The sequence below is a fragment of the Cognatilysobacter segetis genome (assembly GCF_004359965.1).
GTDB lineage: Bacteria > Pseudomonadota > Gammaproteobacteria > Xanthomonadales > Xanthomonadaceae > Cognatilysobacter > Cognatilysobacter segetis.
In genome coordinates this window covers 1-48,348 of record NZ_SMRQ01000029.1, presented here as the reverse complement: position 1 = coordinate 48,348, position 48,348 = coordinate 1, and the positions used below count along the sequence as shown (strand labels likewise).

Annotated in this window: 55 protein-coding genes and 1 pseudogene; 39 read left to right on the top strand and 17 right to left on the bottom strand. The window is 71.3% G+C overall.

Annotated features, from left to right (window positions below; all coding sequences use genetic code 11):
• From sufD to E4F61_RS08175, 6 genes are all read left to right on the top strand, one after another.
• A partial coding sequence (gene sufD, locus E4F61_RS08200; protein ID WP_133479188.1) for a Fe-S cluster assembly protein SufD occupies positions 1-1,102 on the top strand: 1,102 nt, incomplete at its 5' end.
• Positions 1,099-2,334: a cysteine desulfurase gene (locus tag E4F61_RS08195; protein WP_133479187.1), complete on the top strand. Its 1,236-nt coding sequence runs from the start codon at positions 1,099-1,101 to the stop codon at positions 2,332-2,334. The genes sufD and E4F61_RS08195, both read left to right, overlap by 4 nt.
• Positions 2,335-2,338: 4 nt before the next feature.
• A complete protein-coding gene (locus tag E4F61_RS08190; protein WP_133479186.1) occupies positions 2,339-2,881 on the top strand; it encodes a GNAT family N-acetyltransferase in 543 nt (180 codons plus the stop codon).
• Between the two features lies 1 nt (position 2,882).
• Positions 2,883-3,203, top strand: coding sequence for a non-heme iron oxygenase ferredoxin subunit (locus E4F61_RS08185; protein ID WP_133479185.1), 321 nt, complete (start codon positions 2,883-2,885; stop codon positions 3,201-3,203).
• A gap of 173 nt (positions 3,204-3,376) precedes the next feature.
• The gene (locus E4F61_RS08180; RefSeq protein ID WP_133479184.1) at positions 3,377-5,548 is read left to right on the top strand and encodes a TonB-dependent receptor; all 2,172 of its coding nucleotides are present in this window, start codon (positions 3,377-3,379) and stop codon (positions 5,546-5,548) included.
• Positions 5,549-5,555: 7 nt separating this feature from the next.
• Entirely contained in the window at positions 5,556-6,206 is a 651-nt protein-coding gene (locus E4F61_RS08175) for a PepSY-associated TM helix domain-containing protein (RefSeq protein WP_162301451.1), read from the top strand.
• Between the two features lie 3 nt (positions 6,207-6,209).
• On the opposite strand, the gene E4F61_RS08170 is transcribed toward E4F61_RS08175, so the two are convergent.
• Together E4F61_RS08170 and E4F61_RS08165 are read right to left on the bottom strand one after the other, a co-directional pair.
• Positions 6,210-6,848: a HutD/Ves family protein gene (locus tag E4F61_RS08170; RefSeq protein WP_133479182.1), complete on the bottom strand. Its 639-nt coding sequence runs from the start codon at positions 6,846-6,848 to the stop codon at positions 6,210-6,212.
• A 162-nt stretch (positions 6,849-7,010) separates the two neighbouring features.
• Positions 7,011-7,382, bottom strand: coding sequence for a ComEA family DNA-binding protein (locus E4F61_RS08165; RefSeq protein ID WP_133479181.1), 372 nt, complete (start codon positions 7,380-7,382; stop codon positions 7,011-7,013).
• 186 nt (positions 7,383-7,568) lie between these two features.
• Between E4F61_RS08165 and E4F61_RS08160 the strand changes: the two genes are divergently transcribed.
• Together E4F61_RS08160 and E4F61_RS08155 are read left to right on the top strand one after the other, a co-directional pair.
• Positions 7,569-9,059, top strand: coding sequence for a M20 family metallopeptidase (locus E4F61_RS08160; protein ID WP_133479180.1), 1,491 nt, complete (start codon positions 7,569-7,571; stop codon positions 9,057-9,059).
• Between the two features lie 129 nt (positions 9,060-9,188).
• Complete coding sequence (locus tag E4F61_RS08155; protein ID WP_133479179.1) at positions 9,189-9,440, top strand: GlsB/YeaQ/YmgE family stress response membrane protein; 252 nt, start codon at positions 9,189-9,191, stop codon at positions 9,438-9,440.
• Between the two features lie 45 nt (positions 9,441-9,485).
• Here the strand turns inward: E4F61_RS08155 and cysN are convergent, their stop codons facing one another.
• Together cysN and cysD are read right to left on the bottom strand one after the other, a co-directional pair.
• Positions 9,486-11,372, bottom strand: a complete 1,887-nt coding sequence (cysN, locus tag E4F61_RS08150; RefSeq protein WP_133479178.1) for a sulfate adenylyltransferase subunit CysN — start codon at positions 11,370-11,372, stop codon at positions 9,486-9,488.
• Positions 11,372-12,280 carry a sulfate adenylyltransferase subunit CysD gene (gene cysD, locus E4F61_RS08145; RefSeq protein WP_133479177.1) on the bottom strand — a complete coding sequence of 303 codons (909 nt, stop codon included), beginning with the start codon at positions 12,278-12,280 and terminating at the stop codon, positions 11,372-11,374. Before cysD ends, cysN begins: the two co-directional genes overlap by 1 nt.
• 162 nt (positions 12,281-12,442) lie before the next feature.
• Between cysD and cysK the strand changes: the two genes are divergently transcribed.
• From cysK to E4F61_RS08125, 4 genes are all read left to right on the top strand, one after another.
• Positions 12,443-13,417, top strand: a complete 975-nt coding sequence (gene cysK, locus E4F61_RS08140; protein ID WP_133479176.1) for a cysteine synthase A — start codon at positions 12,443-12,445, stop codon at positions 13,415-13,417.
• Positions 13,418-13,502: 85 nt separating this feature from the next.
• A complete protein-coding gene (locus E4F61_RS08135; RefSeq protein ID WP_133479175.1) occupies positions 13,503-14,516 on the top strand; it encodes an aminoglycoside phosphotransferase family protein in 1,014 nt (337 codons plus the stop codon).
• Positions 14,513-15,223, top strand: coding sequence for an N-acetylmuramate alpha-1-phosphate uridylyltransferase MurU (murU, locus tag E4F61_RS08130; protein ID WP_133479174.1), 711 nt, complete (start codon positions 14,513-14,515; stop codon positions 15,221-15,223). Before E4F61_RS08135 ends, murU begins: the two co-directional genes overlap by 4 nt.
• A gap of 73 nt (positions 15,224-15,296) precedes the next feature.
• Positions 15,297-15,569: a DUF4242 domain-containing protein gene (locus tag E4F61_RS08125; protein WP_133479173.1), complete on the top strand. Its 273-nt coding sequence runs from the start codon at positions 15,297-15,299 to the stop codon at positions 15,567-15,569.
• 6 nt (positions 15,570-15,575) lie between these two features.
• Here E4F61_RS08125 and hda read toward each other — a convergent pair whose 3' ends face one another.
• From hda to E4F61_RS08110, 3 genes are read right to left on the bottom strand one after another with little or no spacing between them, the layout of a single operon-like run.
• Complete coding sequence (gene hda / locus E4F61_RS08120; RefSeq protein WP_133479172.1) at positions 15,576-16,286, bottom strand: DnaA regulatory inactivator Hda; 711 nt, start codon at positions 16,284-16,286, stop codon at positions 15,576-15,578.
• Entirely contained in the window at positions 16,286-17,410 is a 1,125-nt protein-coding gene (locus E4F61_RS08115; protein WP_133479171.1) for an AI-2E family transporter, read from the bottom strand. The genes hda and E4F61_RS08115 overlap by 1 nt, the downstream gene beginning before the upstream one ends.
• On the bottom strand, positions 17,410-18,591 hold the full coding sequence (locus E4F61_RS08110; protein WP_238382852.1) for a DUF2066 domain-containing protein: 1,182 nt from the start codon (positions 18,589-18,591) through the stop codon (positions 17,410-17,412). The genes E4F61_RS08115 and E4F61_RS08110 overlap by 1 nt, the downstream gene beginning before the upstream one ends.
• An 18-nt stretch (positions 18,592-18,609) precedes the next feature.
• On the opposite strand from E4F61_RS08110, the gene purM reads away from it, so the two are divergent.
• From purM to E4F61_RS08090, 4 genes are read left to right on the top strand one after another with little or no spacing between them, the layout of a single operon-like run.
• Positions 18,610-19,650 (top strand): phosphoribosylformylglycinamidine cyclo-ligase, encoded by a 1,041-nt coding sequence (purM, locus tag E4F61_RS08105; RefSeq protein WP_238382850.1) that lies wholly within the window; start codon positions 18,610-18,612, stop codon positions 19,648-19,650.
• Positions 19,650-20,321 carry a phosphoribosylglycinamide formyltransferase gene (gene purN / locus E4F61_RS08100; RefSeq protein ID WP_133479169.1) on the top strand — a complete coding sequence of 224 codons (672 nt, stop codon included), beginning with the start codon at positions 19,650-19,652 and terminating at the stop codon, positions 20,319-20,321. Before purM ends, purN begins: the two co-directional genes overlap by 1 nt.
• Complete coding sequence (locus E4F61_RS08095) at positions 20,318-21,022, top strand: DUF3108 domain-containing protein (protein WP_133479168.1); 705 nt, start codon at positions 20,318-20,320, stop codon at positions 21,020-21,022. The genes purN and E4F61_RS08095 overlap by 4 nt, the downstream gene beginning before the upstream one ends.
• A gap of 4 nt (positions 21,023-21,026) precedes the next feature.
• Entirely contained in the window at positions 21,027-21,698 is a 672-nt protein-coding gene (locus E4F61_RS08090) for a DUF3108 domain-containing protein (protein ID WP_133479167.1), read from the top strand.
• A 66-nt stretch (positions 21,699-21,764) separates the two neighbouring features.
• On the opposite strand, the gene murA is transcribed toward E4F61_RS08090, so the two are convergent.
• Together murA and E4F61_RS08080 are read right to left on the bottom strand one after the other, a co-directional pair.
• Positions 21,765-23,021: a UDP-N-acetylglucosamine 1-carboxyvinyltransferase gene (murA, locus tag E4F61_RS08085; protein ID WP_133479166.1), complete on the bottom strand. Its 1,257-nt coding sequence runs from the start codon at positions 23,019-23,021 to the stop codon at positions 21,765-21,767.
• A 31-nt stretch (positions 23,022-23,052) separates the two neighbouring features.
• Positions 23,053-23,292 carry a BolA family protein gene (locus tag E4F61_RS08080; protein ID WP_133479165.1) on the bottom strand — a complete coding sequence of 80 codons (240 nt, stop codon included), beginning with the start codon at positions 23,290-23,292 and terminating at the stop codon, positions 23,053-23,055.
• Positions 23,293-23,386: 94 nt separating this feature from the next.
• On the opposite strand from E4F61_RS08080, the gene E4F61_RS08075 reads away from it, so the two are divergent.
• The 15 genes from E4F61_RS08075 to E4F61_RS08005 all read left to right on the top strand — a co-directional run bounded on the left by E4F61_RS08075 (position 23,387) and on the right by E4F61_RS08005 (position 36,066).
• A complete protein-coding gene (locus tag E4F61_RS08075; protein WP_133479164.1) occupies positions 23,387-24,385 on the top strand; it encodes a KpsF/GutQ family sugar-phosphate isomerase in 999 nt (332 codons plus the stop codon).
• A 13-nt stretch (positions 24,386-24,398) separates the two neighbouring features.
• Complete coding sequence (locus E4F61_RS08070) at positions 24,399-24,971, top strand: KdsC family phosphatase (protein WP_133479163.1); 573 nt, start codon at positions 24,399-24,401, stop codon at positions 24,969-24,971.
• On the top strand, positions 24,968-25,528 hold the full coding sequence (lptC, locus tag E4F61_RS08065; protein ID WP_133479162.1) for an LPS export ABC transporter periplasmic protein LptC: 561 nt from the start codon (positions 24,968-24,970) through the stop codon (positions 25,526-25,528). Before E4F61_RS08070 ends, lptC begins: the two co-directional genes overlap by 4 nt.
• Positions 25,512-26,021, top strand: a complete 510-nt coding sequence (lptA, locus tag E4F61_RS08060; protein WP_133479161.1) for a lipopolysaccharide transport periplasmic protein LptA — start codon at positions 25,512-25,514, stop codon at positions 26,019-26,021. Before lptC ends, lptA begins: the two co-directional genes overlap by 17 nt.
• The gene (gene lptB, locus E4F61_RS08055; RefSeq protein WP_133479160.1) at positions 26,021-26,740 is read left to right on the top strand and encodes an LPS export ABC transporter ATP-binding protein; all 720 of its coding nucleotides are present in this window, start codon (positions 26,021-26,023) and stop codon (positions 26,738-26,740) included. Before lptA ends, lptB begins: the two co-directional genes overlap by 1 nt.
• A gap of 72 nt (positions 26,741-26,812) precedes the next feature.
• On the top strand, positions 26,813-28,213 hold the full coding sequence (locus tag E4F61_RS08050) for an RNA polymerase factor sigma-54 (protein ID WP_133479159.1): 1,401 nt from the start codon (positions 26,813-26,815) through the stop codon (positions 28,211-28,213).
• 100 nt (positions 28,214-28,313) lie between these two features.
• The gene (gene hpf, locus E4F61_RS08045) at positions 28,314-28,640 is read left to right on the top strand and encodes a ribosome hibernation-promoting factor, HPF/YfiA family (protein WP_133479158.1); all 327 of its coding nucleotides are present in this window, start codon (positions 28,314-28,316) and stop codon (positions 28,638-28,640) included.
• Between the two features lie 5 nt (positions 28,641-28,645).
• Entirely contained in the window at positions 28,646-29,107 is a 462-nt protein-coding gene (locus E4F61_RS08040) for a PTS sugar transporter subunit IIA (RefSeq protein ID WP_133479157.1), read from the top strand.
• Positions 29,104-30,054, top strand: a complete 951-nt coding sequence (gene hprK, locus E4F61_RS08035) for an HPr(Ser) kinase/phosphatase (RefSeq protein ID WP_133479156.1) — start codon at positions 29,104-29,106, stop codon at positions 30,052-30,054. Before E4F61_RS08040 ends, hprK begins: the two co-directional genes overlap by 4 nt.
• Positions 30,051-30,929: an RNase adapter RapZ gene (rapZ, locus tag E4F61_RS08030; protein WP_133479155.1), complete on the top strand. Its 879-nt coding sequence runs from the start codon at positions 30,051-30,053 to the stop codon at positions 30,927-30,929. The genes hprK and rapZ overlap by 4 nt, the downstream gene beginning before the upstream one ends.
• 43 nt (positions 30,930-30,972) lie before the next feature.
• A complete protein-coding gene (locus tag E4F61_RS08025) occupies positions 30,973-31,365 on the top strand; it encodes a PTS sugar transporter subunit IIA (protein ID WP_133479154.1) in 393 nt (130 codons plus the stop codon).
• 109 nt (positions 31,366-31,474) lie between these two features.
• Positions 31,475-31,744, top strand: a complete 270-nt coding sequence (locus tag E4F61_RS08020) for an HPr family phosphocarrier protein (RefSeq protein ID WP_133479153.1) — start codon at positions 31,475-31,477, stop codon at positions 31,742-31,744.
• A gap of 4 nt (positions 31,745-31,748) precedes the next feature.
• Complete coding sequence (ptsP, locus tag E4F61_RS08015; RefSeq protein WP_133479152.1) at positions 31,749-33,467, top strand: phosphoenolpyruvate--protein phosphotransferase; 1,719 nt, start codon at positions 31,749-31,751, stop codon at positions 33,465-33,467.
• A gap of 149 nt (positions 33,468-33,616) precedes the next feature.
• Complete coding sequence (gene mgtE / locus E4F61_RS08010) at positions 33,617-34,978, top strand: magnesium transporter (protein WP_133479151.1); 1,362 nt, start codon at positions 33,617-33,619, stop codon at positions 34,976-34,978.
• A 68-nt stretch (positions 34,979-35,046) separates the two neighbouring features.
• A complete protein-coding gene (locus E4F61_RS08005; protein ID WP_133479150.1) occupies positions 35,047-36,066 on the top strand; it encodes an HDOD domain-containing protein in 1,020 nt (339 codons plus the stop codon).
• Positions 36,067-36,073: 7 nt separating this feature from the next.
• Here E4F61_RS08005 and E4F61_RS08000 read toward each other — a convergent pair whose 3' ends face one another.
• The 5 genes from E4F61_RS08000 to E4F61_RS07980 form a co-directional block, all read right to left on the bottom strand.
• The gene (locus tag E4F61_RS08000) at positions 36,074-36,979 is read right to left on the bottom strand and encodes an aspartate carbamoyltransferase catalytic subunit (RefSeq protein WP_133479149.1); all 906 of its coding nucleotides are present in this window, start codon (positions 36,977-36,979) and stop codon (positions 36,074-36,076) included.
• A gap of 3 nt (positions 36,980-36,982) precedes the next feature.
• On the bottom strand, positions 36,983-37,444 hold the full coding sequence (gene ruvX / locus E4F61_RS07995; RefSeq protein WP_133479148.1) for a Holliday junction resolvase RuvX: 462 nt from the start codon (positions 37,442-37,444) through the stop codon (positions 36,983-36,985).
• A gap of 2 nt (positions 37,445-37,446) precedes the next feature.
• Positions 37,447-38,022, bottom strand: a complete 576-nt coding sequence (locus tag E4F61_RS07990) for a YqgE/AlgH family protein (RefSeq protein ID WP_133479147.1) — start codon at positions 38,020-38,022, stop codon at positions 37,447-37,449.
• Between the two features lie 96 nt (positions 38,023-38,118).
• Entirely contained in the window at positions 38,119-39,288 is a 1,170-nt protein-coding gene (locus tag E4F61_RS07985; RefSeq protein WP_133479146.1) for a PilT/PilU family type 4a pilus ATPase, read from the bottom strand.
• A 121-nt stretch (positions 39,289-39,409) separates the two neighbouring features.
• On the bottom strand, positions 39,410-40,447 hold the full coding sequence (locus E4F61_RS07980; protein ID WP_133479145.1) for a type IV pilus twitching motility protein PilT: 1,038 nt from the start codon (positions 40,445-40,447) through the stop codon (positions 39,410-39,412).
• A gap of 118 nt (positions 40,448-40,565) precedes the next feature.
• Here E4F61_RS07980 and E4F61_RS07975 point away from each other — a divergent pair, with 118 nt between their 5' ends.
• The 4 genes from E4F61_RS07975 to E4F61_RS07960 are packed head-to-tail and all read left to right on the top strand — an operon-like array spanning position 40,566 to position 42,881.
• On the top strand, positions 40,566-41,261 hold the full coding sequence (locus tag E4F61_RS07975; protein ID WP_133479144.1) for a YggS family pyridoxal phosphate-dependent enzyme: 696 nt from the start codon (positions 40,566-40,568) through the stop codon (positions 41,259-41,261).
• Positions 41,258-41,530 carry a hypothetical protein gene (locus tag E4F61_RS07970; protein WP_133479143.1) on the top strand — a complete coding sequence of 91 codons (273 nt, stop codon included), beginning with the start codon at positions 41,258-41,260 and terminating at the stop codon, positions 41,528-41,530. Before E4F61_RS07975 ends, E4F61_RS07970 begins: the two co-directional genes overlap by 4 nt.
• A gap of 50 nt (positions 41,531-41,580) precedes the next feature.
• A complete protein-coding gene (proC, locus tag E4F61_RS07965; RefSeq protein ID WP_133479142.1) occupies positions 41,581-42,408 on the top strand; it encodes a pyrroline-5-carboxylate reductase in 828 nt (275 codons plus the stop codon).
• 8 nt (positions 42,409-42,416) lie between these two features.
• Positions 42,417-42,881, top strand: a complete 465-nt coding sequence (locus E4F61_RS07960; RefSeq protein WP_133479141.1) for a DUF4426 domain-containing protein — start codon at positions 42,417-42,419, stop codon at positions 42,879-42,881.
• A gap of 3 nt (positions 42,882-42,884) precedes the next feature.
• Here E4F61_RS07960 and E4F61_RS07955 read toward each other — a convergent pair whose 3' ends face one another.
• Both E4F61_RS07955 and pdxH read right to left on the bottom strand, forming a co-directional pair.
• Positions 42,885-43,706 (bottom strand): ABC transporter substrate-binding protein, encoded by an 822-nt coding sequence (locus E4F61_RS07955; RefSeq protein ID WP_425480126.1) that lies wholly within the window; start codon positions 43,704-43,706, stop codon positions 42,885-42,887.
• Positions 43,679-44,275 carry a pyridoxamine 5'-phosphate oxidase gene (gene pdxH, locus E4F61_RS07950; protein WP_238382855.1) on the bottom strand — a complete coding sequence of 199 codons (597 nt, stop codon included), beginning with the start codon at positions 44,273-44,275 and terminating at the stop codon, positions 43,679-43,681. The genes E4F61_RS07955 and pdxH overlap by 28 nt, the downstream gene beginning before the upstream one ends.
• Before the next feature lie 127 nt (positions 44,276-44,402).
• Here pdxH and E4F61_RS14860 point away from each other — a divergent pair.
• The 4 genes and pseudogenes from E4F61_RS14860 to hemE all read left to right on the top strand — a co-directional run.
• Positions 44,403-44,885, top strand: a pseudogene (locus E4F61_RS14860) (shikimate kinase); the annotation flags it as partial.
• Positions 44,886-44,912: 27 nt separating this feature from the next.
• Positions 44,913-46,031, top strand: coding sequence for a 3-dehydroquinate synthase (gene aroB, locus E4F61_RS07945; protein ID WP_425480124.1), 1,119 nt, complete (start codon positions 44,913-44,915; stop codon positions 46,029-46,031).
• 48 nt (positions 46,032-46,079) lie between these two features.
• A complete protein-coding gene (locus E4F61_RS07940; protein ID WP_133479138.1) occupies positions 46,080-46,331 on the top strand; it encodes a WGR domain-containing protein in 252 nt (83 codons plus the stop codon).
• Positions 46,332-46,381: 50 nt separating this feature from the next.
• Positions 46,382-47,458 (top strand): uroporphyrinogen decarboxylase, encoded by a 1,077-nt coding sequence (gene hemE / locus E4F61_RS07935; RefSeq protein WP_133479137.1) that lies wholly within the window; start codon positions 46,382-46,384, stop codon positions 47,456-47,458.
• Between the two features lie 47 nt (positions 47,459-47,505).
• On the opposite strand, the gene E4F61_RS07930 is transcribed toward hemE, so the two are convergent.
• Positions 47,506-48,348, bottom strand: an 843-nt coding sequence (locus tag E4F61_RS07930; protein WP_133479136.1) for an ATP-binding protein, incomplete at its 5' end; no start/stop codon positions are given.

Here is a 48,348-nt window from a genome sequence, read left to right as displayed (position 1 = left end):
CGCGCCGCAGCCGGCACCGGAGGACACGGCCTGGGTCGCGGGCATCCCGTCGCCGCGGATCGTGTTCGTCAATGGCCGGGTTTCCGCGCGATTGAGCGCGCTCTCGGACCTACCTGCGGGCCTCGACGTGGAGCCGCTGGCGGCCCTGCTCGAGCGCGGTGACGCCAGCGCGATCTTCGCCGACGCCGACGATCGGGCCGACCGCCCGTTCGCGCGCCTCAATACCGCGCTCGCCGCCGACGGTGCGGTCGTGCGCGTCGCGCCGGGCGCCGTCGTCGAGCGGCCGCTGCATCTCGTGTCGATCGGCGCCGCCACCGGCACGGACATCGCCTCCCACCTGCGCCATCGCATCGAACTCGGCGAAGGCGCGCGCGCGTCGCTCGTCGAACACGTGGTCGCGGCGTCCACGCATTCCAACCTCGCGACCACCGTCGTACACGTCCGGTTGATGGCCGGTGCGCGCCTCGCGCACGCCCGCCTTCAGGACGAGGCTACAGGCGCCACGCTGTTCGCGCGGACCGACGCGGTGCTCGATCGCGACGCCACCTACGATCGGCTGGATCTCGAGCTGGGCGCCGCGCTCTCCCGCCACGAACTCGACATCGCGCTGCAGGGCGAACGCGCCTGTGCGAACGCCAACGGCGTTCTGCTCGCCGATGGCCGCCGCCATCTCGACACACGCCTGGGGATCGACCACGTCGGTCGTGACGGTCGCTGCCAGCTGACCTGGCGCGGGCTCGCGGGCGGCCGCGCACGCGCCGCCTTCCACGGCGGCATCCTGATCCGCGAGGGCGCGGACGGCACCGAAGCCGCGCTGTCGAACAAGAACCTGCTGCTCTCGGACGCGGCGGAAATCGATTCCCAGCCCGTGCTCGTCATCCATGCCGACGAGGTGCAGGCCGCGCACGGCGCCACCGTCGGCCAGCTCGATCCGACCTCGCTGTTCTACCTCCGCTCGCGCGGCATTCCCGCCGCCGAAGCGCGTTCGCTGCTCACCGCCGCGTTCTGCCGCGAGACGCTGTCGGTGCTCGAGGATGCTGACGTCCGCGAGGTGCTGGCCACGCGTCTCGATGCGGCGCTGACACGGATGCAGGGCGCTTGAACGCGGTCGCCGCCCCTGCCGTCGACTGGGAGCGCGTGCGCGCGGATTTCCCGTTGCTCACGCGCGACGTCCATGGCAAGCCTCTGGTCTACCTCGACTCCGCGAACACCGCGCAGAAGCCGTCGCAGGTGATCGACGCGGTCGACGACTTCTATCGCCGCCACAATGCCAACGTCAGCCGTGCCGTGCATGCGCTCGGTGCCGAGGCGACCGAAGCCTACGAAGGCGCGCGCCGCAAACTCGCGTCGTTCCTCAACGTCCGCGCCGACGAGCTGGTGCTCTGCAGTGGCACCACATTCGCGATCAACCTGGTCGCGTACAGCTGGGCACTGCCGCGCCTCAAGCCCGGCGATGCGATCGTGCTCACGCGCATGGAGCACCACGCCAACATCGTTCCGTGGCAGATCGTCGCGCAGCGCACGGGCGCGGTGATCAAGGTCGCCGAGCTCGACGAGCGCGGCGACCTCGACCTCGATGCGCTGTATGCGCTGCTCACGCCCGACGTGAAGCTGCTGGGCCTCGCGCACGTCTCCAACGTGCTCGGCACCGTCAATCCTGTGCGCGACATCTGCCGCGAAGCGCGGCGGCGCGGCATCGTCACCGTCGTGGACGGCTCACAGGCGGCGCCGCATCGCGCCCTCGACGTGGCATCGATCGGCTGCGACTTCTACGCGATCACGGGCCACAAGATGGTCGGCCCGACCGGCACCGGCGCGCTCTGGGGCCGCCGAGAGCTGCTGCAGTCCATGCCGCCCTTCCTCGGCGGCGGCGAAATGATCCGCGAGGTGCGCTTCGAGGGCACGGTGTACAACGACGCGCCGCATCGCTTCGAGGCCGGCACGCCGAACATCGCCGGCTTCGTCGGCCTGGGCGCGGCGGTCGACTACCTGTCCTCGGTCGGCATGGCGGCGATCGAAGCGCGCGAAAAGGAACTGCTCGCGCATGCGACCGAGGCGCTGTCGGCGATCGACGGCCTGCGCATCTTCGGCCAGGCGCGCGAGAAGGCCGCGGTGATCAGCTTCCTCGTCGACGGCGCGCACGCGCACGACCTCGCCACGTTGCTCGACCTCGAAGGCGTCGCCGTGCGCTCGGGCCAGCACTGCGCGCATCCGCTGATGCACTTCTTCGGCGTCGCCGCCACGTGCCGCGCCTCGTTCGCCTTCTACAACACGCATGCCGAGGTCGATGCCCTCGCCGCCGCCATCCACAAAGTCCGTCGCCTGCTCGCCTGATCCGATGACCGACCTGCGCTTCCGCCCCGCCACGCACGACGACGTCGACGCGATCGTCGCACTCGTCGAATCCGCCTACCGTGGCGACGCCAGCCGCGCCGGCTGGACCACCGAAGCCGACCTGCTCGACGGCCGCCGCACCGGCGCCGACGACGTGCAGAGCTGCATCGACCGCGCGCGCAGCGTCATCCTGCTGGCCGAGCGCGACGACGAGCTCGTCGGCTGCGCGCACGTGGCCGAGGAGGACGGCGGCGGCTACTTCGGCATGTTCTCGATCCGTCCGACGCTGCAAGGCGCGGGGCTCGGCAAGCAGCTCCTGCAACGCGCCGAGCGGCTGGTCTTCGATGACTGGGGGCTTCCGATCATGCGCATGACGGTGATCGACGTGCGCGACGAACTCATCGCCTTCTACGAACGTCGCGGCTATCGCCGCACGGGCATCCTCAAGCCGTTCCCCTACGGCGACGAGCGCTTCGGCCAGCCGCGTCGCGACGATCTCCGCTTCGAGGTGCTCGAGAAGCCGGCCAGTGCCGGCGCGGTGGCCTGAGATGGAAGGCTGGGTTCGCGTCGGCAGTCTTTCCGAGATCCTGCCTGGCGAGCATCGCGTGGTCTGGGACGGCGACACGCCGATCCTGGTCGTGAACCTGGACGGCGACTTCTACGCCGTGCAGGACCAGTGCACGCACGAGGACTTCGAACTGTCCGCCGGGCCGATCGACGCGGGCGAGGGCGTCGTCGAGTGCGTCCTGCACGGGGCGCGGTTCGACCTTCGCAGCGGACGGCCGCTGTGCGGCCCCGCGTACCTGCCCGTGGCCCGCTTCCCCGTCCAGGTGGTGGACGGCGTCGCCTGGACGCGCGACGACCGCTGACGCGCGCGCCGGCCCTACGTTGCGTGCTGGCGCGCTAACCGGACAAACGATTTCGCGCTCATCTGGCAGACGACGGCTGTCCGCGGCACATCCTGCTTTCTCGTGTTGCTAATGCGAATCGTTATCATTAAGCTTTCGCGGTCACTGCCGGTCGGACCGACCGAGGAGCCCGCATGCAGCCCGCCGCCCTTCCCCGCAATACCCTCGCCCTCGCCCTGACGCTGGCGGTCGCCGGCCCAGCCATCGCGGCGCCGGACGCCTCTCCCATCGAACTCGACCGGGTGCAGGTCACCGGGCATCGCGACGGCTACGGCGCGCGCGCCACGCGCTCCGCCACCAAGACCGACACGGCGCTGCAGGACGTGCCGCAGGCGGTCTCGGTGATCACGCGCGACGTGATCGAGGACCAGGGCATGACCAGCCTCACCGACGCGCTGCGCGGCGTCCCCGGGGTCGGGGTCGCACAGGGCGAAGGCAACCGCGACACCCCGGTCCTGCGCGGCAGCAGCACCACGGGCGACCTCTTCATCGACGGCGTCCGCGACGACGTGCAGTACATCCGCGACCTCTACAACGTCGAGCGGGTCGAAGTGCTGAAGGGCCCGAATGCGATGATCTTCGGCCGCGGCGGCGCGGGCGGCGTCGTCAATCGCGTGATGAAGGCCGCCGACGGCCACGCGCACCGGGACCTGGGCCTGCAGCTGGGCAGCGACGGCCGACGTCGCGGCACCTTCGACGTCGGCGGTGCGACGGGCGACGCGTCGAGCGTTCGCGTCACCGGGCTCTACGAGGATTCGTCGAGCTTCCGCGACGGATTCTCGCTGCGTCGCTACGGCATCAACCCCACCGCGACCTGGGATCCGGCCGAGTCGACGCGGCTCGTGTTCTCGTACGAACGCTTCCACGACGCGCGCGTCGCCGATCGCGGCGTGCCGAGCCTGCGCGCCTTCGGCATCGACCGGCCGGTGGACGTCGACCCCGACATGTTCTTCGGCGATCCGGACCGCAGCCCGGTGCGCGCGACGGCGGACATCGCGTCGGTGCGGGTGGAGCACGCGATCGCGGACGGCCTGACGCTGCGCAACCAGACGCGCTGGGCGCGTTACGACAAGTCCTACCAGAACGTGTTCGCCAACGGCACGGTGGCGCGCGCCGGCGGCGGCATCGACGCGGTCATCAGCGCATACAGCAATGCCACGCAGCGCACCAACGCGTTCAACCAGACGGATCTGGAGTTCAAGTTCGACACCGGCCGCGTGATGCACACGCTGCTGGCGGGTGCCGAATTCGGACGCCAGGAAACCGACAACCGCCGCCTGAGCGGCGTGTTCCCCGCGAACCGCTGCGCGAGCTCGCGCGACGTCACCAACCAGACCTGCGTCGCGCTCGAGGATGGCCGCTACACCGGGCCGCTGGTGTTCGCGCCCTCGGCCACGGATGCGGACAACCACGGCGTCGCCCGGGTGGCGGCACTGTACGTGCAGGACCAGATCGAACTGTCGCCCCAGTGGCAGGCGCTGGTCGGGATCAGGCACGACCGGTTCGAGGTGGATCTGCGCAACAACCGCACCGGCGCTCTGACCTCGTCGCGGGACGACCTGTGGTCGCCGCGTGCGGGGCTGGTCTGGAAGCCGGTCGCCCCGCTGTCGGTGTACGCGAGCTACAGCCTGGCGTACGTGCCGCGCGCGGGCGACCAGCTGGCCTCTCTGTCGCCGAGCAATGCGGCGCTGGAGCCGGAGAAGTTCGTCAACCGCGAACTCGGGGCGAAGTGGCAGGCCACGCGCGACGTCATGCTGTCGGCCGCGCTCTACCGTCTCGATCGGGGCAACGTCATCGCGCCCGATCCCGAGGACAGCACGCGGTCGATCCTCGTCGACGGGCAGCGCACGCAGGGGTTGGAACTCGAGCTTTCCGGCCAGGTCACGTCGGCATGGCGCGTGATCGCCGGCTACGCGTACCAGGACGGTGAACTCACCAAGGCGCTGTCGGCCACGAGTCCCGCCGGGACGCGCCTGGCGCAGCTGCCGCGCCACAGTGCGTCGCTCTGGAACCGCGTGGACCTGTCGCCGCGCTGGGGCGTCGGGTTGGGTGCGACGTACCGCGGCGCGACGTATGCCGCGCTCCCGGGCTCGGCGCCGGGCCGTACCGACGCCAGCCGCACCGCGCTCGGCGGCTACGTCCGCGTGGACGGCGCCGTGTACCTGCGCGTGGCGCCGCAGCTGCGCCTGCAGCTCAATGTGGAGAACCTGCTGGACCGCCGCTATTTCGTCAGCGCCAACAGCAACGACAATGTGTCGCCGGGGTCGCCGCGCGCGGCGTACCTGGGCATCACCTACGACTTCTGAGCCCCGCATGGCGACCACCACCGCTGCGACCCGCCCCGCCGCCCGCGTTCGCGCGCATCGCTGGATCCGACAACTCCACCTGTGGATCGGCGCCTGGGGTGCGCTCGCCGCGCTGCTGTTCGGCACCACGGGCCTGCTGATGAACCATCGGTCGGGCGACAATCCCTGGCCGCAGGGCAGCGCGGAGGAATCGGCGCCGCTCACGCTCGCCGTGCCCGAAAGCGCACGCGGAAGCCGCGAAGCGCTGCGCGACTGGCTCCGCGACGCGTACCGCCTCGAGGCGACGTCGATGCGCGGCGGCAAGCCCGAGGGCGGGCGTGTCGGCGGCCGCGAGGTCAGGCAACCGGCGAAGTGGTCGCTCGGCGGCGGCACCGCACGGCGCACCTGGTCCCTGGACTACGTCCCGGGCAACGCGACCGCGGAGCTCAAGCGCACCGTGCAGTCGCCGCTGGCGGCGCTGCTGCGGATGCACAAGGGCGTGGGCGGCGGGCTGGCCTGGCGCCTGCTGCAGGACAGCTTCGCGATCGGGATGGTGCTGCTCGGGCTGTCCGGGCTGTGGCTCTGGGCCCGTGGTCGCACACCGCGCCAGATGGTCTTCAGCGTGATGGGCCTTTCGACGCTGTTGTTCGCGACGATCCTGGGCCTCGCCGTGGCCTGATCGTCACTCCGGCCCCGTTGCGGGCGGCGTCTCGAGCGCTCCGCGCGGCGCGGCGCCGCACGGCGTGAGCCGGATGAAGAGCGCTTCGCCGCCGCCGTCGATCACATGGCGCAGACGATCCTCGCCCGCTTCGAGGAGGGCGGTGTCGCCCATCGCGAGGTCGGGCAGGCCGCTCGCATCGGCGAAGCGCGCGTGGCCCGCGAGCAGGTGGACCGCCCAGGTCGTGCGCGGCTCCGCGAACACCACCATCGCGCCCACCAGCGGACGCCGCCAGAGATCCGCGGCGTAACGCCCGCGTCGCCACATCAGGTTGAAGTCGTGCGTGGGGCCGGCCACGAGTTCGCCCTGCACCGCCGCCTCGCCGGGAAAACGGTGGCGTCCGTACGGCGGCATGACGTCGACGACCGCGCCGTCGTCGAAGCGCAGCCGCATGCCCTCGCCCGACAGCAGCACCAGCTCCCGATCGACGCCTTCGAAGGTCGAGAACGGCCCGTCCGCGCCGACCTCGGCGATCGACAGGCGCCAGTCCCAGTCCCCGCCTTCCGCAGGCTCCGCGTGGATCTCGCGCGTCCAGCCGGCGCCGTTGGTCCACCGGCTGCGGCGGTACTCGTAGGACGGAATGACGCGGGATCGGGCCGGCATGTCGTGGCGGGGCAGTGCGGAACCGGAAGTATGCCGTCGCGCGTGGGCGGCGGCCGCCGGCGGGCTTCCTGCCCGTCGACGGCCCACATCCCTGTCGGGGTCCCTTCCCCGCGTGGCCGGCGTCCTGGCCGGCCGGCCGTCATCCCTGCGGCCGGTGTGCGGTCAGTGCGCGAGGCTCGCGGTGCGGGCCGCGGTGCGGCCGCCGGCGGTCGAACGCGCGGCCGGCACGTTGCCCAGCAGGATGCGGCCGCGGTTGCGCTCGATCGTCTTGAGCCCGATGCCCTTCACCAGCGCGAGCTGGTCGATGGAGCGGAACGGCCCGTTGGTCTTGCGGTAGGCGACGATCGCCTCGGCCTTGGCCGGGCCGACGTTGACCAGCACGCGATCGAGCGTGCCGGCGTCGGCGGTGTTCACGTTGACCCGCTCGACCGCGGCGGCGGGCGCGGCGGGACGCGGCGCCGGAACGGCGGCGACGGCGGTGCCGGCGAGGGCGATCGAGAGGGCGAGGGCCTGCATCAGGCGGGAGAGCTTCATGACGGTGTCCTTGTCGGGTGGATGGCCTTCCGGCCGGTGGAGACAGTGTCCCGACGACGTCCCGCCCCGCCGATCGGCGACCGCCCCGCGTGGCGGCGGGATTCACCGTAGCGCGGCGTAGGAAAAGTCCCACACGGGCGGGGCGGTAGAATTGTCGACCGCCTTTCACCGCCCCCCGAGGCTCCGATGGACGCTTCCCGCGTCGAATCCTTCGTATCGAAGAAGTGGGACGACGAGATCGTTCCCCAGCTCGTCGACTACATCCGCATCCCCTGCAAGTCGCCGATGTTCGATGCCGACTGGGTCGCCAACGGCTACATCGACCAGGCCATCGCGCAGATGGAGCAGTGGGCGCGCGCCCAGGCCATCGACGGCATGACGCTCGAAGTCGTGCGCCTGGAAGGCCGTACGCCGCTGATCTATGTCGAGATCCCGGCGGCGAACGGCGGGCGATCCGACGATTGCGTGCTGCTTTACGGGCACATGGACAAGCAGCCCGAGATGACGGGCTGGGACGAGGACCTCGGTCCGTGGACGCCGGTGATCAAGGGCGACCGCCTCTACGGCCGCGGCGGCGCGGACGACGGCTACGCGATCTTCGGCTCGCTCACCGCGATCATGGCGCTGCGCGAACAGGGCCTGCCGCATGCGCGCTGCGTGATCCTCATCGAGGCCTGCGAGGAATCCGGTAGCTACGACCTGCCGGCCTACGTCGACCACCTCGCCCCGCGCATCGGCAAGCCGTCGCTCGTGGTCTGCCTGGACTCGGGCTGCGGCAACTACGACCAGCTCTGGTGCACGACCTCGCTGCGCGGCCTCGCCGGCGGCAACCTGACCGTGCGCGTGCTGCACGAGGGCGTCCATTCGGGCGACGCGTCCGGCGTGGTGCCGTCGAGCTTCCGCATCCTGCGCTCCCTGCTCTCACGCATCGAGGACCAGGCCACCGGCCGCATCCTCATCGAGGACATGCACGTGGAAGTGCCGGCCGAGCGCCTCGCGCAGGCGCAGGAAGCCGCGCGCGTGCTCGATACCGCGGTCTACGACAAGTTCCCGTTCCTCGACGGCATGACGCCGATGGCGGACGACCTCACCGAGCTCGTGCTCAACCGCACATGGCGCCCGGCATTGTCGGTGACCGGCGTCGACGGCATGCCGTCGCTGCAGTCGGCCGGCAACGTGCTGCGTCCGTTCACCGCCGTGAAGCTCTCGCTGCGCCTGCCGCCGACGCTCGACGGCAAGCGCGCCGGCGAATTGCTCGAACAGGCGATCACGCAGGATCCGCCCTACGGCGCGCACGTCACGCTCGAGCTGGAAAAAGCGAGCACGGGCTGGAATGCGCCGGCGCTGTCCCCGTGGCTGTCGACCGCGATCGGCGAAGCCAGCCGTGCGTTCTTCGGCCAGCCCGCGATGTACATGGGCGAAGGCGGCAGCATCCCGTTCATGGGCATGCTCGGCGAGAAGTTCCCGGGCGCGCAGTTCATGATCACCGGCGTGCTGGGTCCGCACAGCAATGCGCACGGTCCGAACGAGTTCCTGCACATCCCGATGGGCAAGCGCGTCACCGCCTGCGTGTCGCACGTGATCCACCAGCACGCGCTGGCCTCCCAACGCGGCGAGACGGTGGGCGTAGCGGCGGTCGCCGGCGGCGAGCAGCACGGCGGCCACGGCTGCTGCTGACCGCCGCATTCGACGCAAAACGGCGCCTTCGTGGCGCCGTTTTCGTTTGCGGGCGTCCGTTCAGGTCATCCACGCGCCGCCGACAGCGCGCGACGCAGCATCGGCGCGCCATCCCGGCGAGGACCTTCCATGTTCAACGGCTTCTTCGGCTACCTCATCGGCGGCGCGATCATCGGCGTGCTCGCGCGCATCCTGAAGCCGGGCCCGGAAAACGTCGGGATGATCATGACCATCCTGATCGGCGCCGCGGGTGCCGCCATCGCCGGCGCGCTCACCCCGGGGGGCGGCGCGATTTCCTGGGTGGTCGCCATCGTCGCGGCGATCGTGCTGCTGGTCGTGTACCAGCGCGCGTTCAAGCGCCCGGGCCGCCACGATCGCTGAGTCGGAGCGCTCGCCGCGCAGTACGCGCGACTGCCGGATGCACCGTCAGGGCTCCAGCAGGCGCTGCACCACCTGCTCCGCCAGCGCTTCGGGGGGCACGTCCAGCGTCCGCAGCACGAGCTCCGCATGCTCCGGCACCTCGTAGGGCGAATCGATGCCGGTGAAGTTCGGGATCATCCCCGCGCGCGCCTTCGCGTAGAGGCCCTTGACGTCGCGTGACTCGGCGACGTCGAGCGGCGTGTCCACGAACACTTCGACGAACTCGCCGGGGCCGAAGAGGCTGCGCGCGAGGCGTCGCTCGGAGCGGAACGGCGAGATGAAGCTGACCAGCACGATCAGCCCCGCGTCGGTCATCAGCTTCGCGACTTCCGCCACGCGCCGGATGTTCTCGACGCGGTCCTCGTCGGTGAAACCGAGGTCCTTGTTCAGGCCGTGGCGGACGTTGTCGCCGTCGAGGATGTAGGTGTGCCGCCCCATCGCATGCAGGCGCTTCTCGACCAGGTTGGCGATGGTCGACTTGCCCGACCCCGACAGGCCCGTGAACCACACGCAGCGCGGTGACTGCCCCTTCAGGCGCGCGCGCGCGGCCCGGTCGACGTCGACGTGCTGCCAGTGGATGTTCGCGGCGCGACGCAGCGCGAAGTCGATCGTGCCCGCGCCGACGGTCGCGTTGGTCTGGCGGTCGATCAGGATGAAGCCGCCCAGCTCGCGGTTGTCGCGATACGCCTCGAACGGCACCGGCGTGTCGAGGTAGAGATTGCACACGCCCACCTCGTTCATTTCGAGGTGCTTCGCCGCGAGCGGCTCCTGCGTGTTGACGTCCACCTTGTGCTTGATCTCGGTGACGCTCGCGCCGACCTCGCGTGCGCCGATCTTCAGCCAGTAGGGCCGACCCGGCAGCAGGGGCTGCGCGTCGAACCACAGCAGGTGCGCCGCGAACTGGTCGCTGACCTGCGGCGCATCGTGCGCGTCCGCGATCACGTCGCCGCGGCTGATGTCGAGTTCGTCGGCGAGCGTGAGCGTGACCGCCTGCCCGCGCGCGGCGACGGCGAGGTCGCCGTCCGCGGTGACGATGCGCGCCACGCGCGAGCGACGCCCGGACGGCAGCGCGACGACCTCATCGCCCGGCCGGACCGTGCCCGCGGCCACGGTGCCTGCGAAACCGCGGAAATCCTGGTGCGGGCGGCTGACCCACTGCACGGACAGGCGGAAGCCCGCGCCCGCGTCGGCATCGCCGGGCGGCACCCGCTCGAGGAATTCCAGCAGGGTCTCGCCGGCATGCCACGGCATGCGGGGCGATCGCTCGATCAGGTTGTCGCCCTCCAGCGCCGACAGCGGCACCGCGCTCACGTGCTCGATGCCCATCGACGCCGCGAGCGTGCGGTATTCGGCCGCGATCGCGTCGAACGTGGCCTGGTCGTAGCCGACCAGGTCCATCTTGTTCACGGCCAGCAGCACGTGGCGGATGCCGAGCAGCGAGACGATGTAGCTGTGGCGGCGCGTCTGCGTGAGCAGGCCCTTGCGCGCATCGACCAGCACCACGGCGGCGTCGGCGGTGGACGCGCCGGTCGCCATGTTGCGGGTGTACTGCTCGTGCCCCGGGCAGTCGGCGACGATGAACTTGCGCCTGGCCGTGCTGAAGAAGCGGTAGGCGACGTCGATGGTGATGCCCTGCTCGCGCTCGGCGGCGAGGCCGTCGAGCAGCAGCGCGTAATCGATGCGTTCGCCCTGCGTGCCGTGGCGGCGGCTGTCCTTCTCCAGCGCGCTGAGCTGGTCCTCGAACAGCCCGCGCGTATCGTGCAACAGGCGGCCGATCAGCGTGCTCTTGCCGTCGTCCACGCTGCCGCAGGTGATGAAACGCAACAGGTCGCGCGACTCGTGGTCGGCGAGGTAGGCGGCGACCGTCGCGGCCGCGTCGTCCGGACGCGTCATCAGAAATAGCCCTCGCGCTTCTTCTTCTCCATCGACGCCGACGGATCGTGGTCGATCACGCGGCCCTGCCGCTCGGAAGTGGTGGCCACCAGCATCTCGGCGATGATCTTCTCCAGCGTGTCGGCCTCGGATTCGATGGCGCCGGTGAGCGGATAGCAGCCCAGCGTCCGGAAACGCACGCGGCGCATCGACGGCGCCTCGCCCTCGCGCAGCGGGAAGCGCTCGTCGTCGACCATGATCAACGCGCCGTCGCGCTCGACCACCGGACGCTCGGCCGCGAAGTACAGCGACGGCACCGGGATCCTCTCGCGGTAGATGTAGAGCCAGATGTCGAGCTCGGTCCAGTTCGACAATGGGAACACGCGCACCGATTCGCCGGGCTCGATGCGTGCGTTGTACAGGCTCCAGAGTTCGGGCCGCTGGTTCTTGGGATCCCAGGCGTGCTGCCGGTTGCGGAACGAGAACACGCGCTCCTTGGCGCGCGACTTCTCCTCGTCGCGGCGCGCGCCGCCGATCGCGGCATCGAAGCGGTAGCGGTCGAGCGCCTGCTTCAGCGCCTGCGTCTTCATCACGTCGGTATGCACGGTGGCGCCGTGCGAGACCGGGCCGATGCCCTGCGCGAGCCCGTCGGGATTGGTGTGCACGCGCAACTCGACCCCGGTTTCGGCCGCGCGGCGGTCGCGGAACTCGATCATCTCGCGGAACTTCCACGTCGTATCGACGTGCAGCAGCGGGATCGGCGGTCGCGCGGGGAAGAACGCCTTCAGCAGCAGGTGCAGCAGCACCGAGCTGTCCTTGCCCACCGAATAGAGCATCACCGGATTGCGGAAGGACGCCGCGACCTCGCGCAGGATGTGCAGGCTTTCGGCCTCGAGGCGATCGAGGTGGCTGAGGCGGGGCAAGGTCATCGGGCGGGGGGCGTGCGTCGGTCCGGGGATTATGGCCGCTGGCGGCCTGCGGACGTGGCGGCGGTCGGTGTCCGATCCGTGCCGCCGCAGCGTTCGACCAGCGGCGCGCCGGTTTGACACTGGGGGCTGCACCCTAGCGGTCCTCCCCCGCGAGCCACCGCCATGGCCCTTCACGACAGCATCCTCGACACGATCGGCCGCACGCCGATCGTCCGCCTCCAGCGCGTCGCGCCGTCGAACGTCACCCTTTACGCGAAGGTCGAATCGTTCAATCCCGGCGGCTCGGTCAAGGACCGGCTGGCGCTGGCCATCGTGCTCGACGCCGAGCAGCGCGGCCTGCTCAAGCCCGGCGACACGATCGTGGAGGCGACCTCCGGCAACACCGGCATCGCGCTCGCGATGGTGGCCGCCGCGCGCGGCTACAAGTTCGTGGCGGTAATGACGGAGACGTTCTCCATCGAGCGCCGCAAGCTGATGCGCGCGTACGGCGCGAAGGTGATCCTGACACCGGCGGCCGAGCGCGGCACGGGCATGGTGCGCCGGGCGCGGGAGCTCGCGGAGAAGCACGGCTGGTTCCTCGCGCGCCAGTTCGAGAACGAGGCGAACCCGGCCTTCCACCGCAGCACCACCGGTCCGGAGATCCTGCAGGACTTCGCCGGCCGCCGCCTGGACTGTTTCGTCAGCGGCTGGGGCACCGGCGGCACGATCACGGGCGCGGGCCAGGTGCTCAAGCGCGCCCGGCCGGGCATCAAGGTAATCGCGGCCGAGCCGGCCGGTGCCGCGCTGCTGTCCGGCGAGCCGTGGCAGCCGCACAAGATCCAGGGCTGGACGCCGGACTTCATCCCCGAGGTGCTGGACCGCTCGGTCGTCGACGACATCCTCAAGATCGACGACACCCTCGCCCGCGACACCGCGCGCCGGCTCGCCGCCGAGGAAGGCCTCTTCGTCGGCATCTCCGCCGGCGCGACCGCCGCCGCGGCGCTGCGCGTGGCCGAGTCGGCACCGGAGGGGTCGGTCATCCTGACCATGCTCCCGGACACCGGCGAGCGCTACCTGTCCACGGTGCTGTTCGAGGGCGTCGCCGAGGGGTCGGACGACGACTGGCTGCAGTCGATCGGCGACACCAGCCTGCCGTGAACACGGCGCGGGGCGCGTCCGCGATTGCACGCCGACGCCGCCCCGCTACCCTGTCGCCTCGCGGCCGTCGCCGCGCGGAGTCGCAATGGATCACGGCACTACCCCCGACGCGCGCGAAGCGGCGCGCCTCGACTGGGCCCGGTCGGCCACCGGCCACCCGGACATCACGCTGGTCGCCGCGTCGGCGGATGCCGGCTTCCGCAGCTACTGGCGCACGGTCGGCGAATCGCCGACCCGCATCGTCATGGACTCCCCGCCCGACAAGGAGGACGTGCGCCCCTGGCTCGCGCTGCGCGACGTGCTCGAATCGGGCGGCGTGCGCGTGCCGCGCGTGCTGGCGCGCGATGTCGACGCGGGCTTCCTGCTGCTCGAGGACCTCGGCGCGCAGACCTACCTGCACGTGATCATCGACACCAACGCGGACGAGCTGTTCGAGGCCGCCGTCGGCCAGTTGCTCAAGCTCCAGGCCATCGCGCCGCCCGCGGGCCTGCCCGCCTACGACGAGGCGCTGCTCACGCGCGAGCTGCGCCTGTTCGACGAATGGTTCCTCGCTCGCCACCTCGGGCATGAGCTCGACTGCGACGACCTCGAGAACCTCGACGCTGCCTACCGCGTGCTGATCGACGCCGCGCTCGCGCAGCCGACGGTGCTGGTGCATCGCGATTTCATGCCGCGCAACCTGATGCCGACCGACGACGGCGACGGCCCGGCGGTGCTGGATTTCCAGGACGCGGTCGTCGGCCCGATCGCCTACGACGCGCTGAGCCTGTTCAAGGACGCGTTCCTGAGCTGGCCGGAAGCATCGGTGCTGCGCTGGCTGCGTCGCTACCACGAGCGCGCGCTCGCCGCGGGGCTGCCCGTCCCGCCGCTGGAACGCTTCCTGCGCGATGCCGACCTCATCGGCGTGCAGCGCCACCTCAAGGTGCTCGGCATCTTCGCGCGCCTGAACCATCGCGACCGCAAGCCGAAATACCTGGAGGATGCGCCGCGCTTCGTCGCCTATCTCGACGCCGTGCTGCCGCGCTATCCCGAGCTCGCGCCGCTCGCGCGCGTGATCGAGCGCCGCGTGCGCGCGACGTTCCCGCGCATCGACGCATGAAGGCGCTCGTCTTCGCCGCGGGCCTCGGCGAGCGCATGCGCCCGCTCACGCTCACCACGCCCAAGCCGCTGCTCGAGGCCGGCGGCAAGCCACTGATCGCGTGGCATCTGGAGAAGCTCGCGGCGATCGGCGTCGACGAAGTGGTCGTCAACACCAGCTGGCTCGCCGATACGTTCGAGCGGACGCTCGGCGACGGCGCGCGCTGGGGGCTGCGCCTGCGGTATCTGTTCGAAGGCGCCACGCCGCTGGAGACCGGCGGTGGCATGTGGAACGCGCTCGCTTCGCTGTCGCCCGACGGTGCGCCCTTCGTCGCCGTGAACGGCGACATCTGGACCGATTACGACTTCGCACGACTGCCGAACGCGCCCGAGGGCCTCGCGCATCTCGTGCTGGTCGACAATCCGGGCCACAACGCGCGCGGCGACTTCGCACTGGCCGGCGATCACGTACGCAGCGAGGGCGCGTCGACGCTGACCTTCTCGGGCATCGGCGTGTACCGCCCGGCGCTGTTCGACCGCTGGCGCGAGATCATCGGGGACGCCCCCGGTGCCGCGGACGCGCCGCCACGCTTCAAGCTCGCGCCGCTGCTGCGGGAGGCGATGCGCGCCGACGCCGTCACCGGCGAGCATCACCGCGGCCGCTGGACGGATGTCGGCACGCCCGAGCGGCTGCAGCAGCTCGATCGCGCGCTGCGCGACGCGGCCTGACGGGCCGACCACTGGCGCGGCGGCGCCGGGGACGCGGCGTACAGTCGAAGGCTCCTTCCACGGAGCCGCCGCCATGCCGCGCTACGTCATCGAACGCAACATCCCCGGTGCCGGATCGCTGTCCCCGCAGGAACTGAAGGCGATCTCGCAGAAGTCCTGCAGCGTGCTCGACGAGCTCGGCCCGCATATCCAGTGGGTGCAGAGCTACGTCACCGACGACCGCGTCTACTGCGTCTACACCGCGCCGAGCGAAGCGCTGATCCGCGAGCACGCGACGCGCGGCGGGTTTCCCGCCGATCGCATCTCGAAGGTGAGCAGCATCATCGACCCGGTGACGGCCGAATAGCCCGGCTCAGAGATCGGGGCCGAGCACGTCGCGCAGGAACGGGACGGTGAGCCGGCGCTGCGCCGCGAGCGCCTCGCGGTCGAGGCGGTCGAACAGCTGCGTCAGGCTGCCGAGGTCGCGGTCCACGCGACGCATCAGCCAGTCGATCGCGACGTCATCCACCGCCAGCCCGCGGCGCTGCGCGCGCTGACGGAGCACCTCGCGACGCGCGTCGTCGCCCGGCGGCTGCAGCGCGATGCCGATGCACTGGCCGAGGCGCGAGCGCAGGTCGGGCAGCGAGAGCCCGAGCGCATCCGGCCGCACGCTGGCGGCGTAGGCCACGCGGGTCCCGGCCGCGCGTGCGCGGTTGTGGAAGTCGAACAGCGCGACTTCGTCCGGCCGTTCGCCCGCGACGGCGTCGAGGTCGTCGAGCGCGACGAGGTCCATGCCTTCCAGCGACTGCAGCGCATCGCCGACGCGCCCGGCCAGCCCGGTGAGCCGCAGGTAGGCCGGCCGCCGGCCCGCCTCGAGTGCCTGCGCGCAGGCCCCCAGCAGCAGATGGGTCTTGCCGGCGCCGGTCGGGCCGCTCAGGTAGAGCCAGTCCTGCGACGTGCCGTCGGCCACCGCCGCGAGCAGCGCCAGCGCGCCGTCGGGCGCGGCGACGAACGTTTCCAGGCGCTGGTCGGGCGGATACCGCAGCGCCAGCGGCAGCTGCGGCACGTGACGGCCGGTCGGCATCAGGCCGGCCCGTGGCCCGCGTCGGTCACGATGACGGGGGCGTCGCCCGCATAGAGCCGGCTCTCGCGATAGCGCTCGTGCGCGTAGCGCAGCAGCACATTGGCCACCGCCGCCACCGGCAGCGCCAGCAGCATGCCGAGGAAACCGAACAGCTGCCCGCCGGCGAGCACCGCGAAGATCACCGCCATCGGGTGCAGGCCGATGCGGTCGCCCACCAGCTTCGGCGTCAGCACGTAGCTCTCGATGATCTGGCCGACGCCGAACACCGCGAGCACGCCCGCCATGTGCTGCCAGTCGCCGAACTGCACCAGCGCGGCCACGAGGCCCAGCACGATGCCGCTGGTGGGGCCGAGGTACGGCACGAACGTCAGCAGGCCCGAGGTCAGGCCGATCAGGATCCCGAGGTCGAGCCCGACCAGCCACAGGCCGACCCCGTACATCACGCCCAGGATCAGCATCACGAGGAACTGGCCGCGCAGGAACGCGCCGAGGACGTCGCTGGATTCCTTCGCCAGTCGCGCCACGACCGGCAGGTGCGCACGGGGCACCAGCGAGGCGACGCGCTCGACGAGCAGGTCCCAATCGCGCAGGAAGAAGAACGTCAGCACGGGCAGCAGCACGACGTTGGCGAGCAGGCCGATCAGCGCGAAGCCCGAGCGCGACAGATAGCCGAGCATCGCGGCCGCGACGCCGCCGGCGCGCTCCCAGTGCGTGCGCGCGAGCTCGACGAGGTGGTCGAGGTCGAGCCACGCCTGCAGCTGGAATCCCGTGCGGGTCTCCACCCACGGCACCGCGGTACCCACGACCCAGTCGCGGTAATGCGGGATCGACTGCACCAGCGTGACGATCTGCCGCTCCAGCGCGGGCACCAGCACCAGCATCACCGCGAGCACGGCGAGCGTCATGACGATGAACACGATCGCGACCGCGGTGCCCCGGCTGCGCCCGCGCGCTTCCATCCGGTCGACGATCGGATCGCCGAGCCAGCCCAGCAGCGCGGCGATCGCGAACGGCGTCAGCACCGGTGCGAGCAGCCAGAGCAGCCAGCCCGCGAGCGCGACCGCCGCCGCCCATTGCAGGCGGCGGAGGAAGCGCGCGATGTCGTCGAGCGCCGGCGCGTGCATCAGCGGAGGCGGAAGGTGGTCGTCGCGTCGTCGTCGCCCACCGGCTCCAGCACGCCGTCCTTCGCGACCGCCTTCGAGAACCCGGCGACGCCGCTGACGAGCTCCAGCTCGTAGGTCAGGCCATCGGGCGTGGCGCGCAGCGCGGTCGCGCGCTTCACGACCGCGCTGCGTTCGAGATACGCGGCCAGGCGGATGAAGTCGTCGGTGCTGTTCACGCCGGTGATCGTCACCACGTAACGCCCCGGCGGCCCCAGCGTCTTGCCGGGCTTGGCGTACTTGCGGATCAGCGCATCGGCCGCGATGTCGGCGCCGCCGGCCATGGCGCGGCGGGCGTCGCGGTCGTAGGTCGCGGTCTTGGCGAGCTGGCGGCCGCTGTCGAGGAAGGTCCATTCCGCCTGCCAGCCGCCCGCGACGGTCCGGTAGAGCTTGCCGATCAGCTGCATCGGCGGTGCGTACTTCGACGAGGCGCGCGCGATCGCCGCGGTGTCGCCGCGCCAGATCGACCCGACCAGCGCCTGCTCGGCGGCCGTGCCCGCGGGCAGGCCCAGCGAGTAGCCACGCTGCTTGGCGCGATCCAGCACCGGCCGCGCGGCACCGCTCTTGTTCAGCCCGACCAGGCGCGGGCCGGAGCCGTCGTCGATGGCGAGCCAGAGCACCGGCTTCGGGCGCGGCGTCGGCCAGGACTGCAGGCCCAGCGTGCTGATGATCTCGTCGACCTTCTTCGGGTCGTACTGGACGACGAGGGTCGTGTTGTAGGTCGGTGCGCCGGTCGGGCCGATGCCCTCGTCCTGGCGGAAGTCGTAGTGGTCGACGTACTGCCGCGCGCGGCGCAGTTCGTCGCCGACGCCCGGCTTCTGGTTCACCGAGCGGTCGCCCGTCACCCGCTGCAGCACCTGCAGCAGGCCACGCGCGAAGCCGGTATTGCGCTGGGCATCGGTCTGGTTGTTGACGACGACTTCGGCCGAGTACGGGCCGGACGCCTGCGCCCGGGAACCCTCCACGCGTTGCGCCAGCACGACGGTGCTGAAGGCGAGCAGGAGGAATGCGGAGAGGAATCGGGACGCGCGCGCCATCGCCAGCCAGGGGTCGTGGACAGGCCGGACATGGTGCCGCAGCGCCGCCGGGCCGTCCACGGCGGCCGGCCGCGGCGGTGCGCGCTGGTAGAATCGCGGGCTCTTCACACGATCGCCGAGACCGCCGTGTCCCAGTCCTCCGACCGCGCCCCGCTCACCTACCGCGAGGCCGGCGTCGACATCGACGCGGGCAACGAGCTCGTCGAGCGCATCAAGCCGCTGGTCAGGCGCAGCTTCCGTCCCGAGGTGATGGGCGGGCTCGGCGGCTTCGGCGCGCTGTTCGACTTGTCGGGCAAGTACCGCGAGCCGGTGCTGGTGTCCGGCACCGACGGCGTGGGCACCAAGCTCAAGCTGGCGCAGCAGCTCGGCCGCCACGACACCATCGGCATCGACCTGGTGGCGATGTGCGTGAACGACGTGCTGGTCCAGGGCGCCGAGCCGCTGTTCTTCCTCGACTACTTCGCCACCGGCAAGCTGGACGTGGACACCGCCGCGGCGGTCGTCGGCGGCATCGCGCGCGGCTGCGAGCTCTCCGGTTGCGCGCTGATCGGCGGCGAGACCGCCGAGATGCCCGACATGTACGCGCCGGGCGAGTACGACCTCGCGGGCTTCTGCGTGGCGGCGGTCGAGAAGTCGAAGCTGCTGGACGGCGCGAAGGTGCGCGAGGGCGACGTGCTGGTCGGCATCGCCTCCAGTGGCCCGCATTCGAACGGCTATTCGCTGGTGCGCCGGATCTACGACCGCGCCGGCCGCCCCGCCGATCTCGACATCGGCGGCGTGAAGCTGGTCGACGCGCTGATGGCGCCGACCGCCCTCTACGTGAAGCCGGTGCTCGAACTGCTCGCCGCGCACGACCTGCACGCGATGGCGCACATCACCGGCGGCGGCCTCACCGAGAACATCATCCGCGTGATCCCCGCAGGGCTCGGCCTCGACATCGACGCCAGCGCGATCGTCCTGCCGCCGGTGTTCGACTGGCTGCAGCGCGAAGGCGCCGTCGCAGACGAGGAGATGTGGCGCACGTTCAACTGCGGCATCGGCTTCGTGCTGGTGGTGTCGCCGGACGACGTGGCGGCCGTCGCGGGCGACCTCGACCGCCTCGGCCTCGCGCACCGCCCGATCGGCCGGGTCGTCCGCGCGGACGGCGAGCGCGTGCGCATCGGCTGATGGCCGCGCCCCTGCGTCTGGCGGTCCTCGCCTCCGGCCGCGGCAGCAACCTGCAGGCGATCCTCGACGCCATCGGCGACGGCGTCCTCGATGCCACCGTGGTCGGCGTGTTCTCCGACCGGGCCGGCGCGAAGGCACTGGAACGCGCGCGCGGCGCCGGCATCGCGGCGGTCGCCGTGACGCCCGCGCACTTCGATTCCCGCGACGGATTCGACGCCGCGCTGTTCGAGGCGATCGAGGCGGTTCAGCCCGACCTCATCGTCTGCGCCGGATACATGCGCCTGCTGGGCGCCGCCCAGGTCGAGGCATGGAAGGGCCGCATGATCAATATCCATCCGTCGTTGCTGCCGCTGTTCAAGGGCCTGCGCACGCACGAGCAGGCGCTCGCGGCGGGCGCACTCGAACACGGCGCCAGCGTGCATTTCGTGAGCGCGGAACTCGATGGCGGGCCGGTGATCGCGCAAACGCGCGTGGCCGTGGTGCCGGGTGAGGACGCCGCCGCGCTCGCCGCTCGCGTGCTGGACCGCGAGCACCCGCTGCTGCTGGCGACACTGGGGCTGTTCGCGGCGCGCCGCCTGCGACTCGACGGCGGTTCGGTCATGCTCGACGGCCGCCGGCTCGCGCGGCCGCTGCAGCTCGCGGGCACCGAACTCGTGGAGATCGAGGCATGAGGACGTTCACGCGGTGGGGGCTGGCCGCCGCCCTGCTGTGGGTCGCCGGGCTCGCGCAGGCCGTGGAACCGTTCCGTGCCACCTACGACGTCTACCGCGGAGGCCGCGCGCTCGGCGTCGCCACCCTGTCGGTGGCGCCCGACGGCGGCCGCTGGCGCGTCGACCTGGTGATGGACGGCAAGGGCCTGATCGGACTCGCCGGACTGAACGCTCAGCAGAGCACCGTCTTCGACGAGGTGAACGGCGCCTATCGACCGATCGCCCAGAGCACGGTGCGCAAAGTCCTGTTCACGCGGAAGCAGACCACCGGTATCTACGATTGGTCGGCTCGCAAGGCGACCTGGACCGGGGATGTGAAGAAGACCCGCCGGTCGCCGGTGGATCTGCAGCCGGGCGACATGAGCGGCCTGCTGATCAACCTCGCGGTGATCCGCGACGCGCAGCCGGGGCAGACGCTTCAGTACCGGTACGTGGACAGCGGTCGCGCCCGCGTGCAGCAGTACGTCGTGTCCGCCACGCCGGAGGACATGAGCGTCGGCGAGTTGCGCTACAGCGCGCTGCGCGTCGACCGGGTCCAGTCCGGCGCCGAGCAGACCTCGATCTGGGTCGCGGACGGCGTTCCGACGCCGATCCGCATCCTGCAACGTGAAAACGGCGAAGACACCTACGATCTTCGCCTCGTCGAATACAAGGGAGCCTGACCACATGACGAAGACGTTCCTCCGCGGCGCCGTACTGGCCGCCTCGCTCGCCCTCATCGGCGCGCCCGCCTTCGCCGCGCAGCCGTTCAGCGCGCCGTACCAGGCGAACTACATGGGCATGAAGGCGACGGGCCGCATGGCCATCGAGCCCGCGGGCAATGGCCAGTGGCGCTACACGCTCGAAATCCACAACCAGATGGCGAACCTGGTCCAGACGACCGTGTTCGACGAGGACGGCGGCGTGCTGCGCCCGCTGTCGGGCACCGACAGCAACAAGCTGCTGATCAAGAAGTCGAACAAGAAGGCGAGCTACGACTGGTCGCGCGGCGTCGCGACGTGGTCGGGCGACGTGAAGGCCGATCGCGCCGGCCCGATCGCGCTGCGCAAGGGGGACCTCGACGCGCTGCTCGTGAACCTGGCGATCGCGCGCGACGCGACCGCCGGCAAGCCGCTGCGCTACCGCATGGTCGACAACGGCAAGGCGCGCGACCTGACCTATACCGTCGCCGGCAAGGACGCGGTCACGGTCGGCGGCAAGTCGCAGCAGGCGACGAAGGTGGTGAGCACGGGCGGCGGCAAGAAGACCACGCTGTGGGTGGTGCCGGGCGTGCCGGTGCCGGTGCGCATCATGCAGGTGGACGACGGCGACACCATCGACCTGCGGATCGCCCAGTAAGCGATCCGACGGCCACGAAAAAGCCCCGCATCGGCGGGGCTTTTTTGTTGGCGTTGCCGCTGGCGATCAGCCGATGCGCGAGATCTTCGCACCAAGCCCCGACAGCTTCTGCTCGATGTTCTCGTAGCCGCGGTCGAGGTGGTAGATACGGTCGATCGTCGTCGTGCCGTTCGCGACGAGACCCGCGAGGATCAGCGACGCCGAGGCGCGCAGGTCCGTCGCCATCACCGGCGCGCCGCTCAGGCGGGGCACGCCGCGTACCACCGCCGTATGACCGTCGACACGGATGTCCGCGCCGAGGCGCAGCAGCTCGTTGACGTGCATGAAGCGGTTTTCGAAGATCGTTTCATTGATCACGCCCACCCCGTCGGCCACGCAGTTGAGCGCCATGAACTGCGCCTGCATGTCGGTCGGGAAGCCGGGATGCGGCATCGTGGTGATGTCGACCGACTTGGGGCGGCGGCCCTTCATGTCCAGCGTGATGCGGTCGCCGTCGCAGTCGAGTTCGGCGCCGGCATCGCGCAGCTTGTCGAGCACGGCGTCCATCGTGTCCGGCCGCGCATGCGTGATCGTGACGCGACCACCGGTCATCGCCGCGGCGACCAGGAACGTGCCTGCCTCGATGCGATCGGCCACCACCGAATGCTCGCAGGCGTGCAGGCGGTCGACGCCTTCCACCACGATGCGCCCGGTGCCGGCGCCGGTGATGTTCGCGCCCATCGCGATCAGGCATTCGGCGAGGTCGACGATCTCGGGCTCCATCGCCGCGTTCTCGATCACCGACCGCCCCTGGGCCAACGTCGCGGCCATCAGTACGTTCTCGGTGGCGCCGACGCTGACGATGTCGAACACGTGACGCGCGCCCCGCAGCTTGTCCGCGCGCGCCTTGATGAAGCCGTTTTCCACCGAGATCTGCGCGCCGAGCGACTGCAGGCCCTTGATGTGCAGGTCGACCGGGCGCGAGCCGATCGCGCAGCCGCCCGGCAGCGAGACTTCCGCATGGCCGTACTTCGCCAGCAGCGGACCCAGCACCAGCACCGACGCTCGCATCGTCTTGACCAGCTCGTACGGGGCGACGTGGCTGTTGACGGTCGTCGGGTCGACGGTGACCACGCCCGGCCCGCCGTCGCCGACGCGCGCGCCCAGCTCGGCGAGCAGCCGCGCGGTGGTGTGCACGTCGTGCAGGTGCGGCACGTTGCGCAGCGTCACCAGCCCGTCGGCGAGCAGCGTCGCGCAGAGGATCGGCAGGACGGCGTTCTTGGCGCCGGAAATACGGACTTCGCCGTTCAGCGGCGCGCCGCCTTCGACAACGATCTTCTGCATGGATTTTTCGGCCGGAAAAGTGGAGTGGCGGTCAGCCGGCGGCGCCCGCTTCCTCGGGCGTCAGCGTCTTGAGCTGGAGCGCGTGGATCTCGCCGCCCATGCGGTCGCCCAGCGTGGCGTAGACCATGCGGTGGCGGGCGAGCGGCAGCTTGCCCCGGAAGGCGTCGCTGACGACGGTGGCCTCGAAATGCACGCCGTCGTCGCCCTGCACGTCGGCGCGCGCGCCGGGCAGGCCCTGCTCGATGAGCTCGCGGATGGTCTGGGGATTCACTGCACTACCTGTCGGCAAGGGCGGCGCCGGGCGCGGAACGGCCGGACCGCTTAAACTGGACGGATTAGCCTAGCGGAAAGGACCCCCGTCCGAAATGGCGGAACACGGCACGACGGCCCCGGCCCCCATCGACTTCCCCGCCAGCGGCCGACGCGTGTTCGCGATCGAGGCGGACGCCCTCGCGGCCGTGTGCGCGCGCCTGGACGCCGCGTTCTCGCAGGCCTGCCAGGCCATGCTCGACGCCCGCGGCCGCGTGGTCTGCATCGGCATGGGCAAGTCCGGCCACGTGGCGCGCAAGATCGCCGCGACCCTCGCCTCCACCGGCACGCCCGCGTTCTTCGTCCATCCGGGCGAGGCCGCCCACGGCGACCTCGGCATGATCACGGACGCCGACGTCGTGCTCGCGCTGTCCTACTCCGGCGAGAGCGACGAGATCCTCACGCTGATGCCCGTGCTCAAGCGCCAGGGCAACATCGTGATCGCCATGACCGGGCGGCCCGCCTCGACGATGGCGCGCGAGGCGGACATGCACCTCGACGTGTCCGTGCCCGCCGAAGCCTGCCCGCTGCACCTGGCGCCGACCTCCAGCACGACGGCCTCGCTCGCGATGGGCGACGCGCTGGCGGTCGCACTGCTGGAGGCGCGCGGCTTCACCGCCGACGACTTCGCACGCTCGCACCCCGCCGGCGCGCTCGGTCGCCGTCTGCTGCTGCACATCGCGGACGTCATGCACGCCGGCGACGCGCTGCCGGTGGTCGGCCCCGATGCCACCGTGAGCGAAGCGCTGGTGGAGATGAGCCAGAAACGGCTCGGCCTCACCGCGGTCGCGGACGCCGACAGGCGCCTGCTCGGCGTCTTCACCGACGGCGACCTGCGCCGCACCCTCGACGATGCGCAGCTCGACATGCGCGCCACGCCGATCGCACAGGTGATGACGCGCCAGCCACGCACGATCGGCGCCGACGTGCTCGCCGTGGAGGCCGCGCACGTGATGGAGCAGTACAAGATCAACGGTCTGCTCGTGGTCGACGCTGAAGGGCGGGTGGTCGGCGCGCTCAACATTCACGACCTGTTGCGCGCACGGGTGGTTTAACCCCCTGATCACGATGACGAAGCCCGCCCCCGCCCCCGCCGACCTGCGTGATCGCGCCCGCCGCGTGCGCCTCGCCTGTTTCGACGTCGATGGCACGCTCACCGACGGCCGCCTCCTCTACGACAGCGCGGGCGCCGAGTCGAAGGCGTTCCACGTGCACGACGGCCAGGGCCTCGTGCTGCTTCGTCGCGCCGGGATCGAGGTCGCGCTGGTGACCGCCCGCACGAGTCCGGTCGTGGAGCGTCGCGCCACTGAGCTCGGCGTGCGCGCCTGCAGCGGCATCGGCGACAAGCTCGCGTGCGTCGAGGGCCTCGCTCAAGGACTCGGCCTCGAGCTCTCGCAGGTCGCGTTCATGGGCGACGATCTTCCCGACCTCAAGGTGATGCGCCGCGTCGGCCTGTCGGCCTGCCCGGCCGATGCGCACCCGTGGCTCGCGCGCGAGACCGCGTGGCATGCGCCCCGCCCCGGCGGTCGCGGCGCGGCGCGCGCCTTCTGCGACATGCTGCTCGAGGCCCAGGAGTGCGTGGACGCATTGATCGGCGAGCTGCTCGCCGAGCGGCCGCCCGCACTCGGAGCGCAGGCATGAGTTGGCGCGTGGTGCTGAGCACGATCCTGATCGTCGCCGCGATCGTCATCGGTGGCGCGCTGTGGCGCCAGAACGCAACGGGCTCGACATCGCTCGAGGCAGGGCGATCGGACTACACGCTCCACGACTTCGAGCTCGTTTCGCTCGATTCGGAGGGCCGCGAGGCGTTCACGCTGCGTGCGCCCAAGCTCACGCGCGACCCGGACGTGCGCACGCTCGACATCGCAACGCCGGTATTCGCCATCCCGGTGCGCACCGGCGGCAACGCCAAGCCGTGGGACGTGCATTCCGCGAAGGGATGGGTGTCGGCATCGGGCGACGAAATCCGCCTGCGTGGCGACGTCGTCGCCACCAGCATCGACGCGGACGGCCAGCCGATCCGCATGGATACGCAGCAGCTCAATGTTTTCCCGCAGTCCAACCGCGCCACGTCGCCCGTGCAGGTCGTCGTCAGGCAACCGGGACTTATACTCAACGGACACGGCATGGACGCGAAGCTGGACAGCCGCGTCGTGCAGCTCCAGAACGTCAAGGCACGCTATGAAAAGTCGCCCTAGCCTCGCGGCCGTCACCGCGCTCGCGCTCCTCGCCGCCGTCGGCGTCGCCGGCGCGCGCAGCTCGGACCGCCGCCAGCCGATCGACATCGAGGGCGGCTCGGCCGTGTACTCGACCGACGACAGCCGGCCCACCGTGCTGAGCGGCGGCGTGACGATCACGCAGGGCACGCTGCGCATCACGGCGTCCACCGCCGAGATCACCATGCGCAACGGCGAGGCCGTGCGCGCCGTGCTGAGGGGCGGCCCGGTCCGCATGAGCCAGCAGCTCGACGACGGCACGCCGATGTCGTCCGTGTCGAGCGCGGCCGACTACGACATGAAGGCCGACGTCGTGGTGTTCAGCGGCAACGTCGGCATCCAGCAGCCGCGCGGCTCGCTCTCGGGCGACCGGGTGACCTACAACATGCGCAGCGGCCAGGTCGCCAGCGGCGGCGCGGCCGGCGGCGGTCGCGTGAAGATGCGCATCCTGCCCAAGAACTCGGGCACGCCCTGATGCTGCGCGCGGAAGGTTTGCGCAAGAGTTACAAGTCGCGCGAGGTGGTCCGGGATTTCGGACTGAGCCTCGACGCGGGTGAAGTCGTCGGGCTGCTCGGTCCGAACGGCGCCGGCAAGACGACCTGCTTCTACATGATCGTCGGGCTCGTGCCCGCCGATGCCGGGCAGATCCTGCTGGACGGCAAGGACATCACGTCGCAGCCGATGTACGCGCGCGCCAAGCACGGCGTCGGCTACCTGCCGCAGGAGCCGTCGGTGTTCCGCCGCCTGAGCGTCGCCGACAACATCCGGCTGGTGCTCGAGCTGCGCACGGACCTGGATCGCGCCGGGCGCGAGCGGGAACTGGGCGTGCTGATGGAGGAGCTGCAGATCTCGCACGTGTCCGACCAGATCGGCGCGAGCCTGTCCGGTGGCGAGCGCCGCCGCGTCGAGATCGCGCGCGCGCTGGCGGCCAAGCCGCGGCTGATGCTGCTGGACGAGCCGTTCGCCGGCGTCGATCCGATCTCGGTCGGCGAGATCCAGAAGATCGTCCGGCACCTCACCGAGCGCGGCATCGGCGTCCTGATCACCGACCACAACGTCCGCGAAACCCTCGGCATCTGCGACCGCGCCTACATCCTCAACGAGGGCGTGGTGCTCGCGCAGGGCGCGCCGGACGCCATCCTCGCCAATGCCGACGTACGGCGCGTCTACCTCGGCGAAACGTTCCGACTGTAATGCTGCGGCGCCCGACCGACGGCGGCCCATCCCGCTGACCCGCGACACGAGCGCCGTGTACCTTGCATGTCGATGAAACCGCGCCTCCAGGCTTCACTCGGCCAGCAGCTGGTGATGACGCCGCAGCTTCGCCAGGCGATCCGCCTGCTGCAGCTGTCGTCGGTCGAGCTGGACGCGGAACTGACCGAGGCGGTCGAGAGCAACCCGCTGCTGGAATGGGACGACGGCGAAGTGGCGGTCGCGCCCGACCCGCGGCAGGCCGATGTCGGCGACGCCGAAGCGCCCGCCGAGGCGTGGAGCGACAGTGAGCTCGAGGGCTGGGCGGACGGCGGTCGCGGCGGCCAGGGCGACGACCCCGAGTCGGGGAGCCTCGCCGAGCAGGTCGCCGACCCCGAGACCCTGCAGGACCACCTGCTGTGGCAGCTGCACCTGAGCAGCCTGTCCGCGCGCGACCGCATGATCGGCGTGGCGATCATCGAAGCCATCTCCGAGGACGGCTACCTGCGCGAGCCGCTGGAGGCGATCGCCGACACGCTGGACCCGCCGCTTCCCGACCTCGACGAGATGCTGACGGTGCTGCACGTGGTGCAGCGCTTCGATCCGGTCGGCGTGGGCGCGCGCACGCTGTCCGAAGCGCTGTGCGTGCAGCTTTCGACCGCCGAGGACACGCCCGACCGCGCCCTGGCGATGCACATCGCCTGCGAGCACCTGGAGCGCCTGCCGCGGCTGGGGGTCGACCGCCTCGCGCATGAGATCGCGGAACCGCGCGACGCCGTGGAGCGCGCCGTGGCCCTGCTGCTGTCGCTGGACCCGCGCCCGGGCGCGCGCCTGGGCGAGGTGACGCCGGAAAGCTACGTCACGCCCGACGTGGTGATCTGGCGCCAGCGCGGCGCCTGGCGCGCGGCACTGGCCGATCACGGGCGCCCGCGACTGCGCATCAACCGCGGCTACGAATCGCTCATCCCGCACACCTCCAGCGCGGACGCCGCGTATCTGCGCACGCACTTGCAGGAGGCGCGCTGGCTGCTGCGCAACGTCGAGGCGCGCGGCGAGACGCTGCTGCGCGTCGCGCGCTGCCTCGTCGAGCGCCAGTCCGCGTTCCTCGAATCCGGGGACGCAGGCCTGAGGCCGCTGACGCTGCGCGAGGTCGCGGCGGAGCTGGGCCTGCACGAGTCGACGATTTCCCGCGCCATCGCCGGCAAGTACGCGCGCACACCGCGCGGCACGCTGCCGCTGCGCGCGTTCTTCGCCTCGGGCGTGGGCAGCGGCACGACGGACGAAACGTCCAGCGCCGCGGTGCAGTCGATGATCCGGCAGCTGGTCGCGGCGGAGAACCCGCGCAAACCCCTGTCGGACGCGCGCCTCGTGGAATCGCTGCGCGCCGCCGGCGTGACGGTCGCGCGCCGCACGGTGGCAAAATACCGCGAGTCGCTGGGGATCCCGTCGTCGCAGGACCGCGTCCGGATCGGCTGACCTTCGCAGTGTTTGACGGACGTCAATCCGTCGCTGCGCGAAAGTGCGATGCTGGGGTCGCGGCCACACCGGCCGCCTCGACCGACAGTCAGGAGTAGCCATGCGAATCGACATCCACGGCCAGCACATCGACGTCACCCCGGCGCTGCGCGACTACGTCGCGACGCGGTTCGAGCGCCTTGCGCGCCATGTCGAGCGACCGTTCGACGTGCGCACCGTCCTGGCGGTGGAGAAGACCCGGCAATGGGCCGAGGCGACGGTCACGCTGGCCGGCCATACGATCCATGCCGACGCCGACGGCCTCGACGTCTACGCGGCGATCGACCTGCTCGCCGACAAGCTCGACCGTGCGCTGCTCAAGTACAAGGAAAAGCGCGGCGACCACCACCGCGGTGAGCGCCTCGCGCGCGTCGTCGAGACCGCCTGAGGCCCATGCCCTTCGCCGACCTGCTCAACCGCGAACGCATCGGGCGGGTCGGCGCATGCCTCGATCGCGACGGCGTGCTCCAGCACGTCGCCGCCCTGCTCTCGCAGCCCGTGGAAGGCCACGGGCTGCCCGCACTCGACGTCGCCGAGCGCCTGCGCCAGCGCGAACGTCTCGCCACCACCGCGCTCGGCCACGGCGTTGCCATTCCGCATGCGCGGATGCCCGGACTGGACCGCGCGCGCGCGGCATTCGTGCTGCTGGACCGCGCCGTGCCGTTTGCCGCGGCCGATGCCCGGCCGGTCGACCTGGTCTTCGCGATGGCCGTGCCCGACGACGACGTCGCGGGCCATCTGGCGCACCTCGGCGAGGTGGCCGAGCGGTTTTCCGACGCCGGCTTCCGCGATTCGCTGCGCGCGGCCGGCGACGACCGCGACCTCGCCCGTCGCCTTCTGGGAACCGACGCATGAACGCACGCATCAGCGCGCAGGAGCTGTTCGACCAGCAGGCCGAGCGCCTCGCGCTGCGCTGGGCCGCCGGCCGAAGTGGTGCGTCGCGCGTGCTTGAATCGGGCGATACGGTATCGCGCCGACCGTCGCTGGGCGGCTACCTCAACATCATCTATCCCAACCGCGTGCAGATCCTCGGCACCGAGGAACTCGACTGGCTCGATGGCCTCGATTCGCGCATGCGCTGGAAGACGATCGAGAAGATCATGGAGTTCCGCCCGCTGGCGCTGGTGATCAGCAAGAACCAGCCCTGCCCCGAGGACCTGCGCCTCGCCGCGGAGGAAACCGACACGCCGCTGTGGATCTCGCCGCGACGCGGCCATGAACTGCTGAACCACCTGCAGTACCACCTGGCGCGCAAGCTCGCGCCGCGCGTCACGCTGCACGGCGTGTTCATGGAGATCTATTCGATCGGCGTGCTGATTACCGGCGAAGCCGGCGCCGGCAAGAGTGAGCTCGCACTGGAGCTGATCACGCGCGGACATCGGCTGGTCGCAGACGACGCGCCCGAGTTCACCCAGATCGCGCCCGACGTGCTCGACGGCGCCTGCCCGGAGCTGCTGCAGGACATGCTGGAAGTGCGCGGCCTCGGCGTGCTCAACATCCGCCAGATGTTCGGCGACACCGCAGTCAAGCGGACCAAGTACCTGCGCCTGATCGTGCACCTGACGCGGCCCTCGCTCGAGCCGACGCCGGGCGGGATGGAACGCATCGTGGGCGACCTCGGCATGCGGCGCGTACTCGATCTCGACGTGCCGATGATCAGCCTGCCGGTGATGCCGGGCCGCAACCTTGCGGTGCTCACCGAGGCGGCCACGCGCACGCACATCCTGCGCGCCAAGGGCGTCGATCCCGCCGCCGCCTTCATGGCACGGCACAGCCACTTCCTCGAACGGGGCGACTCGTGAACGCACGCACCGCCACGCTCGTGCTCGTCAGCGGCATGTCGGGCTCCGGCAAGTCGGTGGCCCTGAACACGTTCGAGGACCTCGGCTTCTACTGCGTCGACAACCTGCCCGCGACGCTGCTGCCCGGGCTGGTCGCCGACGTCACCGGGGGCGACGACGGCGGCCCGGCGAAGATCGCGGTCGGCATCGACGTGCGCAACCGGCACGACGAGCTCCATCGCGTCCCCGAGGCACTCGCGGCCGTCGGTGCACTCGGTTTCGATCCGCGGCTGGTGTTCTTCGACGCCGGCGATGCGGTGCTGCTCAAGCGCTATGCCGACACCCGCCGCCGCCATCCCCTGAGCCGGCTGACGCAGTCGCTGCCGGAGGCGATCGCGCTCGAGCGCGAAGTGCTGCGGCCGCTGCGCCAGCTGGCCGACGCGGTGGTCGACACCAGCGACATGAACGTGCACCAGCTGCGCCGCCACGTCACCACCGAGTTCGGGCTCGGCAGCGAGGCGGGCATGTCGCTGCTGTTCGAATCGTTCGCGTACCGGCGCGGCGTCCCGGCTGGCGCGGACTTCGTGTTCGACGCACGCGCGCTGCCGAACCCGCACTGGATCCCCTCGCTGCGCCCGCTGTCGGGCCGCGACGCCGCGGTGAGCGACTACCTGCTCGACCAGCCCGACGTCGAGGAATTCTTCCTGCAGGTCCGCGGCTTCCTCGACACGTGGCTGCCGCGGCTGCAGGCCGACAGCACCCGCAGCTACGCGACCATCGCGTTCGGATGCTCGGGCGGCCGGCACCGCTCCGTGTTCCTCGCCGAACGCATGGCCTCGCACGCGCGCGCCTCCGGCTGGCAGGAAGTGGCGGTGCATCACCGCGAGCTGGACTGACGGCCGCTTCCGGACGGTCATGCGCCTCTGCTAACGTCGGGGCATGGCCGTCGGCATCCTGCTCGTCACCCACGAAGGCATCGGCAGTGCGATGAAGCACGTCGCCGAGCGGCTGCTCACGCCGCCGCCGCTGCGCATCGAATGCTTCGAGGTGCCGTTCGACGCCGATCTCGCGACGGTGCTGCCGCTCGCGAGCGCGGCGCTCCGGCGTGCGGACGGCGGCGACGGCGTGCTGGTGCTGACTGACCTGTACGGCGCGAGCCCCGCAAACGTCGCATCGCGGCTCGCGCAGCTCGGCACGCCGGTGCGGCGCGTGTCGGCGCTCAACCTGCCGATGCTGCTGCGCGTGTTGAATTACGGCGACCTCGCGCTGTCCGACCTGCCCGGCATCGCCGTCGCCGGCGGGCGCAACGGCGTACAGGTCGACGATGTCTGATGCGGTCGGGGCTTCGTGGCCCTGCCCCGAACCGCCGGACGCCCGCCGAGATCCAGGATTCCCTCCCTCCACCGTCCGCACGACCGAAACGCGAAGACCCACGTCCCCCATGATCGAACGCGACCTCACCGTCTCCAACCGCCTCGGCCTGCATGCGCGCGCCACCGCGAAGCTCGTGCAGCTGCTGGCGCCGTTCCGGAGCCATTGCACCCTCACCGCGAAGGGTCGCGAGGTGAACGCCAAGAGCATCATGGGCGTGATGCTGCTCGCTGCCGGCCAGGGCACGCAGGTGAAGCTGCGCGCGGAAGGCGAGGACGAGATGGCGGCCGCCGACGCCGTGCAGGCGCTGTTCGAGCGCCGCTTCGACGAGGACAGCTGATCGCATGCGCAAGGCGCTGACCGGACAGGGCGCGTCCCGCGGCACCGTGCTCGGCCGCGCGCGGGTGCGCCTGCCGCACGCGCTGCAGATCGCCGAGCAGCACCTGCTGCCCGAGGAGGCGCCGGCCGAACTCGCGCGGCTGCATCGCGCGATCGACGCGGTGCGCGCCGAAATGCATGTACTGCGTGCGCGGCTGCACGGCGCGCTCGCGCAGGAGGTCGGCGAGTTCCTCGATCTGCACGCGCTGCTGCTCGACGACCCCGAACTGCTGCACGGCCTCGACGAGCTCGTCCGCGTCCGCCACTTCACCGCCGACTACGCGCTGCGCGTGCAGCGCGATCGGCTCGCGGGCGTGTTCGAGGCGATGGACGATCCCTACTTCCGCAGCCGGGTCGAGGACATCGACCAGGTGATCGGCCGCGTGCACGCCGCGCTGCATCGTCGCGAATGCGAGCTGCGCGGCTTCGCCGGCGAGATCCTGGTGACGGAAAGCGTGGCCCCGGCGGAGATGGCGCAGCTGCAGGCGCAGGGCGTCGTGGGGCTGGTGACCACGGGCGGCAGCCCGCTCGGCCACACCGCGATCCTCGCGCGCAGCCTGCACATGCCGCTGGTGGTCGATTGCCAGGGCGCGCTCGATCTCACCAACGACGGCGATGCACTGATCGTCGACGGCGGCAGCGGGCGCGTCGTCATCGAGCCGAACGCGGACGATCTCCGCGAACACCAGGCGCGCGAGCGTGGCCACGTGCGCGAGCGGCGCCAGCTCGCGCGCCTGCGCCGCGAGCCCACGCGCACGCTCGACGGCGTCGACATCCGCCTGTTCGCCAATGCCGAATCGCAGGACGACGTCTCCGAAGCCCATGCGCTCGGCGCGGCGGGCGTCGGCCTCTACCGCACCGAGTTCCTGTTCCTCCAGCGCAGCGAGCTGCCGGACGAGGACGAGCAGTTCCGCGCGTACCGCGACGTCGTCATGGGCATGAACGGCCAGCCGGTGACGATCCGCACGCTCGACGTCGGCGCGGACAAGACCGATCGCACCGGGCTGACGCTGCGCGATGAACCCAATCCCGCGCTCGGCCTGCGCGGCGTGCGCCTGTCGCTGATGCGGCGTGGGCTGTTCGAGACGCAGCTGCGTGCTGTCCTGCGCGCGTCGGCCTACGGACGGGTGCGCCTGCTGGTGCCGATGGTGACGTGTGGCGAGGAAGTGGTTGCCGTGCGCCGCGAGGTGGCGCGCGTCGCCGCCCAACTGCGCGCCGAAGGCCTGCCGCTGGGCGACGACGTGCCGCTGGGCGTGATGATCGAGGTGCCCGCGGCCGCGCTCGCGCTGCCCGCCTTCATCCGCGAGGTCGATTTCCTGTCGGTCGGCACGAACGACCTCGTGCAGTACCTGCTCGCGGTCGATCGCAACCACGAAGGTCTCGGACGCCTGTACACGCCGCTGCATCCCGCGGTGATCCGCGTGCTGCGCGACACGATCCGGCTCGCGCAGCGCCATGCCTGTCCGATCGCGGTCTGCGGCGAAATGGCCGCGGCGCCGGAGTACGCGCCGCTACTGCTCGCGCTCGGGCTCACCGACTTCAGCCTGCATCCCGGGACGATGCTCGAGGTGCGGCAGCGCATCCGCGACTGCGACTTCGCTGCGCTCCAGGCCAAGCGGTCGGCGTTGCTGCGCGCCCGCGACCGCGAGGCCATCGAGCGCTGGCTCGCGGGCGTCGGGGCCTGAGCCGTCCAGCGAAACGTGCGCCGCGGCTGTCCATCGCGCGACGCAGCGGCGATAATGCGCGCATGAACCTTTGACCCTGGTCGCGCGGCATCCGTGCCGGCGGCTGCGACCTTTCCCACGGACCCACCGGTCCCCGCCGGGACGCGCGCATGGCCGAATCCGTCCGCCACGAGAAGACCGCGCGGCAGCTCAGGCTGCTGTCGGACGCGCTCGACAGCGGGCGGCTCGGCCCGGTCCGCCGCCTCGTCAACACGCTCTCGGCCGCCGAGATCGGCAACCTCCTCGAATCGCTGCCGCCGGCCAAGCGCACGGTGGTGTGGGGGCTCGTCGACGCCGAGGACGACGGCGAGGTGCTGGTGCACGTCGGCGACGAGGTGCGCGAGGGCCTGCTCGCGGAGATGGACCCCGACGAGATCGTCGCGGCGGTCGAGGACCTCGACATCGACGACCTCGCCGACCTCGTCGAGGACCTGCCTGACGCAGTGATCGAGCAGGTCCTGCTGTCGATGGACCGCGACAACCGCGAGCGCCTCGAGCAGGTGCTGTCGTACCCCGAGGACACCGCCGGGCGCCTGATGAACCCCGACGTGGTGACGGTGCGCGCCGACACCACCATCGAGGTCGTGCTGCGCTACCTGCGCCTGCGCGGCGAGCTGCCGGAGCACACCGACCACCTGTACGTCGTCAGCCGGCGCCACCAGTACCAGGGCCGCATCGCGCTCGCCGACCTGCTTACGCAGGAGCCGTCCACGCCGATCAACCGCCTCGTCGACGACGAGCAGGACGCGATCTACGTCGGCGAGACCGCCGGCGAAGTCGCGCGGCAGTTCTCCGACCACGACTGGGTGAGCGCGCCGGTGGTCGACGGCGGCAACATCCTGCTCGGCCGCATCACCATCGATGACGTCGTCGACATCATCCGCGAGCAGGCCGAGCACCAGGCGCTGTCGGCCGCGGGCCTCGACGAGGACGAGGATCTCTTCAGCCCGGTGCCGCGTGCGACCCGGCGACGCCTGCTTTGGCTCACGATCAACCTCGCCACCGCCTTCGTGACGTCGTACGTCGTCGGCCAGTTCGAAGGCTCCATCGAGAAGCTCGTCGCGCTCGCGGTGCTGATGCCGATCGTCGCCGGCATGGGCGGCAATGCGGGCACGCAGGTGCTGGCGCTGATGGTGCGCGGCCTCGCGCTGGGCCAGGTCGGCTTCTCGAACTACCTCGCGCTGCTGTGGAAGGAATGCAAGGTCGCGTTGCTCACCTCGATGGCGCTCGGGCTCATCCTCGGCACGATCGTGCAGCTGCGCTACCAGGACTGGGGCCTGAGCGTGGTCATCGGCGCCGCGCTGGTGATCAACCAGCTCGCGGCCGCGACCGCCGGCGTGCTGATCCCGCTGTCGCTGCGCCGGCTCGGCTTCGACCCGGCGCTCGCCAGCGGCATCTTCCTGACCACCGTCACCGACGTGATGGGCTATTTCTCGTTCCTGGGACTCGCGACGCTGTTCCTGCTCAAGTAGGCGCGCCCGCAGCCGCTAAGATTCCGGGGACCGGTCGTCCGACGGTCGGCCAGGGAAGGGGATTTCCGATGCTTACGCGCCTGCTGCGCCGCCTGCAGGGCCGCTCCGCGGCCGGGATGCCGGCCGACCTCGATTCCGTGCCGGCGCCCGCCGGGTTGGACGAGACGTTCGCCGATGGCGGCGATGCCTCGGTGGTCGAGCCGGGTGTCCTCGCCTCCGCCTTCGTGCGCCATCTCCTCGACGCGCCCCCGGGCGAGACGCCGGCCGATGGACTCGCGCAGGACATCCTGTCGCGCCTGACGACCCACGCCGAGCGCCTCGACGTGGCGCGCCTGCCCCGCCTGCCCGCGCTCGTGCCGCAGCTGCTCTCGGCGCTGCGTCGCGACGACAGCGACGCCAATTCCCTGGCCGCGCTGCTCACGCGCGATCCGACGCTCGCCGGCGAAGTGGTGCGCGTGGCCAACAGCGCCCACTACCGACGCGGCGCGCCGATCACCGCCCTGCCCCAGGCCGTCGGCGTGATCGGCAACGACGGGCTGCGCTACGTCGTGCTCACCAGCGTGATGCGTCCGATCCTGCAGGCCGATCCCTCGCAGCAGGCGGCGCGCTGCGGCGAATGGCTTTCGCGGCAGGCGGAAGCGCGCACGTGGCTCTGCGGTGAACTCGCCGCGGCCGCGGTCTGCGACGCCGGCGAAGCGCAGCTCGCTTCCGTCATCGCCTCCACCGGATTGGCCGCGCTGCTGCGGATGATGCCGCGCACGCTCCTCGCGCAGGCCGCTGCCGACCCGGGGTTCGCACCCGCCTTCCTCGCGCTCGCGTCTGAACTTTCCGCGCGCGCCGCGGCGCACTGGCGCATGGAGGCACGCCTGTGCAGCGCACTCGCGGCGATGGCGTCGCCGTCGCAGGACGATGCCCCGCTGGCACGCACGCTCGTCGCCGCCGATCGCCTTTCGATGCTGCACGCGCTGCGGATCGCGGATGCGATCGACGACACGGCCCGCGTATCGCCCACCGCGGCCACGCGCAGCCGGGACGCGCGCCTGCTCGCGACGCTGCAGGCGCTGGAAGGCGAACCGGTCGAGGCCTGACGCCGGCTCAGCCGGCGAGCAACCGCTCCAGCACCGCCATGCGCACGGCGACGCCGTTCGCAACCTGGCGCAGGATCAACGACCGTGGCCCGTCGGCCACTTCGTCGGTGATCTCCACGCCCCGGTTGATCGGGCCGGGATGCATCACCACGGCGTCCGGCGCCGCGCGCGCGAGCCGCGTCGCGGTGATGCCGTAATCGCGGTGGTAGCCCTCGAGCGAGTCGACCAGCCCATCCTCCATGCGTTCGCGCTGCAGGCGCAGCGTCATCACGGCGTCGGCGCCGTCGATGGCCTCGTCCAGGTCGTGCGTGACGTGACACCCGGCGAGGGTCGCGTCGTCCGGCAACAGCGCCGACGGTGCGCAGACGCGCACGTCCGCGGCACCGAGTGCGCGCAGGGCGTGCAGGTCCGACCGCGCGACGCGCGAATGCTTCACGTCGCCGACGATGGCGATCTTCAGGCGCGCGAAATCCTCGCCCTTGGCCTGCCGCAGGGTCAGCATGTCGAGCAGACCCTGCGTGGGATGCGCGCTGCGTCCGTCGCCGGCATTCACCAGCGCCGTACCGGGACGCGCCGCGTCGGCCCGGCGCGCGACGGCGCCGTCGTCGTGATGTCGCACGATGAAGCCGCGCACGCCCATCGCTTCGAGGTTGCGCATGGTGTCGAGCGCGGTCTCGCCCTTGCGGGCCGACGACGTCGAAACATCGAAGTTCAGCACGTGCGCGCCGAGGCGTTGCGCGGCCAGCTGGAAGCTCATGCGCGTGCGCGTGGACGGCTCGAAGAACAGCGTGCAGACCGCGGTGCCGCGCAGCGCGTCGGAATCGCCCGCCAGGTCGGCGAAGTGCTGCGCGCGGTCGAGCAGCTCGACGACGGTGGCGCGGGGCATGCCGTCGAGCGTGAGCAGGTGCTGCATGGTCTATCCGGTGAGGGTGGCTTCGAGCTCGACCGCATCGGCCGGCGAGGCCAGCCAGCGCTCGATGATGATGGCGGCCGCGACGGCGTCGAGCACCTGCGCGTCGCGGCGACGCTTGCCGCCCTGCGCCCGTTCGACCGCGAAACGCTGCGCGGCCTCGACCGACGAGGAGCGCTCGTCGATCAGCATGACGGGCTTGCCGAAGCGGCGCCCGAGGTCGCGTGCGAAGGCGTGGGCGCGCTTGCGGATCGGCTGGTCGCCGCCGTCGAGCGTCATCGGGTCGCCGACGACGAAGCCGTCGGGGCGCCATTCGCGTACCAGCTTTTCGATCGCCGGCCAGTCGGGGCCGCTCGCATGTACGTCGACCACGGCCACCGGCCGCGCGCCGCAACCGAACACGCTGCCGACCGCGACGCCGATCCTGCGCGCGCCGACGTCGAAGCCGAGGACCGTCGTCGCGCCCATGGTCAGGCGTGCCCCGTGTAATCGGCCAGCCGCGCCAGGTCGACACCGATCCGGCCGGCCGCGGCCTGCCAGCGCTCCTCGAGCGGGGTGTCGAACAGCAGCGCCGGGTCGGCCGGCGCGGTCAGCCAGCTGTTGTCGGCGGTGAGTTCCTGCTCGAGTTGCCCGGCGCCCCAGCCGGCGCAGCCGAGCGCGATCACGGCGTGGTCCGGGCCTTCGCCCTTCGACATCGCCTCCAGGATCTCGCGCGAGGTGGTCAGGTAGAGGTCGTCGCCGATCGCCAGGGTGGAATCCCACTGCGGGCCGCCGTCATGGATCACGAAGCCGCGCTCGCGGTGCACCGGGCCGCCGTTGAGCACCGGCTGGGCGCGCATCGCCTCGGAGCCGCCGTCGAAACCCATCTGCTCCAGCACCTCGCCCACCGTGTACTCGGACGGTCGGTTGACGACGATGCCGAGCGCTCCGTCCTCGTCGTGCTGGCAGATCAGCGCGACGCTCTTCGAGAAGCCGGAGCCCGAGAGCGACGGCAACGCGATCAGCAGCTGGTTCGCGAGGGGCGTCGGGCTGTCGGGCAGTGACATGCCTGCATTCTGCCCACCGGATGCCGGAAGAAGGAAGCCCCCGAACGAACAGGGCGCCCGAAGGCGCCCCATCGCTGCCGTCCGGCGACCGCCGGATCAGCGCAGGTCGGCCATCCCGACGTCGCCCAGGCCCGCGGCCAGCGTGCGGGCGTCGCCGCCCTGCGCGAGCTTGATGCGCAGGCGCACCTCGTTCTGCGAGTCGGCGAAGCGCAGGGCGTCCTCGTAGGAGATCTCCCCGGCCTGGTACAGCTCGAACAGCGCCTGGTCGAAGGTCCTCATGCCCAGGTTGGTCGATTCCTTCATGACCTCCTTGAGCTTGTGGATCTCGCCGTCGCGGATGTAGTCCTGCACCAGCGGCGTGCCGAGCAGGATCTCCATCGCGACGCGGCGGCCCTTGCCGTCCGGCGTCGGGATCAGCTGCTGCGCGACTACGCCCTTGAGATTGAGCGAGAGGTCCATCAGCAGCTGCGTGCGGCGGTCTTCCGGGAAGAAGTTGATGATGCGGTCCATCGCCTGGTTGGCGTTGTTCGCGTGCAGCGTGCACAGCACGAGGTGGCCGGTCTCGGCGAACGCGATCGCGTGGTCCATGCCTTCGCGCGTGCGCACCTCGCCGATCATGATCACGTCGGGCGCCTGGCGCAGCGTGTTGCGCAGCGCGGCTTCCCAGCTGTCGGTGTCGATGCCGACCTCGCGCTGCGTGATGATGCAGCCCTCGTGCTTGTGCACGAACTCGATCGGGTCCTCGATCGTGATGATGTGGCCGGTCGAGTTCTTGTTGCGGTAGCCGATCATCGCAGCGAGCGAGGTCGACTTACCCGTGCCGGTGGCGCCGACGAACATGATGATGCCGCGCTTGGTCATCGCGAGCGTCTTGATGATCGGCGGCAGCTGCAACTCGTCGACCGTCGGGATCTGGCTCTCGATGCGGCGCAGCACCATGCCGACCTGGTTGCGCTGGTAGAAGCAGCTCACGCGGAAGCGGCCGACGTTGGCCACGCCGATCGCGAAGTTGCACTCGTGGGTCTTCTCGAACTCCTCGCGCTGCTGCGGGTTCATCACGCTGAGCACGAGGTCGCGCGATTGCTGCGGCGTGAGCGGCTGCTGCGTGATCGGCGAAATCTTGCCGTGGATCTTGATCGACGGCGGCATGCCGGCCGTGATGAAGAGGTCCGAGGCGCGGTGCTGCGCCATCAGCTTCAGGTACGACGAGAAGTCGATCGAGCCGGGACTTGCGGCCGGCGAGGGGGAAGCGGGGGACGTGCTCATGGGGGATCTCCGCGTGACTTCTCAGGTGGGCCGCGTCCGGCGACCGGCCACCGCGACGACATCGCTCCGGGGCGCGCGGTGGCCCGCGCCACGGAGCCCGCCCGAAGGCGGGCGTTCGGACTCACTCGAACAGGCGCTTGTCCCGCGCGTACTCGCGGGCCTGCGGCTTGAGGATGAGGCCGCGCTTCACGAGGTCCTGCAGGTGCTGGTCGAGCGTCATCATGCCGGCCGCCTGACCCGTCTGGATCGACGAGTACATCTGGGCGACCTTGTCCTCGCGGATCAGGTTACGGATGGCCGGCGTGCCGACCATGATTTCCCAGGCCGCCGTACGACCGCCGCCGACCTTCTTGAGCAGCGCCTGCGAGATCACCGCGCGCAGCGACTCCGACAGCATCGAACGCACCATCGGCTTCTCGCCGGCGGGGAACACGTCGATGATGCGGTCGATCGTCTTCGCGGCCGACGACGTATGCAGCGTGCCGAACACGAGATGGCCGGTTTCCGCGGCGGTGAGCGCGAGGCGGATCGTCTCGAGGTCGCGCAACTCGCCGACCAGGATGTAGTCGGGATCCTCGCGCAGCGCCGAGCGCAGGGCTTCGTTGAAGCCATGCGTGTCGCGATGGACCTCGCGCTGGTTGATCAGGCACTTCTGCGAGGTGTGCACGAACTCGATCGGGTCTTCGACCGACAGCAGGTGCGCGTACTCGTGCTTGTTGATGTGGTCGAGCATCGCCGCGAGCGTGGTCGACTTGCCCGAGCCGGTCGGCCCGGTGACGAGGATCAGGCCCTGGGGCTGGTTGATCAGGTCGCGGAAGATCGGCGGGCAGCCGAGGTCTTCCAGCGTGAGCACTTCCGACGGAATGGTGCGGAAGACCGCCGCGGCGCCCCGGTTCTGGTTGAACGCGTTCACGCGGAAGCGCGCGAGGCCCGGGATCTCGAACGAGAAGTCGACCTCGAGGAACTCTTCGTAGTCGCGTCGCTGCTTGTCCGACATGATGTCGTACACCAGCGCATGCACCTGCTTGTGCTCGAGCGCCGGGATGTTGATGCGGCGCACGTCGCCATCGACGCGGATCATCGGCGGCAGGCCGGCCGACAGGTGAAGGTCCGACGCCTTGTTCTTGACCGAAAAGGCCAGCAGCTCGGCGATATCCATTGTGTTCCCCGTGAGAATCGATCCCTCCGATCCGCGCGGCCGTGGCCGTCCGGACCCCCTGAGGGCAGTATAGGACCCCGCCCTGCCCCGGCAATCGGCCGGTTCCAAGGACACCGACGTGCTCGCCGACGCCCTTCGCGAGGTCTCCGAAACCCTTTATAGCGCGGCTGCCGCGGCCGGATGCAATCCGCCCGTACTGGTCGCCGTTTCGAAACTGCAACCTGCGACTGCGATCGCGGAACTCGCGGCCGCCGGGCAGCGCGATTTCGGCGAGAACTACGTGCAGGAGGCCCTGCGCAAGCGGCAGGAGCTTGAAGCGGCCGGCGTCGCAGTGCCGCTCACCTGGCACCTGATCGGTCACCTGCAGGGCAACAAGGCCCGGGAAGCGGCCGTGGCCTTCGACTGGGTGCAGTCGGTCGACCGCCCCTCCATCGCCGCCGCGCTGGCCCGCCACCGCCCGGCCGACCGCGAACCGCTCAACGTGCTGCTGCAGGTCAACGTCGACGACGAGTCGTCCAAGCACGGCTGCCATCCCGACGAGGTGCCCGCGCTCGCGGCCGCGGTCGCCGCGGAACCCACGCTGCGACTGCGCGGGCTGATGATCAGTCCCGCGCCGTGGCCGGACCTCGAAGCGCGCCGACCCGCGTTCCGCGCCGCGAAGCAGCTCTTCGACGCGCTGCGCGCCGCGCATCCGGGCGTCGACACGCTGTCGATGGGCATGAGCGACGACTACCTGCTGGCGCTCGGCGAAGGCGCGACGATGGTGCGCATCGGCAGCGCACTGTTCGGCGCGCGACCGCCGCGCGCGACGTGAGCGCCGTCGGCCTGCGCAGGCTGCTGCGGATGACCGCGGCGACGCTGGCGGCGGGACTCGGCGGGCTGGCGACGCTCGCGATCGCGATCGTCCTCGCGTCGCTGCGGTTCGAACGCTGCGGCCCGAGCCGCCTGGACGCGACGCAGGCGGCGTGTCGCCTCGGTGCGCAGGTGCTGGCCGGCGCGTATGTCCTGCTCGCGATCGCGCTCGTGCTGGGCGCGGCCACGCTCACGCTGCTGTGGCGCCTGCGGCGCGAACGCGGGCGCTGAGCGACATCGCGCGCGGGCTATCCTGCGGTACCCGATCGAGGACCGCATCGATGACGAACGCCCCGCTTCCCGAGATCGCCTTCATCGGCGGCGGCAACATGGCCCGCAGCCTCATCGGCGGGCTGGTCGCGCAGGGCCGGCCGCCGTCGTCCATCCGCGTGGCCGAGCCGGTCGATGGCCTGCGCGACGCGCTGGCGCGGGACTTCGGCGTGCGGGTGTTCGCGAACGCCGCCGAGGCCGCGCAGGGGGCGTCGACCTGCCTGCTCGCGGTGAAGCCGCAGGTGATGCGCGACGTCTGCGGCGAGCTGGCGGGGATCGCGGCGTCGAATCCGCTCATCGTTTCGATCGCCGCGGGCATCACCAGCGCGCAACTCAACCGTTGGCTGGGCGGCGGCCGCGCGGTGGTGCGTGCGATGCCGAACACGCCCGCGCTGATCGGCCAGGGCGTCACCGGGCTGTTCGCCACGCCGGCGGTCAGCGCCGCGCAGCGCGACGACACCGAAGCGCTGCTGCGCGCCGCCGGCCCGACCGCATGGATCGCCGACGAGTCATTGATGGACGCGGTCACCGCGGTGTCCGGCAGCGGCCCTGCGTACGTCTTCCTGCTGGCGGAGGCGATGCAGGCCGCGGCGGAGCGCCAGGGCCTGCCGGCCGACGCCGCCGCGCTGCTGGTGCAGCAGACGCTCGCGGGTGCCGCCGCGATGCTCGCGCGGTCGGGCGAGCCCGCCTCGGTGTTGCGCGCGCGCGTCACCTCGCCGAACGGCACCACACAGGCGGCGATCGAAACGCTGCAGGCCGGCGGCTTCGAATCGCTGGTCGACCGCGCCATCGACCGCGCCACGCAGCGTGGCCGCGAACTCTCCGCCGCCAACGATTGAGGCCGCCCATGCGCACGATCGCCCTCGCCCTCCTCGTCGCCACCGCCCTCGCGGGCTGCGGCCGCGATTCGACCCCCGCCACCGCCTCGGCCAGTGCCGCCGCGCAGGAGGCGCAGGCGCGCGTGGGGGACGTCACCGTGCATGCGAGCGTCGTGCAGACGTCGACGCTCGACGCGTCGATCGCGCAACGGTACGGACTGGAGCGCTCCGATCGCATCGCGCTGCTGCTGGTGAGCGCGCGGCGCGACGGCGACGCGCCGCTTCCGCCGACGCTTACGATCGAAGCGCGCGCATCGGCGGGGTCGGCGGCGGCAACGCCGATCGCGCTGCGTCCGCTCGAGATCGACGGGTCGGTGGATTACGTCGGCACGGTCGACATCGCCCCGCCCGAAACCCTGCGCTTCGACGTGGTGGTGAATTACGGCACCGCGGCGTCGACCCTGCAGTTCACGCGCGACTTCTATCCGCGCTGACGCTCAGGTCCGCTTTGCCGCCCACGCCTGCACGATCCGCTGAAGCTCGCGCACGCCGTCGGTGAGCGCGGCCGGCCCGGGCTGGAGAATCAGGGGCGACTTGATTTCGTGCAGCTCGCCGTCGCGCACCGCCGGCACGTTCTGCCAGCCCGGACGCGCGGCGACGCGATCGGGGCGGAACTTCTTGCCGCACCACGAGCCGATGATGATGTCCGGCGCTGCGTCGATGATTTCGCGTTCGTCGGCGACGATGCGCTGCTTCGCCAGCGGCTCGATCGAGCGCGCCGGCAGCAGGTCGATGCCGCCCGCGATCTCGACCAGTTCGGCGACCCAGCGGATGCCGCTGATGATCGGCGTGTCCCATTCCTCGAAGTAGACCTTCGGCCGCACCGGCAGGGCGCGGCCGGCCGCGCGGATCGCGTCGAGGTCGCGCGCCAGCGCGTCGGCATACGCGTTCGCGTGCTCGTGGGCGCCGACCAGCGCGCCGAGGCGGCGGATGTAGTCGAGGATGCCCTCGACGCTGCGATGGTTGCTGATCCACACCTCGACGCCGCGGCGGATCAGCTCCGACGCGATGTCGGCCTGGATGTCGGAGAAGCCGATCGCCATGTCCGGCGCGAGCTTGAGGATCTCGTCGATCTTCGCGCTTGTGAACGCGCTGACCTTCGGCTTCTCCTTGCGTGCGCGCGCCGGCCTGACCGTGAAGCCGCTGATGCCGACGATGCGGTGGTCCTCGCCGAGCGCGTAGAGCGTTTCCGTCGGCTCCTCGGTGAGGCAGACGATGCGGCGCGGTCCCGTCACGGGTAGAGCATCCGCGTGGTCCAGTCCCCCGCGGCGTCGCGCTCGTAGACGTGGCGCTCGTGCAGGCGGAACTGCGCGCCGTACCAGAACTCGATGCGCCGCGGCTTCACCCGGAAGCCGGTCCAGCGCGCCGGCCGCGGCACGTCCCGCCCGTGGAATTCGTGCTCGACCTGCGCCAGGCGCGCGTCGAACTCGCCCGCGGATTCGAGTGTTTCGGACTGCTTCGATGCCCACGCGCCGAGCTGGCTGCCGCGCGGGCGCGACGCGAAGTAGGCGTCGGCTTCGTCGTCGCCCACCGTCACCACCTCGCCCTCGATGCGCACCTGCACGCCGTTGGCCACGCGCGGCCAGTGGAACAGCAGCGCGGCCTGCGGATTGGCCTGCAACTCGCGGCCCTTGCGACCGTCCATGTGCGTGTAGAACACGAAGCCGCGCGCGTCGTGCGCCTTGAGCAGCACCATGCGCACCGATGGCCGCGCGTCGAGCGCCGCGGTAGCCACGGCCATCGCGGTGGGATCGGGCTCGCCGGCGTCGCCGGCCTGTGCGAACAGGCGGTCGAAGGTGGCGAGTGCGTCGGCGAGCAGGTCGGGGATCTCCATCGCGGTATTGTGATGCGATGCCCGAGACCCTGCACGCCGCGCCGGCCGCACCCCTGTCCGCTGTGATCGCTCGATCGATCGCCGCCACTGCGCGCGGCGTGCCGACGCCGGCGGTGATCGCATGAATCGCCGGCGTTCGTGGGTGCTGGTGGGGCCGACCGGGGCCGGCAAGACGACCGTCGGCCGTGCGCTCGCCGAACGCTGGCAGCGGCCGTTCGTCGACCTCGATTCGCTGATCGAGGCGCGCACCGGTCGAACGGTCGTCGAGATCTTCGCGCACGACGGCGAGGCGGCCTTCCGCACGCTGGAAGCCGCGACGCTGGCGGAGGCATTGCTGCTCGACGGCGCGGTGATCGCGACGGGCGGCGGTGCGGTGCTCGACGCGGACAGCCGTCGACGCATGCGCGAGTCCGCCGCGGTGGTGCACCTGCATGCGGACGTGGACACGCAATCCGCGCGCCTCGCGGCGTCGACCGATCGCCCGCTGCTCGCGCAGAGCGATCGCGGGACGGTGCTGCGGGCCATGGCGGAGGCGCGCACGCCGCTCTACGCGTCAGTCGCCGACCTGCGCATCGACACGACCGGCCGCGATACGCAGGCGGTGATCCAGGCGGTCGAGGCCGCGGCGGCGTTGGCGGACGCACCGCCCGGCGCGTGGCGTCACCTCGACGTCGAGAGCCCACGCGGCGCGTATCCGATCCACGTCGGCCCGGGCCTCGTCCGCTTCGGCCGCGCGCTGGCCGAAGCGGTGCGCGGTCGGCACGTGCTGGTGGTGACCGACGCGAACGTTGCGCGGCTGCACTTGCCGGTGCTGCAGGCGAGCCTGGCGCGGCACCGGCCGGCGCTCGCGGTCGGCGTGCACGTGATGGCGCCCGGCGAGGCCGAGAAGACGCTCGACGCCTGGCGCGAGGTGATCGACGCCCTCGCACGCCTGGGCGCCACGCGCGATGCGACCGTGGTCGCGCTCGGCGGCGGCGTCGTCGGCGACCTCGCGGGGTTCGCCGCGGCCTGCTGGATGCGCGGCATCGACGTCGTCCAGGTGCCGACCACGCTGCTGGCGATGGTCGATTCGTCGGTGGGCGGCAAGACCGCGGTCGACCTGCCGGCGGGGAAGAACCTGGTCGGCGCGTTCCATCCACCGTGCGCGGTGGTCGCCGATACCGCCTGCCTGGCGACGCTGCCCGAGCGCGAGCTGCGTGCCGGCCTGGCGGAGGTGGTGAAGTACGGCGCCGTGTTCGACGCGGCGTTCCTCGACTGGTTGGAGGCCCACGCCGACGCACTGCTCGCCCGCGACCCGGACGCCCTCGGCGACGCCGTGCTGCGGTCCTGCGCGTACAAGGCGCAGGTCGTCGCGCGGGATCCGTTCGAGCGCGGCGAGCGTGCGCTGCTGAATTTCGGCCACACGTTCGGCCATGCCATCGAGACCGAACAGGGCTATGCGGGCGCTGCCGGCGGCCTCGTGCACGGCGAGGCGGTGGCGGTCGGCATGGTGCGGGCAGCGCGCCTGTCCGCCGCGCTGGGCCGCGCGCCGTCGGCCGATGCCGATCGGCTCGAGCACCTGCTGGCACGGTTCGGCCTGCCCACCGCGGTGCCGGGCGGTCTCGACGCGGGCGCCCTGCTCGCGCGCATGCGCCTGGACAAGAAGGCCGATGCCGCCGGCCTGCGCTTCATCCTGTGGGACGGCCTCGGCCGGGGCGCGATCGTCCGCGACGTTCCGGAGGTCGCGGTGCTCGAGGTCCTCCGGGCCTGATCGCCGCGCCGACGCGGCCGGCGCAACGCAGCCGCTACAATTCCGCGGATGCGACTGCTCCTGCAACAACGGCCCGAAGGCCGCGAGGCCCCGCGCTTCGTCCAGCTCATGCTCCAGCCCGACCTCCTCGGCGGCTGGACCCTCGTGCGCGAGACCGGCCAGATTGGCGGCAAGAGCACCGTGCGTCGCGAGCAGTTCCTCGACCAGCAGGCCGCGATCCAGGCACTGGAGAGCGCGCGCGACCAGCAGATCAAGCGCGGCTTCCAGCTGATGTTCGCCGAAGGCGCGACGCCGCGCTGAGCGCGCATCTTTTCCCCACGCTTCCCGAAGCGACGTTCGAGACCCGTCCGATGCCGCATGCCCCGCTCCAGAACGACCGCTTCCTCCGCGCGCTGCGCCGCGAGCCCGTCGACCGCACGCCCGTGTGGCTGATGCGCCAGGCCGGCCGCTACCTGCCGGAGTACCGCGCCACGCGGGCGCGCGCCGGCAGCTTCCTGGCCATGGCGAAGAATCCGGAACTGGCCTGCGAGGTCACGATCCAGCCGCTCGAGCGTTTCCCGCTCGACGCCGCGATCCTGTTCTCCGACATCCTCACGGTGCCGGATGCGATGGGTCTGGGGCTGTATTTCGTCGAAGGCGAAGGCCCGAAGTTCGAGCGACCGGTCCGCACCGCCGCCGACATCGCGAAGCTCGCGGTGCCCGACGTCGGCACGGACCTGCGCTACGTCACCGATGCGGTGTCGCTGATCCGGCGCGAGCTGGGCGGACGCGTGCCGCTGATCGGTTTCTCCGGCAGCCCGTGGACGCTGGCCTGCTACATGGTCGAGGGCGGCGGCAGCAAGGACTTCGCGCGCGTGAAGTCGCTCGCGCTGAACGACCCGGCGGCAATGCACTGCCTGCTCGACGTCACCACCGACGCCGTCATCGCCTACCTCGACGCGCAGCGCCTCGCAGGCGCGCAGGCGATGCAGGTGTTCGATACCTGGGGCGGCGTGCTGTCGCCCGCGATGTACCGCGAGTTCTCGCTGCGCTACCTCGAGCGCATCGCGCGTGAGCTGCCGCGCGGCGACGGCGCGGACCGGGCCCCGCTGATCCTGTTCGGCAAGGGCAACGGCGCGTACCTCGAAGCACTGGCCGCGACCGGCGCGGAAGGCGTCGGCGTCGACTGGACGGTGGACCTCGGCGACGCCGCGCGGCGCACGGGCGGACGCGTCGCGCTGCAGGGCAACCTGGACCCGGTGACGCTGTATGCGTCGCCCGAGGCGATCCGTCGGGAAGTCGGCCGTGCGCTCAATGCGTACCGCGACGGCAACGGCGGCTCGCGCGAGGGCCACGTGTTCAACCTCGGCCACGGCATGTCGCCGGACATGTCACCCGAGCACGTCGCCGTGCTGGTCGACGCGGTGCATTCGCTCAGCGCACGCTGAGCGCTGCCGCCTCGGGTCGCATCACGCGACCGGAGTGCTGCGGAGCTTCAGGCGTCGAGCGGCTGAGTGCGCCGTTCGAGCACCTCGCGCAGCATCGCGCCGGTGACCGGCTTGCGCAGGAACGCGTCGAATCCGGCCTCGCGCGAACGCGGCTCGGCGTCCACGTCGGCGCGCGCGGTCACCGCGACCAGCGGCGCCTCGAAACCGGACGCGCGCAACTGCCGCGCGAGCGCGAACCCGTCCATGCCCGGCAGGTCGAGGTCGAGCAGCGCCGCATCGAAGCGCTGCAGGTGGATCTCCGCCATCGCCGCGAGCCCGTGCGCGACGTGCCGGACCCGGTGTCCGCCCGCCTCCAGCAGGCCCTTCACCACCGCGGCCACGGTCGGATCGTCCTCGACGAGCAGCAGCGACAGCGGGCGCATCTCCGTCCGTGCCTGCGAGGCCGGCTCGGATGACGGCACCGCCTCGCGCAAGGGCAGGTCGACGTGGAAGGCGGCGCCCTCGCCCGGCGTGCTCTGCACGCCGATGCGGCCGCCCATCGCCTGCGCGAGTTCGGTGCTGATCGCCAGCCCGAGGCCACTGCCGCCGTACCGCGCGGCGGTGCGCGCGCCATCGGCCTGCTGGAACCGGCGGAACAGCTTCGCGCACTGCGCCGCCGACAGACCGGGCCCGGTATCGGCCACGACGAAACGCACGACGTCCGCCGAGCGCATAACCCGCAGCGTCACGCCGCCGCGCTCGGTGAACTTCACCGCGTTGCCCAGCAGGTTGAGCAGGATCTGGCGGATCCGGCTGCAATCGCCGTGCACGCCGCGCGGGACGTCGGCGGCGAGCTGGAGTTCGAAGTCGAGGCCGCGGTGCCGCGCGAGCGGCCCGACCAGCGCGCCGAT

Coding starts and splice junctions, on each gene's coding strand:
- E4F61_RS08160 (WP_133479180.1), top strand. CDS start 7,569: ATGGACGCTTCCCGCGTCGAATCCTTCGTATCGAAGAAGTGGGACGAC.
- cysD (WP_133479177.1), bottom strand. CDS start 12,280: ATGACCTTGCCCCGCCTCAGCCACCTCGATCGCCTCGAGGCCGAAAGC.
- proC (WP_133479142.1), top strand. CDS start 41,581: ATGACGAACGCCCCGCTTCCCGAGATCGCCTTCATCGGCGGCGGCAAC.
- E4F61_RS08075 (WP_133479164.1), top strand. CDS start 23,387: ATGGCGGAACACGGCACGACGGCCCCGGCCCCCATCGACTTCCCCGCC.
- E4F61_RS07940 (WP_133479138.1), top strand. CDS start 46,080: ATGCGACTGCTCCTGCAACAACGGCCCGAAGGCCGCGAGGCCCCGCGC.
- E4F61_RS08000 (WP_133479149.1), bottom strand. CDS start 36,979: ATGCAGCACCTGCTCACGCTCGACGGCATGCCCCGCGCCACCGTCGTC.
- E4F61_RS08190 (WP_133479186.1), top strand. CDS start 2,339: ATGACCGACCTGCGCTTCCGCCCCGCCACGCACGACGACGTCGACGCG.
- murA (WP_133479166.1), bottom strand. CDS start 23,021: ATGCAGAAGATCGTTGTCGAAGGCGGCGCGCCGCTGAACGGCGAAGTC.
- E4F61_RS07985 (WP_133479146.1), bottom strand. CDS start 39,288: ATGAGCACGTCCCCCGCTTCCCCCTCGCCGGCCGCAAGTCCCGGCTCG.
- mgtE (WP_133479151.1), top strand. CDS start 33,617: ATGGCCGAATCCGTCCGCCACGAGAAGACCGCGCGGCAGCTCAGGCTG.
- lptA (WP_133479161.1), top strand. CDS start 25,512: ATGAAAAGTCGCCCTAGCCTCGCGGCCGTCACCGCGCTCGCGCTCCTC.
- hprK (WP_133479156.1), top strand. CDS start 29,104: ATGAACGCACGCATCAGCGCGCAGGAGCTGTTCGACCAGCAGGCCGAG.
- E4F61_RS08135 (WP_133479175.1), top strand. CDS start 13,503: ATGGATCACGGCACTACCCCCGACGCGCGCGAAGCGGCGCGCCTCGAC.
- E4F61_RS08050 (WP_133479159.1), top strand. CDS start 26,813: ATGAAACCGCGCCTCCAGGCTTCACTCGGCCAGCAGCTGGTGATGACG.
- E4F61_RS08180 (WP_133479184.1), top strand. CDS start 3,377: ATGCAGCCCGCCGCCCTTCCCCGCAATACCCTCGCCCTCGCCCTGACG.
- E4F61_RS08185 (WP_133479185.1), top strand. CDS start 2,883: ATGGAAGGCTGGGTTCGCGTCGGCAGTCTTTCCGAGATCCTGCCTGGC.
- E4F61_RS08095 (WP_133479168.1), top strand. CDS start 20,318: ATGAGGACGTTCACGCGGTGGGGGCTGGCCGCCGCCCTGCTGTGGGTC.
- hemE (WP_133479137.1), top strand. CDS start 46,382: ATGCCGCATGCCCCGCTCCAGAACGACCGCTTCCTCCGCGCGCTGCGC.
- E4F61_RS07960 (WP_133479141.1), top strand. CDS start 42,417: ATGCGCACGATCGCCCTCGCCCTCCTCGTCGCCACCGCCCTCGCGGGC.
- cysK (WP_133479176.1), top strand. CDS start 12,443: ATGGCCCTTCACGACAGCATCCTCGACACGATCGGCCGCACGCCGATC.
- E4F61_RS08070 (WP_133479163.1), top strand. CDS start 24,399: ATGACGAAGCCCGCCCCCGCCCCCGCCGACCTGCGTGATCGCGCCCGC.
- ruvX (WP_133479148.1), bottom strand. CDS start 37,444: ATGGGCGCGACGACGGTCCTCGGCTTCGACGTCGGCGCGCGCAGGATC.
- purN (WP_133479169.1), top strand. CDS start 19,650: ATGGCCGCGCCCCTGCGTCTGGCGGTCCTCGCCTCCGGCCGCGGCAGC.
- murU (WP_133479174.1), top strand. CDS start 14,513: ATGAAGGCGCTCGTCTTCGCCGCGGGCCTCGGCGAGCGCATGCGCCCG.
- E4F61_RS08090 (WP_133479167.1), top strand. CDS start 21,027: ATGACGAAGACGTTCCTCCGCGGCGCCGTACTGGCCGCCTCGCTCGCC.
- E4F61_RS07990 (WP_133479147.1), bottom strand. CDS start 38,022: ATGTCACTGCCCGACAGCCCGACGCCCCTCGCGAACCAGCTGCTGATC.
- hda (WP_133479172.1), bottom strand. CDS start 16,286: ATGCCGACCGGCCGTCACGTGCCGCAGCTGCCGCTGGCGCTGCGGTAT.
- E4F61_RS08115 (WP_133479171.1), bottom strand. CDS start 17,410: ATGCACGCGCCGGCGCTCGACGACATCGCGCGCTTCCTCCGCCGCCTG.
- E4F61_RS07980 (WP_133479145.1), bottom strand. CDS start 40,447: ATGGATATCGCCGAGCTGCTGGCCTTTTCGGTCAAGAACAAGGCGTCG.
- lptB (WP_133479160.1), top strand. CDS start 26,021: ATGCTGCGCGCGGAAGGTTTGCGCAAGAGTTACAAGTCGCGCGAGGTG.
- E4F61_RS08005 (WP_133479150.1), top strand. CDS start 35,047: ATGCTTACGCGCCTGCTGCGCCGCCTGCAGGGCCGCTCCGCGGCCGGG.
- E4F61_RS08040 (WP_133479157.1), top strand. CDS start 28,646: ATGCCCTTCGCCGACCTGCTCAACCGCGAACGCATCGGGCGGGTCGGC.
- ptsP (WP_133479152.1), top strand. CDS start 31,749: ATGCGCAAGGCGCTGACCGGACAGGGCGCGTCCCGCGGCACCGTGCTC.
- E4F61_RS08170 (WP_133479182.1), bottom strand. CDS start 6,848: ATGCCGGCCCGATCCCGCGTCATTCCGTCCTACGAGTACCGCCGCAGC.
- hpf (WP_133479158.1), top strand. CDS start 28,314: ATGCGAATCGACATCCACGGCCAGCACATCGACGTCACCCCGGCGCTG.
- E4F61_RS08125 (WP_133479173.1), top strand. CDS start 15,297: ATGCCGCGCTACGTCATCGAACGCAACATCCCCGGTGCCGGATCGCTG.
- E4F61_RS08020 (WP_133479153.1), top strand. CDS start 31,475: ATGATCGAACGCGACCTCACCGTCTCCAACCGCCTCGGCCTGCATGCG.
- E4F61_RS08025 (WP_133479154.1), top strand. CDS start 30,973: ATGGCCGTCGGCATCCTGCTCGTCACCCACGAAGGCATCGGCAGTGCG.
- E4F61_RS08155 (WP_133479179.1), top strand. CDS start 9,189: ATGTTCAACGGCTTCTTCGGCTACCTCATCGGCGGCGCGATCATCGGC.
- lptC (WP_133479162.1), top strand. CDS start 24,968: ATGAGTTGGCGCGTGGTGCTGAGCACGATCCTGATCGTCGCCGCGATC.
- E4F61_RS08165 (WP_133479181.1), bottom strand. CDS start 7,382: ATGAAGCTCTCCCGCCTGATGCAGGCCCTCGCCCTCTCGATCGCCCTC.
- E4F61_RS08175 (WP_162301451.1), top strand. CDS start 5,556: ATGGCGACCACCACCGCTGCGACCCGCCCCGCCGCCCGCGTTCGCGCG.
- cysN (WP_133479178.1), bottom strand. CDS start 11,372: ATGACGCGTCCGGACGACGCGGCCGCGACGGTCGCCGCCTACCTCGCC.